Consider the following 56,883-nt stretch of genomic DNA (forward strand, 5'->3'; position numbering starts at 1 on the left):
ATGCGGTAAGTGAGCTTTCTGATCTGCTTGGGCAGCCGAAACATGCACTGGCAGTAATACCATTGCAAGCAGCAGAAAAAATAGCTTTCTAAGATAAATCAGAGGCATGAAATCTCACTAAAACAAAACACGGCCGAGTTTACTAACCCGGCCCGATGATAGTATGCCTATTGATCAAGCTGAACAACTAAAAAGATCTAAATCTCTGATTCCATCTTTGCCATTACGTAAACGCCTTGCATCTAACGATAGAATATTTCGCCACTATTGACGTCCAGATAGATTTTGTTTTCCTGCTCTAAACCACCACAGTATATGAAGTACACATTTCGCTGCTTGTAAGTCACAGAACGAACCCACCCGCCAAGTTCTGTGAAATCTTCTGGCTTACACGTATTGTCGTCCAACAGCAGTTGTGTCTTGTTGCGAAATATTTCTAGATTGTCTTTTAAATCGTCTGACTTTTGTAAATACCCATCGAGTATCTCTAAGCGCTCTTGCTCTTTAATCACTGGTTCAGCATCCGACAGCCCTTTTGCATCTAACCATTCCGCCGTTTCTTCGCCGCCGTCCTCATAAACGAGATAATCGGAGATGCGATACCAACCGTTAGACTTTTCCAAAACGACGACCTTTTCCCCTTTGTAGATCGTATCAACAACTAACGCGTTATGGTCTGGTTTGTTGTACGCGCTAACCTGACGTTCAATCACGTAATACTCGGTCGTTTCAGGCGGTACAGATTCCAAATCCATGACAGGTTTTGACGCTTCTTCTTTTACTTGAGCTTCAGGAGAAGAGGCTTCTGTTGTCGGTTCTGGCTGATCCTTTTGCATAAAGAAGAAATAGTAACCAAAACCAGCGCCTCCAAGCAGTAAGACAGCTATCATAACGATAAGCGCTTTCTTCATATCTTTTCCCTTCTATTTTGGGCAAATATCCCAAAAGATACTTGATTATACTTCGCCAGCAATAAACTATAGTTAAAAGAGTCGCTTAACTAACGTGAATAATAATGATAAACAAGCTTAAATGGATACTTTTGCTTTTCGTCTTCCCATCGGTATGCTATTCAAATGTGCCATGCACCCCGTCTTCATGGAATGATAATCTGAATGAATTCAACAGGCTAGAGTCTAAGTACAATCAGCATGTCAAAGTCTTCAACGCACTTCTGATTGAACATAAACAACGACCACTCTTATCCAAGGAGTTTTCTCCCAACGAGCTAGTGATGCTTTGGCGCGTAAAGTCTCGTCGAGATATGCTCCAGACTCAGCTGGACGCATCTATACAATACCGTAAAGAATTAACTCAAAAAGCCAGTGAAATAACCAAACTCAGTACACAATCTCAGTGGTCCGCCAACGGTTGGGAGAAACTGGCTCAAAGTTGTAAGTTATCAGAAAAGATGTCAAACCAGATTACCGCAGAGTGGTATCAGACGAATGCGAATCAACTTGCTGAAGACTATACTAAATTATCCTCACTTTATCTTGGTTTAGCCTCAGTCTACGAGAGAGAAGCAAGCGCTTTAACATCTGCGAAACATCAAAGAAACATAAATTCGGCCACACCATAATCTGTCGCACCAATTTGAATCATTTGCATTCAATCTGGATAATTTTAAGAGACATAGGTCACAATAATACTTTACTTGTGGCTAATAATTGGTTACTTTAGCCGTTAATAAAGTTTAACAAATAGTCACAACTGGCTGGGATGATGCTACAAAAATGGTTATCAATCGACTAAGTAACAGGCAAGACCCTAATACTACTAAAGCCAAGTTTTTGTCAGTAGTTAGGCACGTAAAACAATTCGGTTCAATCAGTGATCTGGACCTTTGTAAAATCTTCGGAGAAACAATTTGGAGCGATGGGAGGGAATACCATTCAGCTGCTTTCTCATTTAAAGTAGATAGACGGACCGGCAATTGTGAAATATCACAATACAAAAATAGCCAATAAATCGTAAAGAATTCGAAAGCGAAGTCAGTAAACGGACTTCGCTTTTTTGATCAAGCATAAACCGGAAGGCTCCCATTCCCCTTTACTTCTCGTATTGCTAAATGGGTATGAATGTCTTTGACGTTCTCTAGCCTCTGTAGTTTTCTGGTGAAGTTTTCATAGCCTTCCAGATCCCTACTGACCACTTCCAACAAGTAGTCGTACGCGCCCGACACCACATGGCATGAGATGACCTCGTCCATTTCAACGATCGAATATTCAAATTCATCAATTGAAGAGGCTTGGTGGTTATTCAAACTGACTTCGACAAATACCGTCATCGCGATGCCAACCTTACCGCGGGATAATATCGCCCGGTATCCATTCACAACCCCTTCTTGCTCAAGACGCTTTATTCGCCTTGCGCATGGAGAAGGTGAAAGCCCCACTTGATCAGCGAGATCAGCCGTCGTCAGAGTGGCGTCTTTTTGAATCAGGTTCAGTAGCTGCCTGTCTATTTTGTCCATTTCTCATTGCCTGCCAAATATCATCAATATTTATACGTTATACGCGCTTTTTCACTAACATTAAAATAAATCACGTCATAACTTGCCACCACTGAGCGTCCTTTTTGTTCGACAATGAACAAATCGATAACAAATTGGATACGTTAAGCATGATTCTGGGATACGCAGCAATATTAGTGACCTTACTTCTCTGGTCCGGTTTTTTCATTTCTCTCAAAGCAGGCGCAATCTCAGCACTTCAACCAGCCGATATCGCATTAGTCAGATTCTTGATTCCCAGCTTGGTTTTGCTCCCTTTTGTCCTAAAGAACAGAAAAACCATTAGCGTTATTCCCAATAAATATTTAACAGGCGTTGTAGTGGGGAGTGGGCTGCCTTACTTACTGCTCGTTGGTAGCGCGATGCACCTCGCCCCAGTGTCTCATGCCAGTGCACTGATACCCGGCACATTACCGTTATTTGTCTCCGCCATCGCTGTTCTCTTTTATCAACAAGCATTGAGCAAACACCGTTTATTTGGCCTAACGACGGTATTATTGGGTATCTTTGTCTTCTTGTTTTCCAACACGGGCACTGATTACAACTGGTCACAATTACAAGGACATCTACTATTTCTTACCGGCAGTTTGATGTGGGCGGTCTTTACCATCAGCGCGCGTGTCGCCAACCTGAATGCTCATGTCTGTGCTGGCTTTGTAGCGATAATCTCGTTAGCACTGCTTATCATCGCGGTCGGTTTCGGCTGGATAGACAGCTATTTAGCCGTCACACCAATGAAGTACTGGCCATGGAAAGAACTGTTCGGGCACACCATGCTTCAAGGGGTAGGCGCTGGCTTAATCGCTTCCTATACTTTTATATACGCGATCCGAATCATTGGTGCGGAAGCCAGTGCAGCGTTTGGCTCTTTAACTCCAGTCATTGCTACGTTGCTGGCGATCCCAATCTTTGGTGAGCAACCCGACACACTCACATGGCTTGCCCTAACGCTAGTAACGTGTGGCAGTATAATCGCGAGCCAGATATTTATGAAAAATGACCTTAGTCAGCCTTATCGCCCGCCTGTTCATCGTTAGCATAAGTTAGCCTTTTAAACAGGTTTTTGTGACCACAAGTTTAATATTTGCGAACATGGAATTATTAGACAAGTGGTCACTTTGCAATCACTTTTGGGTTGAAACGAGGATAGCGTGGTGTTTGAAGAGATTAAAAAGCTATAATAGGCAGTTATTTACATAAAGTATGTTGCCTGAACAAATGGTGTTCTGATAGCCTCCCAAACAATAAGGGATTATATTATTCGACGACATGCCAGCAACGCACACGAAAGATGAACTGAGTCATTTCTTGAAACCAGGAACTAAGCTATCCATAGAGATGGAACTTGGTCCTCAAAAGAGCAGCTCATACGTTACAACTTATTTGGGCTTGAAAGAAAACGCCTATCTGATTATTGATATTCCAACAAAGCTGCTGGAAGATCATGCGATTAGAAGACTCAATAATGCAGACGTCGTTGTTCGTGGTGTATCAGACACGGAGCTCGGGCACGTAGTTGCATTCAAATCCAGTGTGTTAATGCACATTAGCCACCCATCCCCTCTTTTATTCGTCCGTATACCGACGACGTTTGCCACAAAACCCGTGCGCGAATTTGAACGTTACAAGCTGAAAATGGACTGCACTATTGACCATGGCGGTCATGTCTACGACGGAAGCCTGATTGACTTTTCGATAGCCGGGATAGGCATCTCGACCTTATTTGAACCGGAATTCCAAGTGGGTGATAACGTCAAGGTTGATTCAGCACTTAGTGCCTATGTAGGCAGCGACAATCATTGCTTAATCGCAAACATCAAAAAGTTAGCCAAAGGCTGGATCATTGGCATTAAGTTTGACAAGCCAATCGCAATGACTGACCAATTGAAAGTAGCGTTGCTGGAACAGTATTTTCTGTCCAGCAACTAACGTTTAATGCTAAAAGCAAATTGAACGGCTATTGTTCGCCAAAGCGAGTTGCTTCGAAGCTGTTGAGGAATCGATGTATCAGATAGGTCACGAGTAGCGTTGCAACAATGGCAAACAGGATACTGCTCACCCGATACAGCGCACTAAAGATCAAATCACCACCTGGGCTTAAGTATTGACCAAATAAAATGCCTAACGTGGTGAGTCCACCAAAGCCCGCTCCGGATCCACTGGATTCTTTAACGTGCATATAGCTGAAAATCATTGCGCCAATCCACAGCAGAGGTACGACGAATAACAAGGTATCTGACCAGTCATAAAGCACTAGCTGGCTGGTAATACCGAACGTCACCCCCAGTAACGTGCCCATCGCTCTTTTACGAGCATAACCTAGGGCACCATTCCAATGCATCGGAAACAACAGCAATATGGTCGTCGCCTGTGCCGACAGAGAGTCACTTAAGTCGAAAACCTGGAAAACCAGAAACGACATAGTTACGATGCTTGCTCCCATCAAGGCTTCATGACGCATGCGATGGCTTTTCTTCGGTTCCGAAGGTCTGGCTGGCGGCTGACGAGGCTCAGCATCAGGAATCAAAAACGTCACTAAATACGCAACAACAACTGAAAGAACATTCGCTTCCAGATTACTGAAGATAAGATCATTTAGGTCAGTACTGACATAACTGGAAAAGTGCAGCATGATGCTGAGGTTCAATACACTACTCGCACCAAACAGGAATAAACTTCCCTTCGACATACAAGCAAATTTGTACAGAAATAATCCAAAAGCAATCATCGTCATCATGAATGGATGACCGCCAAACAGTCCAGCAAGAATACCAACTTCCAGGCCACAAACTACGGCGGCAAATATCATCTGCCTAGCCGCATGCAAGCTCATCACAGGAACCATGCCGAGCAGCAGCATCGGCGTTACCGTGTAAAACACACCGTAGTTCCAGCCGAAAAGTTTACATACGGTAAAGCCTATCGTAGCGCCAGTGGCGATTCGAAGACACTGCCTGAGATCATTCTCAGACATGGGGTGGTCCCATAACTTCATACCACCTCCTGATTAATAGATGTAATGCAGAGCACTCAAGAAATGAATCTGTAGGTTACTAAACCACCCAGAGATCGTATTCTCAGGCAACAGTTGGACGGTTGCACGCGCTCCGGCAGGGAACGAGTGCTGCTCTTGATCGTCAATCGCTAAATGCAAACGCATGCGCTGTGCATCCCTAACCCAACGGTCCGTCTCTGTCGGTGTGGCAAGTCGTCCATCAGCATCGAACTGACCAGAACTTACGCCAGCATCAATACTTGTGATTCGAGCTTCAAAAACGTCACCCGGCAAGCTATCAAAAGCAACCAATGCGCGGCTGTCACGATTAAAGTGGCGCAGGCTCTTTTCTCGGAAATCAGCAATGATGTCAACGTCATCTGAGACTAATGCAACCAGAGGACTTGCCGCAGAGGCGTAAGCACCCACTTCCAACTGAAGGTTGGCGACGATACCATCATGCTCAGCAATAACTTTTGTGTAAGACAAATTGAGCTCAGCTTGCTTGAGTTGATTCTGCGCAACACGAACGCTGACATTATCTTCACCTATTTCACCACGGCTTACTTCTAGCTCCTTCAGGCGAGCACGTGCTGCTAACAAGTTGGCTTTTTCAGCAGTTGCGCTACTCTGCGCATCATCAAGTTGCTGTTGAGAAGTACCGTTTCGGTGAAACAGCTTATTCAAACGCGCCGCTTCTCTCACCTTTTGCTCTGCAACAATCTTGTTTGCTTCCACATCCGCTTTTGCAGCGGCGATTGATGCATCCAGCTGGTCATTGTTTTGAATCACCTGATCCAGATTGAGCTGAGCACGTTCAACCGCCAGTTGGTAAGGCTGTGGATCGATCTGGAACAGTACTTCACCCTTATGGATTTCCTGATTGTTTGTGACGTAGATTTCTGTGATTTGCCCACTAACACGCGGCGCCACTTTGGTTACCACACGAGTTGCCATTGCTTGAGGCGTAAGAGGCATTGCCAGATCGGCAATTAGAAAGTAAGCAAAGACAAGGACAAACGCTACGCATGAATATTTAATCCAGCGCGCGAACTTTTGGTCTGGAGTCATAGGATTCAACTTCTCTTTTTTAGGTTTTCTGACTTATTCGCTAAGTGTATCGAGTGCATTGCGAGCAATTTGCTCTAGGATTAATCCCATGGCCTTAAGCTCATCATCATTAATGTCCGACAGTAATTTTCTACGAACCTCATAGATTCGGCTCTCTAGTTGAGTAATAAGAGCTTTACCGTCATCAGTCAGGCTGACAATACGGGCGCGCTTGTCATATTCACAACAACGTCGTATTACCAGAGACTGCTCTTCGAGTAATTTTAAGGTTCGCATTAATGACGACAGTTCTATCTCTAGTGCTTCCGCGAGATGCTTCTGGCTGACGTTGTCCCCCATGCGATATAACTTCCATAAGGCAGTCCAGCGCGGATACGTCAGGTTCAGTGGCTCAAGCTCTCGGTCTGCGACCATTTTCCATAAACGTGAGACGCGAGATAACTTTTCCGCAACGGAAAGCTCTCTCAAAATGTCGATGTCTTGAATCATTACAAACACTCAATTACTTAGCATGCTAAGTAATATAAATTAGTTAGCATGCTAAGTAAATAACTTTGTGACAAAAATCACATTAAGTTCAAGGAGAGAAGTTTGTTGCAGAGGGATCTTAGGTAATAAAAAAGGCACAACTTGCGTTGTGCCTGATAGGAGCTGATGTGTTTCTTATACCCAGTCGACTAAGAATCGCTGTTTGTAATCTAAAAGTGCTTCATGGAATGCGTTTTCTTTAATTGGTTTAAGTAAGATGTAGTTCGCCCCCGCTTCCATAAACGCATCACCTGTTTCTTTTGCAGTATCTGCCGTACAAGCATAAATCGGCGTGCCTAGTTTGAGGTTTCGGCGAATCTCTTTTGTGGTTTCTATACCACCGAGATGCGGAAGTTGGTTATCCATTAAGATCAAGTCATAGGTATGGTGTTTTAACCGCTCGATGGCCTCGAGCCCGTCTTTTGCCCATTCAACCTGCATTTCATACTTATTACAAAAGGCTTTTAAAATAAACGCGTTAGTATGATTGTCTTCGACAAGCAGGACTTTCAACGTTTGATTAAACATATCTTCAGGGTTGATATGTTGATCGGGTTTATTTTCACTTGAAAGACGTTCACGGTCTCTCACTGGCAACGTTACAACAAATGTCGTTCCAACCCCTTTTTGACTGTAAACTTGGACATTACCATCTAACATATCGACCAAACTTTTGACGATTGTCAGCCCTAAACCACTACCACCGTATTCACGCGTTGTCGTTTCCTCTTCCTGCACAAACGGTTCAAACATTTGCTCGAGTTTGTTCGGGTCGATACCTATACCCGTATCGGACACTTCAACCACCAGCACACTGTTCTCAACCCCTTCAAACTGATCCAATACCGCGCTTAGCCGAACACTTCCTGATGGCGTAAATTTGACTGCATTACTGAGCAGGTTAAACATAATTTGGTTGAGGCGAACCTGATCGGTAAAGAGTGCGACTTGAGGATCCAACTGGTTTTCAATGACCAGTTCCACGCCTTTACTTTCACAAATCGGACGATAAATATTCTCTAAAGTGCGAACAGTATCGGTGAAGGAAAACGAGTGTTTTTGAATATTAAATTTCCCTTGCTCGATTTTCGAGAAATCTAGAATGTCATTCAAAACAGCAAGTAAGTGCTCACCACTATGACGAAGCACGTCTATCTGGTTACTCTGTTCTTGCGATTTAACCGCACCTTTCAATAGCTGAGCGACACCTAAAATACCGTTAATTGGCGTTCGAATTTCGTGACTCATCTTAGCGAGGAAATCAGCGCGAGCTTGAGCGGATTTTTCTGCTTCTTTTCTGGCGACATTACTTTGCTTTTCAGCCTCGATAAGCGTTGTAATATCTTGCCCTTGAACAATGATACCGCTGAGATCGCCATCCACCAGAATGGGAGACAAGTTCCAGCGATACACTTTCTCGCCAATCGGTACATTCACTCCGGTAAGAGTTGCGCCTTGCGATGCCATACGCAGGTGAGGAAGCAATTTTTCCTTAAAGCTCTTAAATACGGGAGGCATAGTTTTATTATCATTTTCGAGCACCAGCTCTTTTCTCGCCGCTGGGTTTATTTGTATCAGTACCCCAGCTTCAGACCACACCATGATCGGCGATAAAGCAAAGTTAAACAGGTCACGGAATGAGCGTTTTTGTGCTTCAAGCTCTTCAAAAGTGTTTTCTAGCGTCGTCCCGATATCATCAAACTCTTCGATATCTGACCCGCAAAATCGCTCAAACCCTTTTTCTTCGCGAGCTGAACGTGTGTACGACATTAAGGAGTCAAGTTGTTCTGCTACTTTATTCTCTATCCACTCTTTGGTCAGTAAGGCGATCAAGATCATCCCGATAACCGAAGCCATCATCGCCAAAAGATGCTGAACCTGCAGGGTAACGACACTTTGATTATCCTGAACCGTCAATAGAGATAAATCCGTATGAGCCGCATTCACCTCAATTGGTGTCTTAATAATCAATAGTTGGTCGAGCTTCTCTTGAGATTCCCTACGTTTCAGAACATCAAATATTTTGTAAGACTCATCACCAGCCAACGAGTTGGCTAGAGGCAAGTTATTGGAGATGAGTACAACATTATCGACGTTACCTTCGTTTTTCAGCCTTTCCATCAAGCCAAAGTTGTTGTCCAAAACGACAACATTGTAGGAGTAACCCATCACTTCGCCCGTTGTGGGTTCAAGTACGGGGACTCTTCTCACCAACAAATGACGAGCGCCCATTGGCGTTAGTGACGTAATGTAGTACCAGTTATTGGTGAATGTGACGCTATTGGAAATAGTATCGAGTATCGAGTCATTAATGCCATAAAAATGGGCGTTTCCATCATCCCAGATAATGCCTTGATGGTTAGTGAGGAAGCGAATTTCAGGCGTGTGTGCAGGATCACTCTGGTCAATGCTCAGAAAAAAGAAATTTAAGGCTTCTTCATTCCGCTTCGTATAAAAATCAAGCACCACATCGCTTTTAGAATTGCTGTCGTGGTGGATCTGTATCGCAGCGAAATGACTGTCAAAAATATTCAGAATCAGGGCAGATGTTTGTTGCTTTGTCCTGTCGACTTCTTGCCAAATAATCTGTTTGGAGAAGTAATAACTCTGAACGAATATGCCTAAAATTATCGGAGCAAGAACGAGAATTATAATTTTAGTTATGAGCGTCGACAAAGAGCGACGCTTTCTGGTTGATGTGTTTGTCATCAATTATCTGAGTATCTAAATGCGCGCTTTCTTAAGGCTTCTATTCTTTCGGGAGAATCTGATGTGGTGACGACTTCATAGTCACCAGAATATACAGTTGGTACTGACTTCCCTTCCAGATCCCACTTTATGGCTTCTGCCATCGCAATACCAGTATCGTCGTTCATACGCATGACGGTTATATCCAACTCTCCATCTAAAATGGCGTCTAGCTCTGCAGAGCCCCCTCCCCAGCCATTAATCATAATATCATCGCGCCCGAGTTCAGCTAGCGCTTCAACGGCACCAAGAGCGACGTCTGTGAGCAAGCATAAATAAAATCGACATCAGGGTACTTGTCCAAACTGGCTTTTGCCGCCTCATACCCAGACTGCTTTGTCGCCTTGGTGTAATATGCAGATTGTAGCTCAAAGTTGCTGTCACGGTTTACCTGGTTAATAAATGTATTCCCTCTTACATCACTAATGTAGCCTTCTGAAAAGTAAAGCACACTGTAGTGAGTGTTTTGGGGGAAGCGTTGACTAAACTCTTTCGCCAGTTTTCTGCTGCCTTCAGCATGGTCAAAACCAACATAAAGAAACGGCTGATGTTTATCCCAATCTCTTACTGGTGTCGTAATGTTTTGTAAGATCAGTTTGGTTTTCTTCGAATCTAAGACATGCTCAATAAATTTGCGATGTCTGGTGGTATCGAGCGTAAAGATGAGATAGTCCGAGTTGCTTTTCAAAGCCTCCATTAAAGACAGACTTTGCTGTTTGATATCGGCGTTTGGACGGGTAAAAACCTGATTGAGCTGATAGTTAATATTTAGCTTATCTAACCGTTTTTCAAAGGCATCAATGTTTCTGATCCAGTAATCTGAGATTTGCTGCCCTGGGTAAACGACTGAAATCTTCAGTTCACGCTTTTTATCGCTAGTCACCGGAATCGGTTTTTCTCTGACAGCTTCAGCCAGTGCGTTGGTTAGTTGCTTTTGCTCTGGAAATTCATTCAGAAACTCTTGATATTCCCAATATCCATTCAGGACTTGCGATGGATGTGCTGCTGGGGCCATACCAGCTACTAATACAAGGGAGAATATTAACTCTTTTTTCATCTGTTGCTCTATTAGTTTTATATCGAGTCTAATTCACTCTATTTATTATCTAGCCGAGTCATCCGTTACTTGGGCGCGTTGAACTATTGTAATCTACCTTCCACTAAGTACTGGTTTCAATAACATTTTCTTCGTTATGCATTATGCGTCAGATGAGTCTTACATAACAAACGAATATTGCATTATATTTCATTACATTATGAACGCATCTTTTAGATAAAAAGAAGCCGCCTTATAGAAATCAGCGGCTCTTTGTAAGTCGGTGTCATGCGTTGATTCGACCATTTATCGGCGTTTAACGACGAACGGTAAATATCAAGCTGTGGTGTTCATCTAAGCCAAAAGACGCTTTTGATTCAACCAATAACTCTTTTTTCGTTTTAGCTAGCTGCTTAATAAAATACTCAGCTTTCATCGCCAGACTCTTGGAATCAAATTTCATGGTCCATTCCAGAACTAATGGCCCTTTACCTTTTAGTGCCTTAGCGCCTTTGCCATCTTGATGCTGTTTAAACCGGCGTTCAATATTGTTGGTTACACCACAATAGAGTGCATTCCGGTTATTTCGTATCAGATAAACACTCCAAACTTGTTCAACACAATCACTCATCAAAGCAGAGATTCTACCTGAGCTTTCAAAGCATCGAGTTCTTCTCTCAGCATTGCCACTTCTTGTTCAAGCTGACTAATACGATCTGAGCTCGGTGACACAGTCGCTGTTGTCTCGATAGCAGAGACATCCACTTCACCGCAGAATAAATGCATGTAGCGAGATTCACGCTTACCAGCCTCTCGTGGCAGTTTTACGACTAATGGACCTTTCTCTTCGCTCGCTAAGTGTTCCAGAACGTTTTCCACCTCTTTAACATCGCGAAACGTCGTCAGGCGGTTAGTTCGAGTGCGAATCTCACCTGGCGTCTGAGCCCCGCGCAACAGCATGCAGCATACAATGCCTTTTTCTTGCTCAGTCAGTTTTAGGTCGCCAAACTCTGTATTGCAAAAACGGTGCTGATATTTGCTCACTCGGCTATTAAAAGCACTTTCGTCACTGACTAGTCGACGTTCAATCAGCGCATCTACCGCATCTAATACATCAGACTCGGACAACGACATGACTGGCTCACGATTGCTTTTTTGATTACATGCGTTGGTAAGTGCATTCAGACTTAGGGGATAAAGATCGGGAGTCGTCACTTCTTTCTCGATCAGGCAACCAATTACTCGTGCTTCTATTGCCGTTAGCTCAACTTTCATAATGCATTCCTTATTATTTTTTGCATTTGAATTTTATACTCAAGCCGCTCTAGAGGGTCAGGCTGAAACCTGAACAGGTTAGAAAGCGCTTGAATATAAGGTAGTCAGGCTAAAGCATAGACTAAGACCTGACCCCTTTCGTGAATCGGGATAGGACTTAGTGCTCGGAGAGAATAGGTACTTTTCTCAGATTACCATCTTCATCAATCATCATTATTTTCGAACGATTGAGTTCAACTTCTGTAAGTTCAAGTTGATCGCGTGCATTGATGTATGCTGTTTTTAACTTCTCAGCCAAAGAACTCGTGACTTGTTCACTATCTTGACTGTCGACTTGCTCCGCAGTGTTACGAGAGTCCATATCAAGTGTCATCATTTTGTATTTAATGATGCTGATAATATAGTGAAGGCTCAATCATGACAACGCATCGATTTACTCAAACCCCGTATCAAACACATATTTATCCAAACTAAGTCGCACAAAGACACGTTTTGTTTCGCCGCGGCTGCCAATTCAAACACGAGAATTGTAATGCATGAATCATTTCAAGCGTGAAATCACCATTGCTCTGAGGTGCGCCAAATCAGGCTCAACTGGCATAAAACTGAGATGGTTTCTTGTTGTAAGGCAAGTCACACAATGATTGGTCGAGAAGTGTTCAACTCATCGTCGTGATTGATCTAAAGACTGTTATGCTACGGGATGTTGTGCTTTAATCGAGAAAGATATTCACAAATTAGGAAAGGGAACTATGAGTAGCGTATTTGAAATCGTTAGCCAAGCTCGTCGCAAGAATAAATTGAAACGAGAGCTTCTTGATAACGAGAAAAAAGTTCGTGATAACCGCAAACGTGTAGACCTGCTAGAAAACCTTCTAGACTACATCAAGCCAGAGATGACTCACGACGACATCTTAGCGATCATCAAAAACATGAAAGCCGATTACGAAGATCGTGTTGATGACCACATCATCAAGAGCGCAGAAATCTCTAAAGCACGTCGTGACATCAGCCGTCGCATTCGTGAACTGACGGAAGAAGACAAGCAAACTAGCGGCAAGAAATAAACACCAATAGTTCTGTTATAATTTGAACCCCGAGCAAGACAACTTGCTCGGGGTTTGTTTTTGTCACGGATTAAAGTGGTGTGTACAATTGCACCAACGTTATCCCAAACCTATAACTGAATAAGCTTTCTATGTCCTCAACTACGATCAGTCCTCAACCTACATTAGCCAAGCAATTGTTCTCGATGACATGGCCCATGCTCTTTGGTGTTTTATCACTGATGAGTTTTCAGCTTGTGGACAGTGCTTTTATCGGCCAACTTGGCGTCTTACCTTTGGCGGTACAAGGATTCACACTGCCACTGCAAATGGTCGTGATCGGTATTCAGGTTGGCTTAGGCATCGCAACAACCGCGGTTATCTCTAAAGCACTAGGAGCCAATGAAACACGCTATGCTAAACAGCTTGGCGGTTTAGTTCTAATGATTGGCTCGGTAGGAGTTGCGATAATCAGTGTGTTAATTTGGTTGCTTCGTTACCCGATATTATCCATGCTCAGCGCACCGGATACGGTTATGCCTATCATCGATAGTTACTGGCCATGGTGGTTACTGAGCTCCTGGACTGGTGCCCTCCTCTACTTTTACTACAGCATCTGTCGAGCTCACGGCAATACCATGTTGCCAGGCACCATGATGATGATCACTAGCGGTGTGAACCTAGTTCTCGATCCGATCTTCATATTTACCTTCGATCTCGGCATTAATGGCGCAGCGCTTGCGACAATTGTTGCGTTCAGTTTTGGTATTTTGGTCGTGGCTCCACGAGTCAAAAAGAGCCATTGGGCCACAACGCAATGGCAAGATCTAAACGTAGTTAAGAGTGTCCGTTCCATCGGCAATATCATGGGGCCTGCGATGATAAGCCAACTCTTACCCCCTTTGTCTTCCATGCTCGCAACTAAGCTACTGGCAGGATTTGGTACGGCTGCCGTCGCGGCATGGGCGCTGGGATCGCGTTTTGAGTTTTTCGCCATTGTTTCTGTACTCGCATTAACTATGTCTCTACCGCCAATGGTCGGGCGATTGCTTGGCGCAAAAAACTATGATGACATTCAATCGCTGGTGAGTATTGCGGTTAAGTTTGTTCTGATCTTCCAGCTCTTAATTGCCGTTATTACCTTTGCTGTCGCGAATCCTCTGGCATTATTAATGACCAGCGATATTCAAGTTGAGCAAGTGTTAGAAATGCATTTGATGATCGTCCCGATTAGCTTAGGCTCTCTGGGCGTATGTATGCTTATGGTTTCTATCTGTAATGCATTAGGTAAGTCATACACGGCGCTAACCGTTTCGGCGTTACGTCTGTTCGTCTTTTTCCTGCCATGTTTATGGGTTGGTTCTCAGCTTGGTGGAATCAGAGGTCTTCTGCTTGGTGCTTGTCTGGGTAATATCTGCGCAGGCATCGCTGCTTATCTCACTTATCGTCGCACTATCGCATCGCTGTCCGAAAGGCATAAAGCGTACTAAGTCTATAAACCAATAAGATCAGATATCATAATAATGAAGCCCTCTATATTGAGGGCTTCATTCGTTGAGTTAAATACAGCCTTCTAATACCAATCACAGTAAGTAAGTGTTCAGAAATAGCGTAGGAAAAATGCTTGAGAACAAGGCGAAATTTTTCGATAAGTAGTTATTCTACAGTCAAAAATTTCAACACGGTTATCGAGTATTTTAACAAGCTAGGATGACCAGTTATTTACTACGATTGGTATAATACATCAAGCCTTCTTGTCCGCAGGAAAAACAACGCCAGTTTGTCTTCTGACTTCAGTCAGGACTTTTGCTACCGTCAATGAACGTTGTTTGGTGCTCTCATCAATCACACCTAACTTAAGTTGCTCGGCAAAAGCTTTAGCTTCGTAAAACATGTGGTTTTCGGTTTGTGGCAGGGTCAGTACTTCTTTCTCGTTACCACGAAGAATGCGTTCGACGCCACGACCCGTGGAGATCATATCGACTAGGACGCTACCTTGCTCACCCTGAAATTCACTTGGAATAAGCGAGTCGCTTACTTTTGAATGCAGAAGATTGACGTTAAAATCGTCGTAGGCAAGGGTCACACTCCCGCATCCATCCACACCGGATGGTAAGACAACCGCACTGGCCTGAACCTGATTTGGCTCGCCAAACAACTCAATTGCCGAACCCAGACAGTAATAGCCGATGTCCATAATCGAACCATTGGAAAAATCCGGATTGAACGTATTCGGGTTCTCACCGTTTAAATACTTTTGATAGCGAGAGGAATACTGGCAATAGCTGATCGTAGCGTGTCTTAACGGAGCTATGGTAGGCAGGCTTTCTTTCAACACAGTAAAGTTGGGAGTATAAGGCGACATGAATGCCTCAAAAAGCACGACTTCATTTTCTTCAGCGCACTTAAACATCTCTTGTGCAAGTGCGTAATTTGAGGCCATCGGCTTTTCACAAATGACATGCTTACCCGCTTTTAGCATTTGCAGCGCTTGAGGTGCATGAAGCGAATTTGGACTAGCAATGTAAACCGCATCAATATCCGGATCATTGCCCAAAGCGTCTAAACTGTCGTAGAAAGTCTCCGCATGGTATGGCGCACCAAATGAACGCGCCTTGTCAAACTCTCTCGAATATACGGCTTTGAGACGAAACTCCCCCGTTTGTATCGCTGCTTCAACAAATTGTTGAGATATCCAGTTCGTCCCAATAATCGCGAGATTAAACATGTCATTTCCTTCTAATTTTGATCGTAAACGCCAAGTGACTTCAGCTTATCTAATCGATTTAAACAAGGTTTATCTGATTAAACAACGCCAGATAGCGAAAGAATCGCTGCGCTACGTGTTCCACAATTTATGACTTATAATTGTGACAGCGTCACTTAAGATATAGAATTTATCGCAGCTAATCGTCGATTTATTGATAAACCTCAACAACCTCTCCTACCAGGGCTGGTAATTTGAACCCGTTTTGTGGCTCGCTAGCTCGAATGATCATTCTGATTTTGCTCTTCCCGTGAACAATAAACCTAATCCTTATATGGTTAATGGTATTTTTGGCGCTATAAATCCCAGTTCATATTGTGATTTGATGCAAATTTTTGATATTAAATCTGAACCTCAGAAGCACATTTCATCCCATCCATTAGTCTCAGTTGATAAAGAACATAATTAAGACTTTTATGTTTACCTTCAGAGTTGCGTTATCGATTCACATCACATATTTATGTAAATGAGATCTTATATTTCAATCAAAACCCATGATAGTAAGCATTATCATCGCAAAATAAGTTTGCATTTTTAAAAATGTCAACACCTTAAATACGACGCATTAGTCACATTAATCCTCCACAGATAAGCCATAAAACAGTGATTTCCACTAGGTTTATTTTTCCTAGCAGAATAAGCCCTTCAGCCGTAGAATCCGCCCCATAATTATTACAACCCGATTACATTACCACCAGACTCCTGCGCTCTACCGTAGAGGTACTAGCGGCGAGTATGGTTAGCCCCCAAAACGTGAAAGGTCCAATACAACAATGAGTCCAGAGAAATATCTCCAAGACTGGCAAACTAGCCAAACGATTGCTGAATCTATCTCCCCTCTAATCGGTAAGCTGTATCGTGAAAAAGGAATCGAAGTGGTTCTGTTCGGTAAGACGCTTATCAACGCCACAACTATCGACATTCTCAAAACTCACCGCGTAGCAAGACGATACACTGGAAGCCCTCTTTCTCTAGAGCAAACAATGCCTATCATTGAAGCACTATGTGAAATGAGCATTTCGTCTAGCCGCGTTGATATTGGTCATCTGGCAACTAAGTATTGGAATGAGCACGAAGACACTTCTTCACTAAATGATTTCCTACAAACAGCACTTCAAGGTGCTCGTGATGCAGATTCTTCTCTGAAAGCTCGCGATGTGGTTCTTTACGGTTTTGGTCGCATCGGGCGTCTACTAACTCGTCTTCTTATTGAAAAGAGCGGCCCTGGTTACCCACTAAGACTTCGTGCAATCGTTGTACGTGGTGGTAAAAAAGGCGACTTAGAGAAGCGTGCTAGCCTACTTCGTCGTGACTCGGTACACGGTCAATTCAATGGTAGCATCATCATTGATGAAGAGCGCAAAGCACTGATTGTGAACGGTAACTTCATTCAAATCATCTACGCAAACAACCCAAGCGAAGTTGACTACACCGCTTACGGCATTAACAACGCACTTGTTGTAGACAACACAGGCGTTTGGCGTGATGCAGAAGGTCTAAGCCAGCACCTAGCATGTAACGGCGCACAGAAAGTACTTCTGACTGCACCAGGTAAAGGCGATATCAAGAACGTTGTATTTGGTGTAAACGAATCTGTGATTCAAGAAGAAGACACCATCATCTCAGCAGCAAGCTGTACAACAAACGCGATTACACCAGTACTGAAAGCGTTGAACGATAAGTACGGTGTACTTTCAGGCCACATCGAAACGGTTCACTCTTACACTAACGACCAAAACCTGATCGATAACTTCCACTCAGGCGATCGCCGTGGGCGTAGTGCATCTCTGAACATGGTTCTGACTTCAACTGGCGCAGCAAAAGCAGTAGCAAAAGCACTGCCAGAGCTAGCTGGTAAGCTAACAGGTAACGCGATTCGCGTACCTACGCCAAACGTTTCAATGGCAGTTGCAAACCTAAACCTAGGTGAAGACGTGGATCGTGATTCACTGAACGACTACCTACGTGAAATGGCTCTGAATTCTGAGCTATCAGCACAGATTGATTACACAGACTCAACTGAAATCGTTTCAACAGACTTAGTTGGTTCTCGTCACCCTGGTGTAGTGGATGGTCAAGCGACTATCGCACAAGACAAGCGTTGTGTACTGTACATCTGGTACGACAACGAATTCGGTTACAGCTGCCAAGTTGTGCACTGTATGGAACAAATGATGGGTGTTCGTTACCAAACATTCCCTCGATAGGTGAACATTGCTCCACAACGTTAACCACATGGTGTAGCGAACTATACCTCAACATTTGTTCTTTATAATAAGCGCGAAAGCGCACTACTAACTTAACTCCCCATTTATACGCCTGAGCTTCCCCTCAGGCGTTTTTTATTCATACGATTTAACTTTCTTCAGACTTTGACATTCCTCAGACATACTTACGCCTATTGTTCATGTTTCGTTCATATTCACAGGGGTAATCTGAACACATAGACGAATAGAGAGGTCAAGTTTATGAATCGGATCATCGTTACAGCACTGGCACTGATTACAGGCCTTTTTGCTTTAGTATTTAGCCTCATCATGGCGATCCCATTGACCATCGCGGCACTGATTACCGGAAAACGTATTGAGAAGCGCGTCAAGTACATGCAGAAAGAGATGCAGCAAGAATATGAATTTAATACTGGAAAAGCAGACGCGATAGAAGGCGAATTTGAAGAAGTTCGCCGATAAGAGAATTAAAGTGTTTCTCAACCCCCTCCTCCCCAAAAGCTAACAAAGCTCCTGAGAAACTCCTTGCTTACACCCAGCCTTGAACAAGCTGGGTGCTTTTTTATGTTCTGGAAATCAAATTTATATCGTTACAACCACGCGCAGAGCCAACAACATAAGCACGACGCCAGACAAGCGATCGATCAACACCGCTTTTGAGCGAATACGATCAACCACTCGCGAGCTGGAGAGTACGATAGTAATGAACGTGTACCACAAACCGTCAACGATAAACGGCGTAGCAACAATGATCATTTGATTACTCAGATCATTACCCAGAGCAACGAACTGGCTAAATAAAGCGATAAAGAACAGTGCAATTTTAGGACTGAGAATAGAGATAAAAAAGCCTTCTCTTGCCGACTGTGCAACGGTGGTTTCCTGCCCAGATTCAAGCTTAGCCGCTACACCGCCTTTCGAACGCAGAGCATTAAACCCCAAATAGGCCAAGTACGCTGCCCCCGCCAAGCTGATCGCTTTAAACAGTAGCGGGCTTTGCTGTAAAACCACAGCCAAACCGATCAGAGTAATAAATGCATATATCCCGATACCAAATGCGTGTGCCCACGCTGTCGCCAACCCATTAAGACGGCCACCAGCCAAAGCGTGTTTAGCGACAATCGCCAAACTAGGCCCTGGAGACATAGCGCCCAACAAACATACGGTAAAAAGTGATAGCCAAACTGTTAGTGTCATAAAATCCTCTCCTCATTTGGTATCAATCTATCAAGTGAAGGGATATAAATAGAAATCAAAGTTTTTCATAAAGGTCATGACTTGAAATCATAACTTAATGAATAGAGTATTCCGATAGCTTCATCACTGTCCGAATTTGTTCTCTAACCCAACGATGGGCAGGATCGGTGTCGTATTTTGGATGCCACATCAACCAATATTCATGTGTCTGGGTTGCAAAAGGCAGTGGCTTATTGACTAAACGCCAATGCTTGGCAAGGTTCAGCGCAATATGTTCCGGCACGACCATAAGGTTGTCACTCGTTACCAGTCTGTTTACGGCTGCAGAGAAGAAAGGCACTTTAAATGCGATATGACGCTCCAGACCCATCTCTTTTAACGCTAGATCAGCACTGGAGTCCTTGTCACCACCTCCCGTCACCTTAATGTGCGAATAGCTGACGAGTTGCTTCGCGCTGATACTTTTACACTTAGCCAGCGGATGAGAATCTTTCATCAGACAAACCGAATTATCCGAGCCGATATTGATGCTCGATACGCCTTCTGGTTTGGAGGGGTACATAGAAGAAGCGATGTGAATGCCGAGCTCATGCAGTTTGTCCAGAAAGTCTGGCTGCCAAAGCCGATAAGCCATATCAAGTTGTGGCGCGAACTCACTGAGGTGCGACGCTATATCCGGTAGAACATATTGGGCAACGTAATCACTTGACGCAATCACGAGTTCTCCCTGCCAGTCTTTAGGTTCAAATGGCTTGTCATCCAAAAGATGGTCAAATTCCGCAAGTAACGCATCCAGTTTTTCTTTTAGCGCTATCGCTCTTGGTGTTGGAATCAGCTGATTACCCTGGCGAATAAGAAGTGGATCACCACACAGCTCGCGGAGTTGAGCCAGCTGACGACTCACCGCAGACTGCGTGATGTTCAGTCGCTGCGCAGTGCGGCTTACATGACACTCTTCGAGCAAAACATGCAAGGATCTCAGCAAGTTTAAATTGATGTGGTTTAGCATTGTTTATCCGATTGAATGGTACTTACGCCTGGCTTTGCCGATCACTTAACGAACTTATTCCCAGTGGTATTAAAAAACTCGGTTAATACAGTATGAGTCATGAGATGGCGAAGCTCAGGAAAGCGTTGAATTTGGTCTCTGACCTCATTCAGTCGGTTCATGTTGGGAACCTCGACAAAGACCATCATATCGGTTTCTCCGCTAATAGCATGACACCATTTCACCCCATCAATTTTATATAACTCATTTGCGTAAGATTCGCAGTAGTACGTTGAGGTGGAAGTATCGAACTTCAGAGCAAAATAGGCGCAGATTGAATCCCCTTCATTAGAGGCGATTTCTGCATGATAACCCAAGATAACTTTGTCATTTTCGAGCTTACGAATTCGAGCCGTCACCGCCGAGCGAGAGAGGTTCACTTTTTCTGCGATTTCAGTGACTGACAGCCGAGCATTGTGCCGGAGGATATCTATGATCTTGTGATCAAACTTGTCCATAAACTTACCGCTTCTTCCTTATTTTCTTCATTTTATAACGATTTTAAATGCATAAGAAACCAACATTTTGTTGGAATTATTTGAAACAACCGTCATATTGGCGGTGCAGTAACGCATTTTGTATTTGAGAACTCATTTATTCTTAGACTTCCCTTAGTTCGACACCGTCAGAGACCAGCATGGAACAGCTCAAAAAAGACATCTCACTTATATCCGGCATCGCCCAACTTTCCACCACATTGATGGGCACAGGTCTATTTATGATACCGGCGATTGCGGCAGGTATTGCAGGGCATTTTTCACTCTGGGCATGGATATTACTGTTCGCGGCAATTTGCCCGATTGCTCTGACGTTTGCTCAATTAGGTAAGCGATATCCCAACGCTGGCGGCACCGCTTTCTTTGTCCGAAAGGCCTTTAATGCAAAATTAGAAAGTAGTGTTGCCTGGCTGTTTGTCAGTGTGATCCCGGTGGGGATCCCAGCAGCTATCGCACTTGCCGCGGGTTTTCTCAAACAACTTCTGCCTGAGCCACTAAACAATGACTTATTCGCTCAAGTACTCACCATCGCGCTGCTGATATTGGTTAACTTGCTAGGAACAAAGTCATCAGGGCGTTTGCAAACAGTGATCGCACTGAGTGTATTTGCGCTGGTTGGTGCATTTCTATGGAAAGGAGAAATCAGCAGTGTTGATCTAACCATGCCTGCCGTCACAACCGACTCGATTTGGCCTATTACTTCAGCGCTTGCTGTGATGTTTTGGTGTTTTGTCGGCATAGAAGCATTTGCACACATGGGTGAAGAGTTTAAGAACCCACAACGCGACTTTCCTATCGCGATTATTGTCGGATGTTTCGTTGCTGGCGCAACCTATTGGGCATGTTCGGTTGTGATATTAAAGTTTGGCGCTTATGGCACCCCTCAGTTTGATAACGCCTCCATACCTTGGCTAAGTGCGCAGCTACTGGGAGACAGTGCCAAATGGATCATCAGCGTGATCGGCTTTTCTGCTTGTTTTGCCAGTGTCAATTTATACACTCAAAGCTTGTCCCGAATGGTCTGGAGTCAAGCTCGTGAATATCGTCCAGACAGCAAACTGGCGAAAGTCTCGCATCGGGGCGTTCCTTCCTCTGCAACATTGCTGGTTGGCTTCATCCTGTTTGTGTCCTGTGTGGCAGGTACACTATCTCAACTTGATTTAGAGTTTTTCCTTAAACTCGCGAACAGCATTTTTGTGCTGGTTTATCTGCTTGCCATGCTCGCGGCATACAAGCTGCTGCAAGGCGTTGGCAAAGCTCTGGCTGGAATTTCTCTGATTCTTTGCACTGGCGTCTTTATCTGCTTAGGTTGGTCCATGCTGTATGCGCTAACGATTTTTGTCCTGCTGTCATTGCCATGGAAGCAATTAAGATCAAAACGCGAATCAAAAGTGATTGAATAACCCCTTAAAACAGCTCAGACAAACGTTGTACAAGCGGATCAATTTCTTTTAAAGCCACGTTGCCATAACCGAGCACCACGCCATTCCAATCACGATCTTGGTAGCTTGGGTGCTCGTAATAACTTAATGGACGTAATACGATGCCGTCATTTTCGGCGCGTTTCGTCCATGTCAGTTCATCAATGCCCGTTCGCCATTTTAATGTTATATGCAGTCCGGCAGCCTGACTTATGACGCTTACTTTGCTTCCAAAATGTGCTTGGATTGAGAGGCACATCTGCTCATGTTTCGCTTTGTAAACCCGTCGCATTTTACGGATATGGCGCAGCAAACTCCCTTCAGCAATAAAATCAGCCATTGCCTCTTGGACGTGGCTGGGAGAATCGCCACTTAACGCATCTTTCACCATCAAACATTTATCTACCAGCGCTTCTGGAACCACAAGATATCCGAGCCTTAAACCGTTAAACATAACTTTGCTGAAAGAGCCAACGTAGAGAACGCGATCATCCCTACCCATTTGTGCGGCTAACCCTTGTAGACTGGTATACGGACGATGGGCGAACTGAAATTCACTGTCGTAGTCGTCTTCTAAAATCCAGGATGAATTCTGAACAGCCCAATCGATGATCTTCCCTCTCTGTTCGGTATTCAAAGTGGTGCCCATTGGGTACTGATTACTTGGTGTGATGTAGAGAGCATCCGCATCACTGCTCGTTACCACATCAATATCGAATCCATACTTTTCCTTCACCAACAGTGGTTCGAATTGATACTGCTGAAACTGAATTAACTTGCGCATTTGAGCGTAGCCAGGTTGCTCCATCAATACCTTGTCGCCTCGATTCAGAGTTGCCATTGTTGCAATACTCAGCGCTTGCTGAGCTCCAGAAGTAATGATGATTCGTTCAGGGGTACAATTAACCGAACGGCTTGAAGCTAAATAAGCCGATAAAGCACAACGAAGTGACCAGCTTCCTTGGATATATTGATTACCAAGCAAAGACGTCCGCGTCAGATGACGATTCAGATACTTCTGCCATCGGGCGCTAGGAAACGCGGCCAAGTCCGGAACTCCAGGGGCAAATGGCGCGTTAATGTCATATTTTATTAAAGGAGCTTTGGCGGACTTAACCGACACCTTTTCCGGCAAATACTGTTCGGGTAATTCTACTGCGACATAAAATCCTGAGCCCTGCTGGCTAATCAGATACCCTTCCGCAACTAATTGCTCGTATGCCGATATAACCGTATTTCTGCTCAGACTGAGTTCTTGAGATAGTTTACGTGTGGAAGGCAACTTTCCATTTTTAGGCCAAAGACCTTTGACGATCTTTTCCCGAATCGCAAAAAACACCGATTGCTGCAGCGTTCCATTGGCTGAACTTACACATAAATCACCCACATCAATCAAAGACAAACCGGATCCATCCATTGTTTAAAACTGGCTCTCTTTAAACTACCAGTTAGACGGTACATTGCAACTCGACACTGATAAAAAAAGATTGAGGTCCCAACTATGGGATGACGCCAAGGAGAGCAGTAATGTTATCAAGTACGAAAAGAACACAAATAAAGAAAGGCGCACATAAGGCGGTCTCCGAAGTTGAAAAACTGCATGCGATTATCGATGAAAGTTTGATTGCCCATATCGCGATCACCAATGAGTCAGGGCCGGTGGTGATTCCGATGCTGGCCTGGCGTGTGGGAGAGTTTGTCTATATTCATGGCGCGAACAACAGCAGGCTGCTGCGTACACTCAAACAAGGCGATCAAACCTGTCTCACTTTTACACTGTTCGATGGATGGGTACTGGCTCGCTCTGCGTTTCACCATAGTGCGCACTACCGCAGTGCCGTTGTATTTGGCCAATTTGAAATCGTGCCAGATAACCAAGAAAAAAATGATTTGTTGAACCATTTCATTGAGCAAATCGCACCAGGTAGAACCGAACAGATCAGGCTGAGCAGTGAAAAAGAGCTGAGCGCAACCATGCTGCTGCGTATCTCGCTTAAAGAAGCGTCTGTGAAGATAAGTAATTTTGGGGTGAATGATGATGCTGAGGATATGGATATTCCGGTCTGGGCCGGCGTACTGCCTTACCGAACTGTCGTTGGCCCTCTGGAAACCAGCCCAGATCTGTACGATGAAATTGCTACGCCGGATTACAGCAGTGCGTATTCAAATCGTTGGCATAGTTCTGAAACTGAAAACTAAGCAATAAGCATATTGCTTATCTAAACAGATCCCCTCAACCGCTGGCACCACCAGCGGTTTTGTTTTCAAATGTATCCAATAACACTGTTTTCCCGTATAACAAAAGGTTAAAACTGAAAGCGCTATTCTTTAGTGGTTGGGATGTAGAAAACGGGAGGCTCTCAATGTCAGACAAGGAAAAAAACTTACCTACGCATCGCATTTCCAGATTCGGTAAATTTGCTTCTCTTGCTACAAGAGTCGCCGGAAATGTGCTTGCTGAAGGTACTAAACAACTCGCCAAGGGCAACAAACCTAAAGCGAAAGACCTCCTGTTGACGCCTCAAAACATCACCAGACTGACCGATCAGCTTGCTCATTTACGCGGTGCCGCGATGAAACTCGGACAAATGTTGTCGATGGATGCGGGTGATATCCTCGAACCCGAGTTAGCCGATATTCTCTCAAGGTTGCGCTCTAATGCCGATCCAATGCCAGCCAAGCAGTTAAACGGCGTCATGGAAAACGCACTTGGTCCGAATTGGAAATCAGAGTTTCTTGCTTTCAACTTCAAGCCGATCGCCAGCGCTTCCATAGGACAAGTACATCAGGCATACAGTGATGCGGGCGACAAGCTTGCGGTGAAAGTCCAATACCCTGGTATTCGCAAAAGCATCAACAGTGACGTCGACAACGTTGGCACACTGCTTAAAGTCGTGGGTCTGATACCAGAATCTGTAGACTATAAAGGGCTGTTAGAAGAAGCGAAAAAACAGCTTCACGATGAAGCCAATTATTTACGTGAAGCACAGTTCGCCATACGTTATTACGAGGCACTAAAAGCACACCCGCACTTTGTTGTGCCAAAAATTCACCCAGAAAGCTCTTCACAATCAGTATTAGCGATGGAATATATCGAAGGGGTCCCAGTGGATACCATCGTAAACGCTGACCAAAGTACCCGTGATGCCGTCATGCACAACCTGCTCGAACTGCTTTTCCGCGAGCTATTCGACTTCAAAATGGTTCAGACCGACCCAAACTTTGCCAACTATTTATATCTTGAAGAAACCAAGCAAATCGGTCTGTTAGATTTTGGTGCCACTCGTGAATACAGTGAAAAATTCAGTTCTGGATATCGTCAGGCGTTCTCCGCGGTTATTAACCATGACGAACAAAGCCTGAACGAAGCTCTGGAGAAGATTGGTTTTTTCAGTCAAGACATCCTGCCAGAACAGAGAAAAGCAATTTGGGAACTGGTCAAGATGGCATGTGAACCCATGTTAGTTGATCAAGACTATGACTTTAAAGCCAGCGGCCTTGCTCAGAGGTTACGTGACGCAGGTAAGATCCTCAGCATGGAGCAGGATTACTGGCACACGCCACCAGCGGATGCCATTTTCCTTCACCGAAAAATAGCGGGGATGTATCTGCTGGCGGCACGAATTGGTGCCAAAGTGAACATTCGCAAATTAGTACAGCCTTATCTCAATATCAAAGTCGAGTAGCCTATTGTTTTTCTGTTACTTTCGCGTACTTTAGTTTTGTCGAACGTTTAACGCCATTCTTCGCTATTGTTATTAGTGAAGGTTCGAACACTATCTCTATTCTTTAAACGAACAAACTATCGGGGTGCTCGGTGAGCAAGTTTCAAGATCTCTCCATTCTCATACAACAAATTGGGCAAGCTGAAGAAGCGGATCAAGTCGCAACACTCAATGCGTCAATCGAAGAGGGTTTAGACCCCGGTTCCATCGCCCTGATTCTGGAAGCTTTCACCATCAATGATCGTGTTCGGTTATGGAGAGCGCTACCGCTAGAACTACATATTGATGTGCTGACTGAAATGCGTGCTGACGTGCGCTTTTCGATCATCAATGCACTATCCGAAGTCGAACTAAAACTGACGCTCGCCAAGCTAGACAACCTTTCTCTGATCGAGTGGGCAGACTCACTGCCAGAAGAAATCATTAATGAAGCACTGGCATTAATCGAGAAAGACGAGTTAGAGCTTTACGATCAAGCCAATGCTTATGAAGATGAAGAGATTGGCCGTTGGGCAGATCGAAAAATCGTTACCTTACCTTTTAACATTACGGTTGGTACTGCCAAGCAATTGATGGATCGTTACAGCTACGACATGCCGCAGCAGGTCTATTTGATTAACCGTAATAAACAGTTTCGTGGCACGGTTAACTATTTCGAAATTTTGCGTAGTGACTCCGATGTACGCTTGAAAAGCCTTTCGATAGAAGCAGTGACGGTCCTCGACAGTAAAATGTCGCTACCTGAAGCGGTAGAGGCGCTGGAGCATAGTACCCTTTCCGCTTTACCAGTAACCGATGCCGACCAAACATTGATCGGCGAAGTGGACTGGCAATTTGCCCTGAGTACTCAACGTGAAATCTACGAAGCCCGCTTGATGGCGGGTACCGGTATGGATGAAGGCGACGACTTATTTGCTCCGGTGATTAAAAGCTCCCAGAAACGTGGTGTGTGGTTAGGGATTAACTTAATGACTGCCATATTAGCCTCCGTCACGATTGGGCTATTTGAAGACGTGATCGCCCAAGTAGTGGCGCTGGCGGTATTAATGCCGATTGTCGCATCAATGGGTGGTATTGCGGGTAGCCAGACACTTACGCTAATGGTTCGCGCGATGGCACTGAATCAGATCACGCCCGGAAACCGTTTCAAGCTACTTAAAAACGAGTTGGGTATTGGCTCTCTAAACGGCATAGCGTGGGCAGTGATCATTGGTGGTTTGGCAGGATTATGGTTCCAATCCGCGATTCTTGGCGGAACCATTGCTCTGGCTATCGTCGTCAATATCATCACCGCAGCTGTGTTCGGTGTGTTGATTCCAATAATCTTGGACAAGTTAGAATTAGACCCAGCACTTGCGGGGTCGGTGATTTTGACTACCGTAACTGACGTTGTTGGCTTTTTTGCCTTTTTAGGCACCGCTAGCCTGGTTTTGTTGTAGGAAATTAGTACTAATTTATTAATCAATCATTAGCATAATAATGAAAAATTGCATATCGCAGTTGCAAATTGCGAATATTATCGGAGTTTAGGCAACGTCACTCACAGAAACCACGCTTTTTAGTGGATTTAAAAGTTGGCACGCTAGATGCATTGTTTAAAGCGACCCTTCTTAAGCCGAGGGTCACCTAGCCAACTGACGTTGTTAGTGAACTCAACTTTGTTCATATATATAAGCCAATCGCACTGTTTGCGGTTGGCTCTTTTTTTATCTATCTTCGCTAAATCCAATTACCCTCTGGTTTCACCGTTTCATACAGGGACAAAACGGACAAAATGACATTTTCGTTATTTGGTCATAAGTCTCATTAAATTCATCGCGCTTGGAAATTCGTTATTGGGTTGGGCATACTTTCCTCACCCCCAAGTATGAAGTATTACCCATGACGTCATTAAGCCAAGTAGAACCCCTATTTCTAGAATTCATGCAGCAAGAAATGCAAATTGATGCCGCTCACGATCTCAGCCACGTAAAGCGTGTCGCCAAAACAGCTAAAAAGCTCGCTGAGCAAGAGGGAGCTCAATTGGAAGTCGTATTGCCCGCTGCCTATTTGCATGACTGCTTTACTTACCCAAAAGATCACCCTAACCGTAAGCAAAGCTCCGCGATTGCAGCTAAAAAGGCCATCGCATTTTTGGAAAGTATCGACTACCCACGTCATTTCCACGACGATATCGCCCACGCGATAGAAGCACACAGTTTCAGCGCTAATATTCGTCCCAACACATTAGAAGCCAAGATTGTGCAGGATGCTGATCGTCTGGATGCTCTGGGTGCAATTGGCGTAACACGCTGCATTCAGGTCAGTACTCAGTTCGAGGCCAAACTGTATGATCATCAAGATATGTTTGCGGAAGAACGCGAACTGGATGATCAACAATTTACTCTGGATCATTTTCAAACCAAGCTATTTAGAATCGTCGATACCATGAACACCACCTCCGCTAAAGAGGAGGCACAAAGACGCAAAGCATTTATGCAAAGCTATCTAGGTCAATTACGCGAAGAGGTCGCAGAGTAAATGTCAGAAAGTTATGCCCTGATTAAGGAGCTTAAACGTCAGCTGAGACTCTCTGGTTTGCACTACGCAGACGTTGCACAGCATTTAGAGTTAAGCGAAGGAAGCGTAAAAAGGCTGCTTGCTGAAGGGCATCACATTAGTCTCGAGCGGCTTGAGCGCATCTGCCAACTGATTGGGTTAGACATGGCCGAGCTGTTTAAGCTCGCCGCTTCACACAATAAAGGGCTGGAATCACTCACTCTGGATCAAGAAAAACAACTCGTTGAAGACAAAGCATTACTGCTGGTCGCTATATGTGTTGTGAATGGCTATCAATTTGAGCAAATTATTGAACAATATACGTTTAATGAACCAGAGCTAATACAAAAGTTAGCCCAGCTCGATCGGCTTAAGATCATCGACTTACTCCCTGGCAACAAAATCCGTTTACGTATCTCCCCGACGTTTAACTGGCAGATTGGTGGCCCAATCCAGCGCTTCTTTCAACAGCAAGTTCAGGAAGCCTTCTTCCAAAGTTACTTTTCTGCAGAAGGTGAAAAGCTGGCAATGGCCACTGGGTTGATGAGTATACCGACCAACAAGAAGCTTCAGCAGAAGCTACAAAAAGTGATCGATGAATTTTATCAGGCTTGTCAGAGTGACAATTCATTAGAGATGGATGAAAAACACGGTACCTCTCTGGTTATCGCGATGCGTCGCTGGACGTTTCCTTTGTTTAAACCCTGGGAACGCACTCCGAATCAATAGTAATAAAAATGGTAACCTTAGTGAGTAAAGTTACATAAATAGCCACTATAGGTAACACATTACGTTACTACATCTAAACAACTGGCTTATCTATCGGGAAGACATAAAGTGCATCCATCTAGTTTGATGATGTGCATATGGAGCCAGCATGTTTTTGTCTAAACGCTTTTTCCCATTTTTCGTCACGCAGTGTCTTGGGGCATTGAATGACAACGTTTATAAAAATGTTCTTTTATTAATGGTCACCTACAGTCTGATTGATTCATTACCCGTTTCCGTCAACCTGTTTGTCAATCTTGCTGCGGGTCTGTTTATCCTGCCCTTCTTTTTATTTTCAGCGCATGCTGGTGCAGTCGCGGATAGTATGGACAAAGCCAAGTTGATACGCCGTCTGAAGCTTATCGAAGTGCTGATCATGGCCTGTGCCGCCACTGCCATCATGACTGAAAATGCCCTGTTAATGTTAGTGTTGTTATTTTTAACCGGAACACAATCCGCCTACTTCGGTCCAGTGAAATACGCTTTACTGCCTCAAGCCTTAAAAGCCAGTGAACTTGTCAAAGGTAATGCCTGGGTTGAAATGGGGACCTTTTTATCCATTCTGGTTGGTACGTTAACCGCCGGACTTTTACTCGCGATGCCAAACGGCACACTTATCGCCTCGTGCCTTGTTTTGTTCCTTTCGATAATGGGTTTCATCAGTAGCGTGAATATTCCTGCGTTGCCAAGCCACTCCAATCAGAAAGTAAAGTTCAAGCCAATTTCTGGCCTGAAAAAGACGCTAAACGTCGCACAAAAACAGCGTGGAATCTGGATGTCGATTCTGGCAATAAGTTGGTTTTGGTTTATGGGTGCGACCTATCTTACACAATTCCCAAACTTCGCCCGCGAGCATCTCTTTGCCGATAGTACCGTCGTATCTTTGTTACTTGCGCTATTTTCTATTGGCATCGCCACGGGATCTTGGTTGTGTCAAAAGCTCTCTTTTGATCATGTTGAGCTCGGAATTCTGCCATTTGGAATTCTGGGACTAACGTTATTTGGACTCGATTTATTGTGGGCAGTACCCTCACACAGCCTATCACCTGCGCAGTATTACAGTGTCGAAAGTTTCATTTCAGAATCTAAACACGTTCGAGTGATGATGGATTTGTTCTTCGTCGGAGTCAGTGGTGGGATATTTATCGTTCCGCTCTACTCGTTCATCCAGTCTCGTTCTAACCAAGGCGAGTGCGCGCGTTCAATCGCTGCAAACAACATCATGAATGCCTTATTCATGGTCGGGTCAGCATTAGTGTCCATATTCGTACTTAGCGTGTTATCCCTGTCCGTTGTAGAGCTCTTCGCTATCATGGCGGTTGGTAATTTCTTCGTCGCTATTTATGTCTATCGCCAAGTGCCTGAATTTACGCAGCGCTTTATCAGCTATTTGCTTAGCCACTGTATGTACCGCGTTTCTGTAGAGGGGCGTCAGCATATCCCAGAAACAGGAGCGGCATTAATCGTAGCCAATCATGTCAGTTATGTAGATGCGCTGATTCTGATGGGGACCTCTACTCGCCCTGTTCGTTTTGTGATGGATAAATCGATCAGTGAAATGCCTGTTCTTAAATACGTGTTCCGTCATGCGGGCGTTATTCCAATTTGCTCTCCTCGCAAGTGCACCGAAACCTACAAGCAAGCCTTTGAGCAAATCGAGCAGGCATTACATAACGAAGAAGTCGTTTGTATTTTCCCCGAAGGCCGTTTGACCTCAGATGGTGAACTCGGCGAGTTTCGACCTGGAGTGGAAAAAATCCTCAAGCGTTCACCAGTCCCTGTGATACCAATGGCGTTGAAAGGACTGTGGGGGTCATTTTTCAGCCATAAAGGTGGACACGCACTCACTAAAAGACCAAAACGTTTCTGGTCCAAAATTGAAGTCAAAATTGGTCAAGTACTGGGCCCTGTTCAGCTCGATCGCCACAAGTTACAGCAAGAAGTTCAGGAATTGCTGATAAATCAGAAGTAGTTACACCTAATTTAGAGTAGGATACCTAAAGCAGATTGACCTTGCCGATGTCCTAACTCTAGTCGGTCAATATGCGGAGTCGTCATTGGAGATATTATGAAAATCATCATTCTACATGGTCTTTATATGCACGGGCTGGTGATGCAGCCTCTTAGCCAAAAACTGCGTAAATTGGGTTACGAAACCCAAGTGCTAAGTTACAACACGGTATCGATTAATGAAGATACACTGTTTAATACTATTGACCATGCACTCAATCCACTGACGACCAATGTACTGGTTGGGCACAGCTTGGGTGGCTTGATGATTAAGCGTTATTTGGCAAATAGAAAACCAACCACCAGTTTGATTTCTCACGTTATCGCCATTGGCTCGCCTTTAAAAGGAGCGTCGATTGTTTCACGTATCCAAGACCTTGGCTTGGGCGCACTTTTAGGTAACTCGCCTCATCACGGTTTAAACAAACACGACGACGTCTGGGACTTTCCCCAAAAGCTTGGAAGTATCGCTGGCACGGTCCCTATCGGGGCTCGTCCTCTGCTTATTCGCGGTGATAATACCATGTCAGACGGCACGGTAACGGTGGACGAAACCCGCTTGGAAGGCATGCAAGATCATATTGAGGCAAAACAAACACATACTAGCCTGATCTACAACACTTTCGTCCCTGAGCAAATTGATCACTTTATTCGCACCGACTTTTTTCGTCGATAGCACATTTTTATGTAATAAAAGCGCAATCTGCTTCCCAAAATATCGTTAAATCAGTACTATCCCTTGGTCAGTCTTAGTTAAAAAAGACTTGGCTAAATTTTAATTGTTCTCAGGGCGGGGCGAAATTCCCCACCGGCGGTATACTCTTTTGAGTGAGCCCGCGAGCGCTCGATTCGTCGAGGTCAGCAGATCTGGTGAGATGCCAGAGCCGACGGTTATAGTCCGGATGAAAGAGAATAAGAATACACCAGTACGCTTGCTCGATTCGTTGAGAGGAACTGGTGCATTTCTTTTTGATCGCATTTTACAGCGAGCTCTCATACCGCCCTGATTCTGGTCATATTTAGGAGTTAACCATGAATCAGTCATCGCTACTTGCCGAATTCGGCGACCCAATTACTCGCGTTGAAAACGCACTTACCGCACTACAAGAAGGCCGTGGTGTGCTTCTGCTTGATGATGAAGACCGTGAAAATGAAGGCGACATCATCTACTCAGTGGAACATCTGACTAACGAACAAATGGCACTGATGATCCGTGAGTGCAGTGGTATCGTGTGTCTTTGTCTGACGGATACTCAAGCAGACAAGCTGGAACTTCCACCAATGGTTGTGAACAACAACAGCGCAAACCAAACCGCATTTACGGTTTCGATTGAAGCGAAAGTTGGCGTAACGACAGGTGTCTCTGCGGCAGACCGTGTTACCACTATCAAGACAGCGGCAAATCCACATGCGAAGCCTGAAGATCTTGCACGTCCTGGCCACGTCTTTCCTTTGCGCGCTCGCCCAGGTGGCGTGATGACTCGCCGCGGACATACCGAAGGCACGATTGATCTGATGCAAATGGCAGGGTTACAGCCTGCGGGCGTATTGTGCGAAGTGACCAATCCAGATGGCACGATGGCGAAAACACCAGAGCTCGTTGCATTTGGGCGTCTTCATAACATGCCGGTTCTTACCATTGAAGATATGGTCGCATACCGTAATCAGTTCGATTTGAAGCTGGCATAACGCCCACCCCATTTTATTTGAAAGCCGTGCAATTGCGCGGCTTTTTTGATCGATATCTAATCTACAGAGTAACACTATACTGACTAAGGTGAACAAATAAGGATATCGGAGCATGAAAGGAAGAATAAAGAACTTGGTCTTACTCGGGCTACTCAGTCTGAGTTCTACAGCCTTTGCTGCTAGCTGCCCGGATATTCTTAAGGGCAAACAAAGGTTACTCAACTCCACTGATGAAATTGATTTGTGTGAGCAATTTAAAGGGAAGACATTGCTCGTCGTCAACACCGCCAGTCAATGCGGATTTACGCCGCAGTTCGAACAGTTAGAATCGCTTTACCAAACGTACAAAGATAAAAATTTCGCGGTTATAGGCTTTCCAAGCAATGACTTTAACCAAGATAAAGGCAGCGAAGAGAATTCCGCAAAAATTTGCTACCTCGATTATGGGGTCACCTTTCCGATGATGGCTAGAAGCTCAGTGATGGGCAGCGATGCAAATCCAGTATTCAGCGAAATCAGCCAACAAGCCGGTATCACGCCAAGATGGAACTTCTATAAGTTTCTGATTAGTAAAGAAGGCAAAGTCATTGCGACATTCCCAAGTTCGACATCTCCTACAAGTACTACGCTTACTAATATGATTGAACAACAACTGTAGGACTGCAATCATGACCACCACACGCTCTACCATGTTACGGCTGGGCTATTTAGGACTCATTCCATTCTTACTTAGTTTGCTGCTCATTATTACTGACACCACTTTATTTAATTTAAGTGGTCATCAATTCTTTATTGCCTACAGTGCGGTTATCTTAAGCTTCTTGTCGGGCGTGTTATGGGGTAATGGAATCGACCATTACTACCACCGATTGAGTCGCAATATTTTGGTGCTGAGTAACCTGTTTGTTTTACTCGCATGGGGTGCCCTGCTGCAGGGACACACTCACTACGTCACCGCCATTCTTCTCCTGGCCGCAGGCTACATTGCCGTTTGGTTCTCTGAAAAATTGATTAGGAAGGTAGAACAGGAAATCGACCCAAAAGGTTATCAGGGAATGCGTGGAAAACTCACCTGCGGGGTCTTGTTGATGCATGGCATCGTGCTGTTTGCTTGATGATGACACAAAATAAATGGCGACATGATTGTCGCCATTTTTCCTAAGTTTTTATCCTTAAAGAGTCAGCAGATAATTAACTAGCTGGTTATACTCATCGTAAGAACTGATTTCGTTGGGAATGACAATGTACTTGTTGTTCACAATCACACCCGGCACTCCTGTCAACGTGCTTGCTTTGAACTCTTGGTCGAAACGCTTTTGCATCGAGTTCACAGCAAAGCTGTTGTACGCTGCGTCAAACTTTTTACCGTCTACACCATAATCAGTGAAGACTTGTTTTAGTTCAGCTTCGTCTTTAGGTGCCGCACGCTTTTGGTGGATCTGAGCAAACATCACCGGAATCATCTTATCTTCGACCCCTAGAGATACCATCGTTGCGTAAGACTTCGCCATAGGAACTGCCATGTTCCCACCCATAAATGAAACATGGATTTTCTCAAATCGCGCGTCTTCAGGTAAGGCTGGTTTCAAGTTCTCAACCAAGCTTTCAAATTTATAACAGTGCGGGCAGTAAAAAGAGAAAAACTCTGTCACTGTCGGTTTCGCCGCCTTCTCTGCATCCAGCACTTTGTAGTGTTTTCCCTCTTCAAACTGGGCTGCATGAACCGTAATCGCAAGTAAAAGGGTGCTGCATAGCGCAAGTAATTTCTTCATTGTTTGTTTCCTTTAGACAGCAGTCTGCCGTCTTACTTAAATCAATTAGTCGTTGTATTTAGATTAGAAGAAAATCAAACAATGGGAGGTCGATACGGCTGGTAGATCACCGATACCGCTTTTACGGCAGGAGATTTACCAATAAGCGCAAGCCGGTGAGGAAAGCGCATCAGACTATTGTGCGGCAAGGTTACAGGCACCTTCACAATACATGAAGAACTGCAACTGGTGTGTTGGTCTTTCCCTGACGTGAGCACTCGTTCATTCTCTGAGGACTCAATACAGTCAGTATTAACCCCAAGCTGAGCCTGAAGCTCTTTCAATGGAACCTGATTACTGTGATTCTGACTTGGTATGGTCTCTGCTTGTACATTAGGCGCAAGGCTCGTTAGCAGCATGGCTACCAAGCAAGTTAATGTCATCATCAATGTACGGTTAAAGGTACGCATACCAACATCTTCAAAAGTAGGATAATTTTCATCATACAGAAACGTTCTGTTCATACAAGCGTCAACACTAACCCATTACTTATACAACTGATTATTTTTCCTTTTTTACCGTCTTGTAGCTGATAAAACTTGAATTCAGTATGAAACCTTAGTAATAGTTAGGGTAGTTTTTGTACAAACAAGGAAAAAATTAATGCTTAAAAAAAGATTTTTTAAAACCAAAGATGAAGTTGAAGTCACCTTTGAACTTGATAAAGAGCAGCGTGAATCCGTAAAAATTGCGGGAGACTTTAACAACTGGCAGCCAGAACCAATGAAACTGGTTAAAACCAGCGGCCAGTTTAAGTTTAAGACTCGCTTACCAAAGGAACAAAACATTCAATTCCGCTACCTGCTAAATGAAGCTGAATGGGAAAACGACCCACAAGCCGATGCCTACGTTCCGAATGGTTTTGGCAGTGACAACAGCGTCGTTTGCACCAGCGAGCAAACCGCTTAACGTTAACATCAATCATCATTTTTCAGGCGCACTTGTTGCGCCTTTTTTATTTGAAACTCAATTGTCACTGGCTCTCTCCACGATAGATCGTACTCGCCCTTCTCAATCCTGTTCTTGCTATTCACAAATGTTTCACGCCTGACCTATTAATCTCGCCACTAGCTTGGGGCACGTCGAAACCAGGCATGCATTTATCAATAAGCAGTATTGGAACTCTATTTTGAAACCAGGAAAAACAGGTATTCGCCGAGTCATGGACGCGACCGGATATTCATTACAAGGATTGAAAGCCGCTTGGATTAATGAAGCTGCGTTTAGACAAGAATTACTCCTTTCCGTCATTCTCTCGATAAGCGCATTCTTCTTGCCCGTCACAACCTTAGAACGAGTGCTGATGATCGGCAGTTTATTTTTGGTCTTAATCGTCGAATTAATTAATTCCGCCGTAGAAGCGGTTGTTGACCGTGTCAGCGACGAATGGCACGTACTAAGTGGCCGTGCTAAAGACATTGGATCTGCGGCCGTATTTGTTGCACTACTACTCGTCCTGTTTGTCTGGGCGTCATTTTTGCTTTAGTTTTTTGTAAGGCAGTTATTTATGAAGACAGTTGATTTACAACGAGAAGGGATCTCTTACGTTACCTTTTCTTTTTTATTAGCGTTTTATTTTGCGCTTGTTGTCAATATCCCGATTTACAAAGAGCTCATTGGGATTCTATCTAGCCTCGATAACGTTAAAGTCGGGTTTGTTGTTACCATCCCAATTTTCTTTATCGCTGCACTTAACTTCCTTTTCAATTTGTTTAGCTGGCCGTGGATAGGGAAACCGTTTTTTATCCTACTGCTCATTCTATCGAGCATGGTGAGCTACGCGAGTTACAACTATGGCACACTGTTCGACTACGGCATGATCGCCAATATTGTTGAAACAGATACCAGCGAAGCCAGCTCCTACTTCAGTGCGTATTCCGCTTTGTGGGTGCTATTAATGGGTATCGTACCTGCGCTGGTAGTAGCCAATACCAAGTTGCGTCCGTTGAGCGGCCAATGTTTGCACTTTTCTATCACCAAGTTGGTGTCTATGATCGCCTCTCTTGCTGTTATTGCGGGCATTGCAGCGTTGTATTATCAAGACTATGCATCGGTAGGCAGAAACAACAGTTATCTGAAAAAGATGATCATCCCGACTCAGTTCGTCTATAGCGCAGCCGGATACGTGAAAAAAACTTACCTTACCGAACCAGAGCCTTATCGCGAGATTGGTACCGAGGCCAAACAGTCCGCAGCAGCCTTAACACAAGCTCAGAAAAAGCCAACGCTGTTAGTCTTTGTTGTCGGTGAGACTGCTCGCTCTCAAAATTATCAACTCAATGGGTATGAGCGAAAAACTAACCCCTACACCAGCAAGCTAGACGTGATTTCCTTTCAGGATTTTGCTTCCTGCGGCACCGCAACAGCGGTATCGCTTCCGTGTATGTTTTCCCAACTGACACACCACAACTTCGACCGCAGCAAAGCAGACAACCAAGACAATGTGTTAGATATTATGCAACGAGCGGGCATAGACGTGATGTGGAAAGAAAACGATGGCGGTGATAAGCACGTTGCCCATAAAGTCAAAAAGATCGCGGTAGACAGAGCGAAGACCGATCAATGGTGTAATGGCACTACTTGCTATGATATGGCGCTTCTCGACAACTTTGAGCAAGAAATAGATAGTATGGAGGGTAACCGAGTCGTCACGCTGCACCTTATCGGCAGCCATGGTCCAACCTACTTTCAGCGATATCCGAAAGACAAAGCGTTCTTCCAACCAGATTGCCCTCGCGCCGATATCGAAAACTGTAGTGTCGAACAAATAGTCAATAGCTATGACAACACCATCCGCTACACAGACTATGTACTAGAACAGACCATCGATAAACTCACGACATTGGAAGACAAATACAACACGGCTTTGGTTTACATCTCTGACCATGGCGAATCTCTGGGTGAAAGCGGTATGTTCCTGCATGGCATGCCTTACAGCCTTGCACCAGACACCCAAAAGCGTGTGCCTTTTATGATGTGGATGTCACCAAACTTTAAGCAGGCAAAGCAGATTAATACAGACTGTTTGAGCCAAGCAGCGCAAAGCGTGGGTAAATACTCTCAGGATAATGTCTTCCACTCGTTGTTAGGCATTATGGATGTTAAAACCAGCGCGTACGACGGTGCACTGGACATTTTCAAAACATGTCGCACGCCAAATGCCTGAGAGATAAGTCATTACCGCTGGGTAATTAAGCCAGAACCTTAAGCCTGACCACAAATTGTGAGTCAGGCTTTTTTATGACATAGCACTCCAGCAAATTAACCCTCACCCTTGCTATACTCGGCGGCTAGTCACTACAAAGAGAAGAATCCAGATGAAAATTGGCATCATCGGCTTAGGAGATATTGCGCAAAAAGCTTATCTTCCTGTTATCACTCAGCTCCCCAATATTGACTTGGTATTTTGTACCAGAAATACCACAACTCTGAGCGCTCTGGCTCAACAGTATAGAATCGCAGAAACCTGTCAGGACTATCAGCAACTTATGAACTTCGGCGTCGATGCCGTCATGATACACGCCGCTACCAGTGTCCACTTTCAAATCGCTGAATACTTTTTAAAACAGGGTATTCCGACCTTTGTAGATAAACCTCTGGCTGACAATGCCGCAGAGGTCGAAAAACTGTATGAGATTTCGGCTCAGACGAATCAGCCTCTTTATGTTGGCTTCAATCGCCGCCATATCCCGCTCTACAATCAACACATGCATGGCGTCCAAAAGGGCGAACTCACCGGATTGAAGTCACTTCGCTGGGAAAAGAATCGACATAACTTGCCCGGTGACGTTCGTACTTTTATTTTTGACGATTTCATTCATCCGTTAGACAGTGTGAACATTGTGGCTAAAGCCAATCTGCAGGACGTTTACGTCACCCATCAGTTTGATGGAGCTGAGTTAGCCCGGCTGGATGTGCAATGGCAACATGGTGAGACACTTCTGCACGCTTCTATGAATCGCCATTTTGGCATCACAACCGAACGAGTACAGGCGTGTTACGCCAACCAAGCGGTCGAGTTCGACTCTTTTGTCGAAGGCAAACGTTGGCAAGAAAACCAAGAGCAAAAATTAAGCTTAAAAGATTGGACGCCAATGCTAACCAGTAAAGGCTTCCATGGGATGCTATTAGATTGGTTTAGCGTCATAGAAAGCGGAAAGCTGGGGAATACAGTTGTCGATCGCAATATCGCCAGCCACCAATTAGCAGAAGCAATATGCCAACAAATTGAGAAAGCCATTTTACGTTAAGCGCCGTCAATACGGTATCCACGTTCGTTTGCTTTAGCTTAAGTGAAGAAGCATGGTGGCGTGGATATTCTTCCCACCTTACAACTAGTTACTTCCAAACCTTAGCTCAGATTAATGTTATTCATACTCTGTTAAGATTCCTGTGACATACTTATAATCATGTCCAAATTGGATTCAATGACGTCACTTTACATCAGTGGCATGAACTCGATTTAAAATCGACGATTAGAAATAGGAAATAGAATGAGAACTCTTGGCAACATCATCTGGTTTGTGTTGGGTGGCGTATTTATGGGACTGCTGTGGTGGTTTTTCGGCATCCTGGCCTTCATCAGCATTATCGGTATCCCGTGGGGGCGCGCCTGTTTCGTCATGGGTAACTTTTCATTTTTCCCATTCGGAAAAGAAGCCATTTCACGTGATGAACTGACCAACGAGATGGACATAGGCACCAGTCCACTTGGCGTTATCGGTAATATAGTGTGGTTTGTGTTTGCAGGTATCTGGCTGGCAATCGGTCATGTCGCTTCCGCGGTTGCGTGCTTTGTTACCATTATCGGTATTCCGTTTGCACTTCAGCACCTCAAACTGGCGGTTATTTCCCTTGCGCCAATTGGTAAAACTGTCGTATCGAAAGAAGAAGCTGCAATGGCTCGCTTCAATATTAATCGATAAAACTTGTTATCCTCTGGGAGATGGTTCTCAGAGGGTAACCCCTGTCAAAAGTAAGCCGATGATTGCTAAAGCGTACTCGATTATGGTTGGTTGTGTGTTCATAGCGTCGCCTAATATTATAAATTAATACCTAGACCACTACTGACTTTTAATTATTTATTATATAAATCAAAGATATCTAACAACCTCGCCATCATAGAAATGGTTGTTAAATTTCAAGTCTAACTATGGTTTTGCCGCCCACCTTCCCTGTTTATTTTCTGCAAGCCGAACTATAAGCATAGTCAAGATCCACCTAGATCGTGGAGATTTTGCCTGCAATTACGAGATATAACGTGTTAGTTTCGATTAAAGTCAGCGAAGAGAAGAACTTAAAAAGTAAATTTTGCACGGGGAATAGACAAAAACAACGGCTCAAACCAGCAACAGAGTGGTGTCTCGCAGGCTAGATAAAAAAAGCAGAGGCTGATATGCACTCTGCTTTATCGATAAAATAGGCGTTTAGACAGGTTAGAACTCGCGGTTCATCCTTTCCAGACAGGTCAGAAATACGGCTTGTTGCTCAGGCTCGATATGTCGGGTCAAATCTCGGACTAAATCCAAATGCAACTGATTATGATGACGATGTATGAGCTCACCTTCTGGTGTCAACTTGACCACAATCGCACGACGGTCTTCAGGATGTGGGCAGCGTTCAATCAAATTTGCATTGACGAGTTTATCAACCTGAACGGTTAACGTTCCCGTTGTGATGCCCAGCTTTTCAGCCAGCTCTTTCATGCGTAGAGCACCATGACCGCCGAGTACCTCAATAGTATGGACCTGAGCCAGTGAATAACCCGTTTCTTTCACAACTGACTGCTCCCACGACGACATTTTATCGTAGAACTCAGTCAACATTTGATTCAATCTTTCTAATTCGCTCATCGTTTAGTCATTTTGCAATTCGAGAGTAAGGTGATGAATCTTATCAAACTTACTCAACATTTGTTTAAATTCACCGAGTGATTTGTTACTGCGATTCTTAATCGCAATAGCCGCTGAATAATGGTGTCCACTCACTTTCCATACATGAAGATCCACTACATCAGCGTAAGGGTCAAGCTCTGCACGAATATCTTGTCGATATTGCTCATCAATACTTTCATCTAATAAAACTGGGGCCGTTTGCCGAATTAAACCAAGCGTCCATTTACCAATGACCAGCGCACCGACGATACCCATAGCCGCGTCTAACCAAACCCAACCATAAAATTTACCGATGATGAGGGCGACAATCGCAAGTAGTGACGTTAACGTGTCCGCAAGAACATGGAAATACGCCGCCGCTAAGTTGTGATCATGATGATGTTCATGGTGGTGATCGTGATGATGATGCTCATGTCCATGATGGTGGTGATCCTTTAAAAGCAACATACTCGCCAGGTTTACCACCAAGCCAATGACCGCCACCATTATCGCTTCGTTAAACTTAATCGTTTCTGGGTTGAATAACCGATGTACAGACTCAACCATCATCATCAATGCGACGATGCCAAGTGCTATTGCGCTAGTGAACCCGCCCAACACACTTACTTTGCCTGTACCAAAAGAAAATCGCTCACTGTTCGCGTGCTGCTTTGCGTAACGATAGGCAAACAAAGTAATGCAAAATGCCGCGGCATGAGTCCCCATATGCCAGCCATCAGCCAGTAACGCCATGGAACCAAACAACGTACCCGCACTAATCTCTACTATCATAGTGACCAGCGTAAGAAGCAGTACGTAAAAAGTTCGTCTTTCACCTTGATGGTTATGTGACACAAAATCATGTGAATGCTGCGAGACTGTCATTGCGTGACCTTTCATCCTGAATGCTCATTTGTTTGATAATCAAAATACTTGATATAAATTTAGTTTGACAATCAAACATTGTCAACGACTAATGCAACCCCATGTCTGGTTGGGCTTTGGTTATATCACTCAATACGTTAAGCTAATGGTCATCCAATCTGACCCAAACGTGATGGAAAATACCGATGGAACAAGTAGGTACTCGCGCATTGATTGTGGAGGGAGGCGCTATGCGGGGCGTCTTTTCGTGCGGCATACTCGACCACTTTTTAGAGCAAAATTTCTCACCCTTTGACAGCTTTTGGGGAGTGTCAGCAGGAGCAAGTAACTTAGCGGCTTACCTAGCGAACATGCCGGGAAGAAATCTGAAAATCTATCTCGATTACAGCCTACGTAAAGAATTTATTAACCCGAGTCGGTTGGTTCTTGGCGGAGATATGATGGATCTCGACTGGATGTGGAATCTCACACTCGAAGAACTTGGGATCGACAAAGCCGTTCTGGCTGCAGACCCGCGCCCTTTCTTCTTAGGGGTTACTCGTCAAGACACGGGTGAAGCGGAATATCTGACTCCAAACGTGGATGCACTGGCAGAAACAATGAAAGCCAGTAGTGCACTGCCTATCCTTTATCGCAACGGCGTATTACTGAATGGTACACGATATGTTGATGGTGGCGTCTCTGATGCGATTCCTATTGCAGAAGCCATTAAACGAGGTGCAACGAAAATCATGGTATTGCGCAGTCGTCCCGCAAGCTACCGAAAATCAAAATCAAAGTTTGGGGCCGCAACCAAACGTATGTTGAAAGATACACCTGCTTTGATTGAGCCGATGCTGACTCGTGACATTCGCTACAATCAAGCCCTATCACTTATTGAGAATCCGCCAGAAGGCATAGAGATTATTCAGGTTTGTCCGCCAGAGACATTTAAATTGAAGCGCTTGAGCCGTTCTCCGGAGCCATTACGTGCAGCGTATGATCTCGGTTTAGAGGCTGGGAAAGAAGCCATGATGCGCTGGGAGCAGATTTAAAATTATCGGTTTCGAAAAGAAAAAAGCCACACCCTAAGGCGTGGCTAATGCAAATTCGATGGCAGTGGATTATCGTATTTGCTTTTCAGTAAGCCCAACAGTCAGGCTCCAATTCTCTTATTTTTTGTTCTCGGTAAATCACCAAAAACTAATAAGTTTCAAACAGTCCTGCATTGTAGTCTTGGATCGCTTGTTCGATTTCTTCAATGCTGTTCATAACAAATGGACCATAGTGAACCACGGGCTCGTTAATCGGCTCGCCAATGAAAACTAGTACTCCACTTGCGTCGTTTGCCGTCAGCTCAACCCACTCTCCTTGAGACAAGAACGCCATTTCGCCTTGTTTTATGACTCGTTGCTGAGTTTCAACGTTACCTTGGTAGACATAAAGCATCATGTTGTGGTTCGACTCGGTGACAAGCTGGAGCGTTGCGCCTGCATGTGGTCGCCAATCAGCAACCGTTGCATCAACGCCCGTTTTCGTTAGTGGTCCGCTAGTTCGGTTCCCATTGATATTAAGTTCCCCGGCAATAATACGAACCAAGCCGACATTTTTGTCATTCACTTCGGTGATGGTTTCAGGCTGGAAATCATGATACTGAGCAGGTTGCATTTTATTTTTTGCTGGCTGATTAATCCAAATCTGAAAACCATGCAGTTCGCCATCTTGCATAATTGGCATTTCACTATGAATAACACCACGGCCAGCAGCCATCCATTGAGCGCCACCAGAACGAAGTTCACCGACATTATCCATGTGATCACGATGTTGAAAGTGCCCTTTCAACATATAGGTCAGGGTTTCAATACCTCGGTGAGGGTGCGGAGGAAAACCGCCGATATAGTCAGCGCGGTTATCAGATTTCAACTCATCCACCATCAAAAATGGTGAAAAACTGGCATTATTGAATCCAGCTACTCGGCGAATTTTAACGCCATCACCATCCGCAGTAGGCTGGGAAGGAATTATCTGACGGACTTCTCTTGTTTTACTCATAATCTTTCTCCTCAAAAGCCTCGCTCACTTTTCTCTGTCAAGTTCGCATCACTTGGCTATCGGTATGCTGTTATTGTAGTGTGGAGAAAAATAATCATGACCATATGCAGTTGAGCTAATTGTTCAATATTTTCGAATGACAACAATTCTTCCCTCCGCTGTTGTGTAAATAGAGGCAAATTATCTGCTCGCTCACTGTTGGAACATTGGCTAACATCAACCAAAAAATAAATGTGGCTATTTTCTAAACTCGGTGTATAGTGGGCGTTGGCTCTTAAAGAAGAGCTGTTAATGCAACATTTAGTTTAAGTTCCTTCTCAGTAAAATCTTGAATCACCCATTCAGACACCTGCGTACAACTTCCTCTTGATTGAACATTCAATAGCTTAAAAAAGATCCACACGAAAATTCGTAATTAAAATGTTTATTTCAAAGGTGTTTTTATGTCTAAAGTAACTGGTTCAGTAAAATGGTTCAACGAAACAAAAGGTTTCGGTTTCCTATCTCAAGACAACGGCGGCCAAGATGTATTCGTACACTTCAACGCGATTGTTGCTGACGGTTTCAAAACACTGACTGAAGGTCAGAAAGTAAGCTTTAACGTAGAGCAAGGTAAAAAAGGTCCTCAAGCGACTGAAGTTACTCCTCTATAAGACTGCTTTTCTTGGTGTAGCATATTCATGCTGCACCAAACTTCTCCCCTTCAAAAATCCCATTTTAATTTTTAGCCATTTAATGGCTTAGCTTAGTGCTGTCTAAAATAAATTTGGCAGTGCGATTTTATATTTTTTTAATAAAAGGAAAGTAATATGTCCTCTAGAAGAACTAGCCGTCAAAGGCATTGGTACCAACTACTTAACAAAGACAAAACGGTAAAGAAACAGGAGAATAAATGTTAGAAATTGAGTTTAATTTAAAACAACCACAAACCACTTGGAATGCCAGAATACATCAACTTAATAGCGATATATTAATGCGACATGTATTGCCAAAACTTCAAACCAACAGTGTTTCTATTGACTTCCAATATAATGAAAAAAACGGTGAAGGTGCAATTCTGTGTGACGAAGGTTCAAAGATAGGAAGTTTTATTGTCAAATAAAACATTTTTCAGGCATTGATAGTATTCACGTTCAAGTTGGAGGCCTTTTTATGGCTAAGAAAAGTAACAAACAATTAGAAAAAGAAAAGAAAGAATCTGAGCAAAATAATGCAGCGATTAAGCAAAAAACTCGACGCCGTATTGAAGACATTATGGAACAAAGAGAGTTTGATAAATTATTTGATCTCTAACAGAGTAACATCATCTTCTTTCTTCATGTTAAGTGTAAGGTAACGCCGCCTGCCTTTCACTCACATGAACAGTGCCTTTTCTATCCCAATCCTCTTCTATACAGCCTAACTGAATATCCTCCGATTATTTCACTTGTTCAGTGTCACCAATAAACCCCTAGTCAAATTGATAATTTTGCGTATAATCGCAACCGTTTGCTTCGTATAACCCCAATGATATGGTTTGGGGGTCTCTACCAGCTCCCGCAAAGTGCTGATTACGAAGAGTTGAGATCACGATGTATCTTACTCTTTGTAATAGCGTTCGACTTATTTCTATCAATACCTATTCTTAGAGTAACTGCATCCACAATACACAAAAGGTGGAATATGAACGCATTTATTCAAGGTCTTCCAAAAGTAGAGTTACACTTACATATCGAAGGTTCACTTGAGCCAGAGTTGCTGTTCAAGCTTGCTAAACGCAACGGTATTGAAATCCCGTACTCGACCCCTAGTGAATTACGCGAAGCATACCAGTTCGAAGATTTACAGTCTTTCCTCGACCTTTACTACCAAGGCGCTAATGCTTTACGTACAGAGCAAGACTTTTATGATCTGACCTGGGAGTATCTAGAACGCTGCAAAGCCGATAACGTCATTCATACGGAAATCTTTTTTGATCCTCAAACTCATACCGAACGCGGTATTGATTTTGATACCGTGATAAACGGAATTAGCCGCGCGTTAAAAGATGGTCAGGAACAACTTGGCATTACTTCTCAAATCATTGCCTGCTTCCTACGTCACCTGTCTGAAGAGAGCGCTATCGAAACGCTACAATCTGTTCTCAAACATCGCGATAAAATTATTGGTGTCGGCTTAGATTCATCAGAGAAGGGACACCCACCAGCAAAATTTGAGCGCGTATTCCAACAAGCAAAAGCGGCGGGTCTATTAACGGTTGCTCACGCTGGTGAAGAAGGCCCAGCGCAAAATATCTCTGACGCAATTGAAATGTTGGAAGTCAGCCGCGTTGACCACGGCGTTCGCTGCGTAGAAGACAAAACCTTGGTTGCCTCACTTATCGAAAGCAAAATGCCTCTTACGGTCTGTCCACTCTCGAACATTAAGCTGTGTGTCTTTGATGACATGAAGCAGCACAACATTGTCGATCTTCTCCGTCAAGGCGTTGCAGTCACGATTAATTCCGATGACCCAGCTTACTTTGGTGGCTACATGACCGACAATTTCCTCGCTGTGAGTCAGGCACACCCAATGAGCAACGCTGAAATCGCGCAGTTCACGCTTAACGCCATAGAAGCGAGTTTTATTGATGACGAAATGAAAGCTAGCTATCGTTCTCAAGTAAAAAACTACGTTGAAAGTCATTCTTCTTTATAGAAATTGAGACTCGTTAAATCGTTATAAATTGATGTGTATACTCAAATGACTTTCCGATTTAATTCAGAATGTTAATAATACTTGGGTATACCCTTACAAACCCTCAGTGGTTAATGTTCAACTTAAGCGCTAGACTGACTGAGACAAATAACGAATATCAAAAGGAAGACAATTATGATTCAACAAGGCCAAGCACTACCTTCTGCAACTGTCAGTGAACTAACAGCCGATGGCATGGCAAATCACGACGTAACTGAGCTGTTTGCGAATAAAAAAGTGGTGTTGTTTGCTGTCCCGGGTGCGTTCACTCCGACTTGTTCAGAAGCTCACTTGCCAGGCTATGTTGTTCTAGCAGACCAGCTAAAAGCAAAAGGCGTTGATCTTATCGCATGTATCGCAACAAATGACGCATTTGTTATGCACGCTTGGGGTGAAGCTCAAAATGCCTCTGAGATTATGATGCTGGGTGATGGTGATGCAAGCTTCACCAAAGCACTTGGTCTGGAAATGGATACTGGCGGTTTTGGTGGTATTCGTTCGCAACGTTATGCGATGATTGTTGATAATGGTGTCGTGACCAAACTTAATGTTGAAGAACCACAGAAGTTTGAAGTGAGCAACGCAGAAACAATTCTTGCAGCACTTTAATTAAAAAAAGAACGCCCTAACTTAACTCGGGGCGTTCTTTTATGTTTATTAGTACTAGCGGTTAATAACTTTTCTTCTGCTTGCCGCTAAAAGTAACATCAACAGTAGATACATGTAACCGATAGAACCACCGCTACTGTCATCATCTTCATCGTCATCACAAAAAACAACGTACTGACCTTCAATCGAGGCGTTACACTCTTCATCTTCTATGACTTCTTCGTCTTCTGTTTCTGTAACCGTTTCACCTTCTTCTCCTTCCGTCACCGTATCTTCGCCATCTTCGGTTTCCTCTGGAACAATCAGAAAGTCAGGTTTGGTGATAACAGCTTCGGGAGGTTGCTCACTGTCCAAGTATGAGTCAATCCACTCTGTGTAATAAGAAACGTTGGTGTACCAAGTTGGTAAGGTAACAGAGCTACAGACGCTATTAATGATTGGACCAGCACTGATAATACCAACTTGGGTAAAGCTCAGGCCATCGCTACTTGGCAGTAATAAAGGACCACCCGTATCGCCGACACAGGCACCATTACCAAATATGTTGTCACCGATAGGAAAACTTTGTGTCGGCAACGTACATAGCTTCGTAGGGTCTACCGGAGATTCAAGGTAGATTGGCATTTCTTCAGCAGACTCTAGGCGTTCATAACAAAGAGACATAGGGTAATAAGAAACATCTGTATCTCTAAATTCAGTCGTGCTAGCCCCAATTGCAGGATCAGAATCACCACCAGTCCCCCAACCTGCGACTTTTACATTAGGTTCAGGATTAGCAGAGTCCCACCTTTCTCCTAAATCAGACAATCTACTATTGCTATTTACATCACCTAAGCTCACCTTGCCGACGAGGTTTGAAGGAAAATCACGTTCAACATAAAGTAAAGCAAGGTCATTCTGGTATGCGGTTGACTCTAGGACCATTACCTCAGTCTCACCAGTGTTATCTGTACTATCGATTGTTTCTACAGTAACAGATTGCACTGGATAATAATCTGGATGTATCACAACGTGAGTGACCTTATAGATGTCAGATATCTCAACTTGAGACAAATCTGCCTTGCCAGCCGTTATTGAGATTTCTTTAGGTTTGGCCACATCATAAAGTGTAAACACGTCAGGGTTCGAGTTGCTATCTTCCAAACTAGCATCAGAAGCAACTAAACAGTGGGCAGCAGTCAACACCCAGCGCTCACTGATTATAGTCCCACCACATGAGTGATCTTCAGCGAAAATACTGGCTCGAACAGAAGCTAAAAAAGAAAAGTTATCGTCAAAATCCTGTTGAGTTTTCTGAACATAAGTATTTTCATCTACAACAATTGCGTACGTTGATGTACTGATCAAAAGTGAGGCAAACAGCGGTGCCCATTTGTTTCTCATACACTTCCCTCCTTGGATAAACAAAGTTGACTGAGTATGAACGGACAACGTGCATTACACACCTGCATACTTGGGCAACTACATGCACAAAAGTATAGGCATTTAGTTCACTACTAACTGCAACTTAAGTTGCAAAACATAATCCGGACCACATAATTCTAAAGCATGAGAATTAGTTTCAAAGATTACACCCATTTATGATACATAGCTCATACCATGTTTAGTTAATGGGTAATATAGCGTTAACCAGAAAAATGAAGAGAGAATTGCTCGAAACTGCACTAGCAGCCATTAATACTGTAGTGAGTGAAGATAAAAAACCGTCCGCACTCAGGCGGGTTATAAAAAACACGTGTGCGGACATAACAACAACACAGTTCATGCTGGCGAACTGGAAAATAGGGGGCAATGAAAATCAACGAAATATGACTTTCAATAGCGATAGTATTGCGTCTCTTTGATTTTATATTGTTAGCTAAGGGTCAATAATATGGCTGGAAAAATAAATAAGAGTAGACAAGAAAAACAACTAATTAATCGATTTAAAAAGCAAAATCAGAAGTATAGAAATGAAATATAAATGTCACTTATGTCAGATATTAATGACGTTTATGTTTTCAAACTAGATTTAAATAGAAAAGTCTTTTCCGGTGTTGATACTAATGTTGCTAAGCGTAACGCTTCGTTAATCCTTTTCAGTATTGACTAATAAATTCATCATTGATGGATTCAAGTATGCGAGTTGATCGTAGAACAGAATAGAAAACTGCGCACCAATTTCGTGAATGGTACGCAGGATAATAGGATTGAGCCTAAAGTTTTAGCTTTAACACGTCATCAATATCTTGTGCACTATGTCGCTCCTCAAGATACTCGCCTTCTTCACCCCAAGTTCGGTTAACAATACGACCGCGTTTGACTGCTTCACGTTGATCGATGGCTTTTGCCCAACGAACTACGTGCTCGTAGCTGTTTACGTCTAAAAACTCAGCCGCATCGTACGCTCGTCCCAAAACTAGGTTGCCATACCAAGGCCAAGTGGCGATATCCGCGATACTGTATTCGTCGCCACCTAAAAACTCATTGTTCGCTAAGCGTTTGTCCAGAACATCTAATTGACGTTTCGCTTCCATGGTAAATCGGTTGATCGGATATTCAAACTTCTCTGGTGCATAGGCGTAGAAATGCCCGAAGCCACCACCAAGATATGGCGCAGACCCTTGCAGCCAAAACAACCAGTTCATTACTTCCGCTCGCTTTGCCCCTTCTTTAGGCAAGAACAGGCCAAATTTTTCCGCTAAGTAGAAAAGAATATTGCCAGATTCAAAAACATTGACCGGCTCTTCGCCAGAGCGATCGACTAACGCAGGAATTTTTGAATTTGGGTTAACCGCAACAAACCCGGAACCAAACTGGTCACTATCACCGATTTTAATCAAATGTGCGTCGTATTCCGCTTCTTTCACACCAGCAGCCAGCAGCTCTTCAAACATAATGGTGACTTTTTGGCCATTTGGTGTCCCCATGGAATATAGCTGGAATGGATGCTCACCAACGGGTAACTCTTGCTCATGACGTGCGCCTGAGTCCGGACGGTTGATGCTTGCCCATTGGCCGCCATTTTCACTGTCGTTTGTCCAAACTTTTGGTGGTATGTACTCGTTTGACATTGTTATTCCTTATCGTGTTTGAATGCGCCTTTGGCTGATAGGATCAGTAGTGTGTTACTCAATCCCATGTCTTGAATTCATTTGGTCATAAACAGAATATTAGGTCGCAACCATAAATTTAAAGCCCTCAAGACGAGTTTGATTAGAACCTTTGGTTATGGTTTTTTCTTTAGCGCTATAAGATAAATCAAGCAGATATGGCTAGGGGCAGGAGATAGCCGCCCCATGAAGGGACGGCGCGAAGGACTATAAGACTAAGCCACCATCGATTTTTAACACTTGTCCTGTAATGAACTCACTCTTGTCTGATGCTAAGAAGGCAACACCATTTGCGATATCTCGAACGGACCCCATCCGGCCTAATGGAGTTTTACCTTCCATCATTTTGATCACTTTCTCAGGCAGGTCTTTGGTCATATCTGTAACAATGAATCCGGGAGCCACACAATTCACACGTATTTGCGCGCCTTTTCGAGCAAGCTCTTTCGCCCACCCTTTGCTCATTGAGATGACACCGCCTTTGCTGGCAGCATAATTACTCTGACCAATATTTCCATCAGTACCCACGATGGAAGAGATATTCACAATACTGCCAGTACCTTGGTTTAACATTACCGGAGCGACACTTTGCGTTAATAAAAATACCGCTTTTAGGTTTACATCGATGACACTGTCCCAATCTTTCTCCAGCATATCCTGAAGTAGAGCGTCTCGAGTAATACCTGCATTATTAACTAATACATCAATGCGATGATGTTGCTGAATGATGCTCTCTACGACTTCATTGACCCCTTTGGAATCACATAGGTTAACTTGATAGCTGGTGAGCTGTGATGACTGGCTCCATTCGACCGGAGAGATATCTAACCCGATGACATAAAAGCCATCTTCTAATAGTTGCTCACAAATCGCTCGTCCAATACCGCGAGCGGCACCAGTGACAATGGCTACTTTGTCATGTTTCATCTTGGTGTTCCTATATTTTTGAGAATACACCCTGCGCTTCAGCACTTGTTCCTGTATTCTCTTTTGCTTCTCGTTCTAGCACGCCTTTGCGTCGCTAGTAAAACTATAGATAAATTCTAAGAGCGAGTTGTGAGCGATCCGATACAATTGGTCAGTATTTTTTCAGTACCTCCGTTAGTCGGAGCTTTGGATTCGTCCTTTTCCAACAAGTTTTCATACACTCTTGCTGTAGGTTTTAAGTCGGTTTAGGGTGTGATACGTATAGAATGAATATGGACTGCTAAAAATAGGTCTCGGAATTTCAGCATGTTGAATATGAATTTCACTCAGAGAGTTGTGATTAACACAACTCAGCAAGAATGGATTGCCAGCCCGGCCAAAGGCGTTTGGCGTAAACCATTAGAGCGTGAAGCGAAAGAATCAGGGCACACCACCAGTATTGTAAAATATGAAGCTGGATCACGCTTTGCGACGCACTATCACCCGTTCGGTGAGGAAATTTTAGTGCTTGAAGGCGTGTTTTCTGATGAAAATGGCGATTACCCTGCTGGTACTTACATTCGCAACCCACCAGGTAGCCATCATGCTCCGTTCAGTAACGAAGGGTGTGTCATTTTGGTAAAACTGAACCAGTTTGATCCCCAAGATCTTGCGGAAGTACGCATCAATACCAATAAGGCAGAGTGGCTCCCCGGAATTGGCGGCCTGCAAGTGATGCCTTTGCATGAATTTGGTCATGAACGTGTTGCGCTAGTGAAATGGCCGAAAGGAGAACAGTTTCATGCACACCAACACTTTGGTGGCGAAGAAATATTAGTTTTATCTGGCAAGTTTCAAGATGAGTTCGGCATCTATCCCAAGCATACCTGGATGCGAAATCCACATTTGAGTTCACACACGCCATTTGTCGAAGAAGAAACGGTGATTTGGGTCAAGACTGGGCATCTGCCAGTTCAAAAATAAAAAAGGCTCGTATGCCTAGATACGAGCCGATACTCATTAGCTGGCTATGCACCCATGATCCTGGAATGTAACCAATCTTTCAGTTCAGCACGATTATGTTTCAGTATATTCATCTCGTGATCATCAATGGGGTTACCTTGCAGTTCCAAAACACGTATTTCTTTATCCAAGGCGTTGTAGTTTCTCACGTTTTCAGCAAAGGATGCATCATTTGCTGACAGATGGGAGATGGTATCCAAATGTTCTGGAAATTCATGAGTTAATGAGTGATTTTCACCTAACATATAGACCTCTTGGTGGATGGTTGATGTATATGTTTGCTCATATTTTAAGCAGTGCATTAATAAACATAGCATTACATCGGGCAATATATCGTCGAATTGCCCACACTTTTACTTAACTAACGCCAACAACTGAAACGTTAGGACATCTAAAACGTTCACTACTTTTTCGACTACATTTAATAGAATTCCAGCGAGAAGGTACATCCAATGAAAACCGTAAAATTCAGCTTAGTCGGTGTCGCAGTGGCGATGGCACTATTTGGCTGTAATTCAGACAGCGATTCCGTTAGCGCGACAACTCCTGTAACACTTTCTGTATCCGATGCTCCCATTGATGATGTCTCCGATGTGGTCGTTACATTCAGCAAAGTCGCTTTCCTATCTATTGACGATGAAACACCTCAAATTTTTGAAGTATACAAAACGGATGAAGAAGGGAACTATGTTGACGAAGATGGTGAACTGCTTCTTGAAGGCGAAGATCCTATTCCACTCAGTGTGAACTTGTTGGACGTACAAGGCAGTGATGTGGAAGATCTTTTAGATGGCGAACTTCTTCCTGTCGGTAATTATAAGCTTTGTGTTTTTGCCAACGATGGAGACCATCCCGATTACCCTTCCTATGTCGTCGATGAACTGACAGGCAACAAAATTCCACTCACGGTAAAAGGAGATGGAGCCTGCCCACAAGGTGTGGGTAAAGAAGATAACGCCGGGGTTCTGTTCTTCAATAACACATTCGCAGTGAATCCAGACAACAATGAGTACGTTGTCGAATTTGACCTGCGTCGAGGCCTGAAAGATGGTACAGGTCAAAACGAAGGTTATAGTATTCAACGAACTTCAGTATCATTGATTAACACGGTCACCACTGGTGATATCCAAGGTGTTGTATTAGCTGCAACGTATGGAGGCTGTGTGAACGATACCGATACTGGAAACGGATATGCTCAAGCGGTTTATTTATATGAAGGTAACGTTGCCGAAGAAGACATGGGTCCATTTGCTGGCGTTGAAGGAAAAGTCGACCCAATCGCAGCAGCAGCCGTTTCACTAGCCGACAACAATACAGACTACACGTATGAATTCGGCTTTGTCGAGCCTGGTACCTATTCTGTCGGTTACACATGTACTGCGAACGATGATTCGGAAGATGGACTTGTAGAAGGTGAGGCATTCAGTATCTTTGATTCCGTCAGTGGGCTGAGCGTTTCAGTGGGTACAGATACCGAAGCGAACTTCTAGCGCCTCATCTAAGAATGTTGTACAACCAATTCCAAAGTGACCTCAAAATACCGCTAATCAAAGTAGGTATTTTGAGGCCATAATTCATCAGAGGTAACGAGTGGGTAAATAAAAACCAGCTCAAACCGCTCTCCAACTCAACGTTACCAAAGTGCCAGCTCAAGAATTTTCGCTTACCTTAACTTGCCTAGGTGACGCATTAAACAAACGATAAGCATAGATTTACTTACCCAACGAAGAACACTTACTGTTGATGTTTTTTTAATTTGTTAAGCACCAACTTCGTGCCACAAAAAGTTCCCTTCAAAAAATATATTTTTCCTTCAAATCAACTTTCTACAGTAAGTAACTGTTTTTTCTTGCGCATCGATATGTGACACACTTCACGCTCTCAACCACATATTGATGGTTAGAAAAGTAGCGTCTATCTTTCAGAAAAAGGCATCAACTTTGTAGCATTAATGCGCTCTAAATCAGGCACTTTTGAACATACGGATTTAAAGAGTTTCAAAGTGACGAAGACGCAATATAACAAGGTAACCTGCTACTAAAAGTTGATTACAACCATTCTGAAAGCGCGAACCAATTAGGTTGACTGGGGGCAATACGTCAGCCTATCGCGCTAAGAGACAGAGGGGTTATCAGAATGAAAACTCGAATAACAAAAGTACTCGTCGTTACGGGCTTAGCGGTCCTAATTTCCTACTTTCCCGTTTACTACTCATACGCGGCAACATCGCCAAACTGCAACAACATACTTGCAACCAACCGAACTTCAGTCTCTCAAAAAATGGTCATGTTACTCGGTCAGGATATAACGAAATCTAACCACATCACTACCGTCATTCCGACAGCAAAAAATCCGTTTGTAACGGAAGAACTGGTATCGGTTTCTAATGATGTTTCGCCCAATGGCCGCTATCCCAAACGTACTCTCAATGACATTCAAAGGATGAGATCAAATTTAAATCTGGCCGCGAAGGAAGCAGAGCGATTGAAAGGCACTTATGAGCTGGCATTGATCAGCCTTATCGATGGTTATTGCCAGTTTTCAAATAATAAACTGACCCAGCATGCGAAAATAGATTTTGACCATTTAGAAGGTCTTACCCTTTACTCCATCCCTGCACTCATCGCGATGGCAGATCAGTCTTACGCTATGTTCAAAAAGCAAAGCAATAAACAACCGAGCGAATCGAACGAACGCAATAACGACCAGCAAAACAACGAAGAAGCTTCTAGCGCAGTTGCCGCTGCTAGCTATCAAAACGATAACGTGATGGTGAAAGTGGAAGACTTTGACGGTTCCAACGTAACTTTCTCCGTCACGAACATCGGCGCTGAGGGCAAGTTAGAGCCTCAATTCAATACGTTTAGCGCTTATCGTAATGAAAGCGGAAACCTTCTATACAGACCTGAATCTCTGCTCAGTATTGAAGATAATGATGGTAACAGCATACCAACTATAGGCATTGCAGAACTCTCTTCTCACGGGAGTAAACATCTATCTATTTCACCTGGAGAAACTCGCACGTTCGTCACGCGACTTGTGCAAAAGGCTCCCGAACATGCCCAATTGAGCATAGAGTTTCCGGCCAAGGCGTTGAACACAGAACAGCCTTTTTCATTGTCATTTACCGACTTAATCGCTATCGCAACGGCTGACATAAACTAGTCGAAGATAGAGATGAAACAAACTAAAGAGAACAAAGCAGGCTTAACCAGCCAGCTTTGACACTTCTTCTATGAGATAAGTAACCCAAACAATGAGATGCTAACTAGTATTCTTTTTGTATCTGCGATAAAACGAGTGGTGGTAATAAGTGAGGGATGATATTTGGCTGCAAAGAATAAACTGATCCGTTATGTCGCAACGGAAGTCTCTGATGTTTTTGATAAAGAAGATGAGCTAATCGCCCAGGTTCAATCTAATCAGCTTTCGCAAGTATTGCTTCTTTGGCAAGTCAAAAGCCCGACCTTAGTATTACCAGCAGGTAGGAAATGGCCAGTATCGGAAGAATTAAAAAACGCTCTGGACAACACCGGCTGGAAGTTATTTTCTCGTAAAACTGGTGGTGCTCCAGTTCCTCAAGTTCCGGGAATCATCAACCTATCTCACATCTATCACTGGCCAGAAGATCAACCCTACGACATAAAAAAAGCCTACCTCGATTTGTGCTCAATTTTAACGGTCTTTTTTGAACAACTTGGCGTGAAGGTAGACGTGCACGCGACGCCATACTCGTACTGTGATGGTGAGTACAATTTGAATATTGGAGGGCAAAAAGTCGTCGGAACCGCACAACGTGTATTACTTAAAAAAGGCGGAGGAAAAGTCGTCTTGTCCCAGGCTTGCATCCTGATCGATGCCAATGTCGACAAAATTGTTGAGCCAGTGCGACTGTGTAACCAACTCTGCGGTCACAACGATAATATTCGTGGTGATGTACACACACCATTATTCGATCACATCACAGATAGGCCAGCTGTTGACGCGTTATTTCAGCGACTAACCAGTGCTTTTTTAGCACAAGCCAACCGCACGTAACTTAAAAAGGAGCAAGATGTGAATCCTGCTCCAAGCGTCTTAAATCAGTTAGTGAGAGTAATCATTTCTCTCACTATATACATCAGAAAAATATTCAATAAATTCAAACTGCATGCCGTGATCTTCCATATAGTAGACGTTCTTTCTGAACGGGTGCTCATCACCTCTATGATCCAGTTCGTACCCGGCGAGCCTCAAGCGTTCGATGAGCGCCTCTACATTAGGGACTACAATCCCAACATGTTTGACGCCAGTAAATTGCGATGTCCAATGGTTCGCTTCTCCTTTCCCTCCTGAAGAGATCGCAATGTAAGAATGGTCGTCGCCAACGTGAAACCATTCAATCGTTCGACCAAACCAGTTATCAATTTTTCCGCCGCCACGTACTGTCCACTCAGGAACTGCCGCAATTAAAAATTGAATGGTCTTCTGCGCATCGACTACTGAGATATTGGCGTGTTCAACGTAACTTTTCATTGGTGTTTTCCTTTTTTCTTCTCGCTTTCATGTCCTTACTACTCACTCTAGAACCTCAAGTTAAGTTGAGGTAAAGAGCGATTTTGAATGTGGCTACAAAAATGAGATGGCGATCAAATACGGAATTAGTTGAAGCTCGCGCATAAAAGCCTCAGAATGTCGCACTTTTCGCGGCGAAACTAATTTCGACGCGTTGTTATCTAACTCGACAATTGAGAATCATACATATGGGTTTTACCTCGTTAGGTCTATCTGCTCCAATCCTTAAAGCTATTCAGGAAAAAGGCTACGATACCCCTTCTCCAATTCAGGCTCAGGCAA

The 56,883-nt window shown here is 43.9% G+C and carries 59 protein-coding genes, 1 pseudogene and 2 riboswitches (2 of these 62 only partly in view); of the genes and pseudogenes, 34 read left to right on the top strand and 26 right to left on the bottom strand.

Features of this window, described 5'->3' with window-relative positions; all coding sequences use genetic code 11:
• Window positions 1-108, bottom strand: partial view of a hypothetical protein gene (locus VER99_RS16815; protein WP_020334158.1) — the 5' portion only. The gene continues 372 nt to the left of window position 1, outside the view; only the first 108 of its 480 coding nucleotides appear in the window; its start codon is at window positions 106-108; the stop codon falls past the left edge of the window.
• 134 nt (window positions 109-242) lie between these two features.
• Entirely contained in the window at window positions 243-911 is a 669-nt protein-coding gene (locus VER99_RS16820) for an SH3 domain-containing protein (RefSeq protein WP_020334157.1), read from the bottom strand.
• 104 nt (window positions 912-1,015) lie between these two features.
• Here VER99_RS16820 and VER99_RS16825 point away from each other — a divergent pair, with 104 nt between their 5' ends.
• Window positions 1,016-1,582: a hypothetical protein gene (locus VER99_RS16825; protein ID WP_020334156.1), complete on the top strand. Its 567-nt coding sequence runs from the start codon at window positions 1,016-1,018 to the stop codon at window positions 1,580-1,582.
• Window positions 1,583-2,020: 438 nt separating this feature from the next.
• Here VER99_RS16825 and VER99_RS16835 read toward each other — a convergent pair whose 3' ends face one another.
• Window positions 2,021-2,476: an Lrp/AsnC family transcriptional regulator gene (locus VER99_RS16835; protein ID WP_020334155.1), complete on the bottom strand. Its 456-nt coding sequence runs from the start codon at window positions 2,474-2,476 to the stop codon at window positions 2,021-2,023.
• Window positions 2,477-2,625: 149 nt separating this feature from the next.
• Here VER99_RS16835 and VER99_RS16840 point away from each other — a divergent pair, with 149 nt between their 5' ends.
• Complete coding sequence (locus tag VER99_RS16840) at window positions 2,626-3,552, top strand: DMT family transporter (protein ID WP_020334154.1); 927 nt, start codon at window positions 2,626-2,628, stop codon at window positions 3,550-3,552.
• Between the two features lie 232 nt (window positions 3,553-3,784).
• Window positions 3,785-4,444, top strand: coding sequence for a PilZ domain-containing protein (locus VER99_RS16845; protein WP_020334153.1), 660 nt, complete (start codon window positions 3,785-3,787; stop codon window positions 4,442-4,444).
• A 28-nt stretch (window positions 4,445-4,472) separates the two neighbouring features.
• On the opposite strand, the gene VER99_RS16850 is transcribed toward VER99_RS16845, so the two are convergent.
• The 8 genes and pseudogenes from VER99_RS16850 to VER99_RS16885 form a co-directional block, all read right to left on the bottom strand.
• Window positions 4,473-5,510 carry a DUF2955 domain-containing protein gene (locus tag VER99_RS16850; RefSeq protein ID WP_020334152.1) on the bottom strand — a complete coding sequence of 346 codons (1,038 nt, stop codon included), beginning with the start codon at window positions 5,508-5,510 and terminating at the stop codon, window positions 4,473-4,475.
• Between the two features lie 12 nt (window positions 5,511-5,522).
• On the bottom strand, window positions 5,523-6,581 hold the full coding sequence (locus VER99_RS16855) for an HlyD family secretion protein (protein WP_020334151.1): 1,059 nt from the start codon (window positions 6,579-6,581) through the stop codon (window positions 5,523-5,525).
• A gap of 33 nt (window positions 6,582-6,614) precedes the next feature.
• A complete protein-coding gene (locus tag VER99_RS16860; protein ID WP_020334149.1) occupies window positions 6,615-7,070 on the bottom strand; it encodes a MarR family transcriptional regulator in 456 nt (151 codons plus the stop codon).
• Window positions 7,071-7,244: 174 nt separating this feature from the next.
• A complete protein-coding gene (luxQ, locus tag VER99_RS16865; RefSeq protein ID WP_020334148.1) occupies window positions 7,245-9,818 on the bottom strand; it encodes a quorum-sensing autoinducer 2 sensor kinase/phosphatase LuxQ in 2,574 nt (857 codons plus the stop codon).
• A pseudogene (locus VER99_RS16870) lies at window positions 9,818-10,914 on the bottom strand (autoinducer 2-binding periplasmic protein LuxP). Before VER99_RS16870 ends, luxQ begins: the two are co-directional and overlap by 1 nt.
• 295 nt (window positions 10,915-11,209) lie before the next feature.
• A complete protein-coding gene (locus VER99_RS16875) occupies window positions 11,210-11,524 on the bottom strand; it encodes a GIY-YIG nuclease family protein (RefSeq protein ID WP_020334147.1) in 315 nt (104 codons plus the stop codon).
• Window positions 11,524-12,168: a YceH family protein gene (locus VER99_RS16880; protein WP_020334145.1), complete on the bottom strand. Its 645-nt coding sequence runs from the start codon at window positions 12,166-12,168 to the stop codon at window positions 11,524-11,526. Before VER99_RS16880 ends, VER99_RS16875 begins: the two co-directional genes overlap by 1 nt.
• Before the next feature lie 157 nt (window positions 12,169-12,325).
• Window positions 12,326-12,529 (bottom strand): hypothetical protein, encoded by a 204-nt coding sequence (locus VER99_RS16885; RefSeq protein WP_014233768.1) that lies wholly within the window; start codon window positions 12,527-12,529, stop codon window positions 12,326-12,328.
• A 391-nt stretch (window positions 12,530-12,920) separates the two neighbouring features.
• On the opposite strand from VER99_RS16885, the gene VER99_RS16890 reads away from it, so the two are divergent.
• Both VER99_RS16890 and VER99_RS16895 read left to right on the top strand, forming a co-directional pair.
• On the top strand, window positions 12,921-13,235 hold the full coding sequence (locus VER99_RS16890; RefSeq protein ID WP_020334143.1) for a DUF496 family protein: 315 nt from the start codon (window positions 12,921-12,923) through the stop codon (window positions 13,233-13,235).
• Window positions 13,236-13,366: 131 nt separating this feature from the next.
• Window positions 13,367-14,704, top strand: a complete 1,338-nt coding sequence (locus VER99_RS16895) for an MATE family efflux transporter (RefSeq protein WP_031334665.1) — start codon at window positions 13,367-13,369, stop codon at window positions 14,702-14,704.
• A 254-nt stretch (window positions 14,705-14,958) separates the two neighbouring features.
• On the opposite strand, the gene VER99_RS16900 is transcribed toward VER99_RS16895, so the two are convergent.
• Complete coding sequence (locus VER99_RS16900) at window positions 14,959-15,942, bottom strand: Gfo/Idh/MocA family protein (RefSeq protein ID WP_020334142.1); 984 nt, start codon at window positions 15,940-15,942, stop codon at window positions 14,959-14,961.
• Between the two features lie 812 nt (window positions 15,943-16,754).
• Between VER99_RS16900 and VER99_RS16905 the strand changes: the two genes are divergently transcribed.
• Window positions 16,755-18,188: a glyceraldehyde-3-phosphate dehydrogenase gene (locus VER99_RS16905; protein WP_020334141.1), complete on the top strand. Its 1,434-nt coding sequence runs from the start codon at window positions 16,755-16,757 to the stop codon at window positions 18,186-18,188.
• Between the two features lie 261 nt (window positions 18,189-18,449).
• Window positions 18,450-18,671, top strand: a complete 222-nt coding sequence (locus VER99_RS16910; protein WP_014233763.1) for a hypothetical protein — start codon at window positions 18,450-18,452, stop codon at window positions 18,669-18,671.
• Window positions 18,672-18,791: 120 nt separating this feature from the next.
• On the opposite strand, the gene VER99_RS16915 is transcribed toward VER99_RS16910, so the two are convergent.
• The 3 genes from VER99_RS16915 to VER99_RS16925 all read right to left on the bottom strand — a co-directional run bounded on the left by VER99_RS16915 (window position 18,792) and on the right by VER99_RS16925 (window position 20,912).
• Complete coding sequence (locus VER99_RS16915) at window positions 18,792-19,406, bottom strand: LysE family translocator (protein ID WP_020334140.1); 615 nt, start codon at window positions 19,404-19,406, stop codon at window positions 18,792-18,794.
• A 94-nt stretch (window positions 19,407-19,500) separates the two neighbouring features.
• Window positions 19,501-20,415 (bottom strand): LysR family transcriptional regulator, encoded by a 915-nt coding sequence (locus VER99_RS16920; RefSeq protein WP_014233761.1) that lies wholly within the window; start codon window positions 20,413-20,415, stop codon window positions 19,501-19,503.
• A 41-nt stretch (window positions 20,416-20,456) separates the two neighbouring features.
• A complete protein-coding gene (locus VER99_RS16925) occupies window positions 20,457-20,912 on the bottom strand; it encodes an Lrp/AsnC family transcriptional regulator (protein WP_014233760.1) in 456 nt (151 codons plus the stop codon).
• A gap of 179 nt (window positions 20,913-21,091) precedes the next feature.
• Here VER99_RS16925 and yjeH point away from each other — a divergent pair, with 179 nt between their 5' ends.
• Window positions 21,092-22,354: an L-methionine/branched-chain amino acid transporter gene (yjeH, locus tag VER99_RS16930; RefSeq protein WP_014233759.1), complete on the top strand. Its 1,263-nt coding sequence runs from the start codon at window positions 21,092-21,094 to the stop codon at window positions 22,352-22,354.
• Window positions 22,355-22,358: 4 nt separating this feature from the next.
• Here the strand turns inward: yjeH and pdxR are convergent, their stop codons facing one another.
• Entirely contained in the window at window positions 22,359-23,789 is a 1,431-nt protein-coding gene (pdxR, locus tag VER99_RS16935) for a MocR-like pyridoxine biosynthesis transcription factor PdxR (protein WP_020334139.1), read from the bottom strand.
• 110 nt (window positions 23,790-23,899) lie between these two features.
• On the opposite strand from pdxR, the gene VER99_RS16940 reads away from it, so the two are divergent.
• The 10 genes from VER99_RS16940 to VER99_RS16985 all read left to right on the top strand — a co-directional run bounded on the left by VER99_RS16940 (window position 23,900) and on the right by VER99_RS16985 (window position 34,217).
• The gene (locus tag VER99_RS16940; RefSeq protein WP_020334138.1) at window positions 23,900-24,571 is read left to right on the top strand and encodes a pyridoxamine 5'-phosphate oxidase family protein; all 672 of its coding nucleotides are present in this window, start codon (window positions 23,900-23,902) and stop codon (window positions 24,569-24,571) included.
• Between the two features lie 164 nt (window positions 24,572-24,735).
• Window positions 24,736-26,058: an ABC1 kinase family protein gene (locus tag VER99_RS16945; RefSeq protein WP_020334137.1), complete on the top strand. Its 1,323-nt coding sequence runs from the start codon at window positions 24,736-24,738 to the stop codon at window positions 26,056-26,058.
• A 131-nt stretch (window positions 26,059-26,189) separates the two neighbouring features.
• Window positions 26,190-27,536 carry a magnesium transporter gene (locus VER99_RS16950; protein ID WP_014233755.1) on the top strand — a complete coding sequence of 449 codons (1,347 nt, stop codon included), beginning with the start codon at window positions 26,190-26,192 and terminating at the stop codon, window positions 27,534-27,536.
• A gap of 442 nt (window positions 27,537-27,978) precedes the next feature.
• Entirely contained in the window at window positions 27,979-28,617 is a 639-nt protein-coding gene (locus tag VER99_RS16955; protein WP_020334136.1) for an HD domain-containing protein, read from the top strand.
• Entirely contained in the window at window positions 28,618-29,364 is a 747-nt protein-coding gene (locus tag VER99_RS16960) for a helix-turn-helix domain-containing protein (protein ID WP_020334135.1), read from the top strand.
• Between the two features lie 148 nt (window positions 29,365-29,512).
• Window positions 29,513-31,375, top strand: coding sequence for an MFS transporter (locus VER99_RS16965; RefSeq protein ID WP_020334134.1), 1,863 nt, complete (start codon window positions 29,513-29,515; stop codon window positions 31,373-31,375).
• 96 nt (window positions 31,376-31,471) lie between these two features.
• Window positions 31,472-32,089 carry a lipase family protein gene (locus tag VER99_RS16970; protein WP_020334133.1) on the top strand — a complete coding sequence of 206 codons (618 nt, stop codon included), beginning with the start codon at window positions 31,472-31,474 and terminating at the stop codon, window positions 32,087-32,089.
• 101 nt (window positions 32,090-32,190) lie between these two features.
• Window positions 32,191-32,331, top strand: a riboswitch (FMN riboswitch).
• A 114-nt stretch (window positions 32,332-32,445) separates the two neighbouring features.
• Window positions 32,446-33,102 carry a 3,4-dihydroxy-2-butanone-4-phosphate synthase gene (gene ribB, locus VER99_RS16975; protein ID WP_014233750.1) on the top strand — a complete coding sequence of 219 codons (657 nt, stop codon included), beginning with the start codon at window positions 32,446-32,448 and terminating at the stop codon, window positions 33,100-33,102.
• Between the two features lie 112 nt (window positions 33,103-33,214).
• Window positions 33,215-33,760, top strand: a complete 546-nt coding sequence (locus VER99_RS16980; RefSeq protein ID WP_020334131.1) for a glutathione peroxidase — start codon at window positions 33,215-33,217, stop codon at window positions 33,758-33,760.
• Between the two features lie 10 nt (window positions 33,761-33,770).
• On the top strand, window positions 33,771-34,217 hold the full coding sequence (locus tag VER99_RS16985) for a DUF3429 domain-containing protein (RefSeq protein ID WP_014233748.1): 447 nt from the start codon (window positions 33,771-33,773) through the stop codon (window positions 34,215-34,217).
• 57 nt (window positions 34,218-34,274) lie between these two features.
• Here VER99_RS16985 and VER99_RS16990 read toward each other — a convergent pair whose 3' ends face one another.
• Together VER99_RS16990 and VER99_RS16995 are read right to left on the bottom strand one after the other, a co-directional pair.
• Window positions 34,275-34,874: a thiol:disulfide interchange protein DsbA/DsbL gene (locus tag VER99_RS16990; RefSeq protein ID WP_020334130.1), complete on the bottom strand. Its 600-nt coding sequence runs from the start codon at window positions 34,872-34,874 to the stop codon at window positions 34,275-34,277.
• A gap of 74 nt (window positions 34,875-34,948) precedes the next feature.
• On the bottom strand, window positions 34,949-35,377 hold the full coding sequence (locus VER99_RS16995) for a hypothetical protein (protein ID WP_020334129.1): 429 nt from the start codon (window positions 35,375-35,377) through the stop codon (window positions 34,949-34,951).
• A gap of 139 nt (window positions 35,378-35,516) precedes the next feature.
• Here VER99_RS16995 and VER99_RS17000 point away from each other — a divergent pair, with 139 nt between their 5' ends.
• The 5 genes from VER99_RS17000 to VER99_RS17020 all read left to right on the top strand — a co-directional run bounded on the left by VER99_RS17000 (window position 35,517) and on the right by VER99_RS17020 (window position 39,838).
• A complete protein-coding gene (locus VER99_RS17000; protein WP_014233745.1) occupies window positions 35,517-35,822 on the top strand; it encodes an isoamylase early set domain-containing protein in 306 nt (101 codons plus the stop codon).
• A gap of 220 nt (window positions 35,823-36,042) precedes the next feature.
• On the top strand, window positions 36,043-36,399 hold the full coding sequence (locus VER99_RS17005) for a diacylglycerol kinase (RefSeq protein ID WP_014233744.1): 357 nt from the start codon (window positions 36,043-36,045) through the stop codon (window positions 36,397-36,399).
• A gap of 21 nt (window positions 36,400-36,420) precedes the next feature.
• Complete coding sequence (locus tag VER99_RS17010; protein WP_020334127.1) at window positions 36,421-38,079, top strand: phosphoethanolamine transferase; 1,659 nt, start codon at window positions 36,421-36,423, stop codon at window positions 38,077-38,079.
• 151 nt (window positions 38,080-38,230) lie between these two features.
• On the top strand, window positions 38,231-39,163 hold the full coding sequence (locus VER99_RS17015; RefSeq protein ID WP_020334126.1) for a Gfo/Idh/MocA family protein: 933 nt from the start codon (window positions 38,231-38,233) through the stop codon (window positions 39,161-39,163).
• A gap of 243 nt (window positions 39,164-39,406) precedes the next feature.
• On the top strand, window positions 39,407-39,838 hold the full coding sequence (locus VER99_RS17020; protein ID WP_014233741.1) for a YccF domain-containing protein: 432 nt from the start codon (window positions 39,407-39,409) through the stop codon (window positions 39,836-39,838).
• Between the two features lie 510 nt (window positions 39,839-40,348).
• Here the strand turns inward: VER99_RS17020 and VER99_RS17025 are convergent.
• Both VER99_RS17025 and dmeF read right to left on the bottom strand, forming a co-directional pair.
• The gene (locus VER99_RS17025) at window positions 40,349-40,765 is read right to left on the bottom strand and encodes a MarR family winged helix-turn-helix transcriptional regulator (protein WP_020334125.1); all 417 of its coding nucleotides are present in this window, start codon (window positions 40,763-40,765) and stop codon (window positions 40,349-40,351) included.
• 3 nt (window positions 40,766-40,768) lie between these two features.
• Window positions 40,769-41,671 carry a CDF family Co(II)/Ni(II) efflux transporter DmeF gene (gene dmeF / locus VER99_RS17030; RefSeq protein ID WP_024373004.1) on the bottom strand — a complete coding sequence of 301 codons (903 nt, stop codon included), beginning with the start codon at window positions 41,669-41,671 and terminating at the stop codon, window positions 40,769-40,771.
• A gap of 185 nt (window positions 41,672-41,856) precedes the next feature.
• Here dmeF and VER99_RS17035 point away from each other — a divergent pair, with 185 nt between their 5' ends.
• Complete coding sequence (locus VER99_RS17035; protein WP_020334123.1) at window positions 41,857-42,705, top strand: patatin-like phospholipase family protein; 849 nt, start codon at window positions 41,857-41,859, stop codon at window positions 42,703-42,705.
• Between the two features lie 148 nt (window positions 42,706-42,853).
• Here VER99_RS17035 and VER99_RS17040 read toward each other — a convergent pair whose 3' ends face one another.
• Window positions 42,854-43,702, bottom strand: coding sequence for a pirin family protein (locus VER99_RS17040; protein ID WP_020334122.1), 849 nt, complete (start codon window positions 43,700-43,702; stop codon window positions 42,854-42,856).
• A gap of 443 nt (window positions 43,703-44,145) precedes the next feature.
• Between VER99_RS17040 and cspE the strand changes: the two genes are divergently transcribed.
• From cspE to VER99_RS17065, 5 genes are all read left to right on the top strand, one after another.
• Window positions 44,146-44,355, top strand: coding sequence for a transcription antiterminator/RNA stability regulator CspE (cspE, locus tag VER99_RS17045; protein ID WP_014233736.1), 210 nt, complete (start codon window positions 44,146-44,148; stop codon window positions 44,353-44,355).
• 239 nt (window positions 44,356-44,594) lie between these two features.
• A complete protein-coding gene (locus VER99_RS17050; RefSeq protein ID WP_020334121.1) occupies window positions 44,595-44,804 on the top strand; it encodes a hypothetical protein in 210 nt (69 codons plus the stop codon).
• 50 nt (window positions 44,805-44,854) lie between these two features.
• Window positions 44,855-44,995, top strand: a complete 141-nt coding sequence (locus tag VER99_RS17055) for a PA3496 family putative envelope integrity protein (protein WP_014233734.1) — start codon at window positions 44,855-44,857, stop codon at window positions 44,993-44,995.
• 180 nt (window positions 44,996-45,175) lie between these two features.
• Window positions 45,176-45,275, top strand: a riboswitch (purine riboswitch).
• Between the two features lie 89 nt (window positions 45,276-45,364).
• On the top strand, window positions 45,365-46,378 hold the full coding sequence (locus tag VER99_RS17060) for an adenosine deaminase (protein WP_020334120.1): 1,014 nt from the start codon (window positions 45,365-45,367) through the stop codon (window positions 46,376-46,378).
• Between the two features lie 174 nt (window positions 46,379-46,552).
• The gene (locus VER99_RS17065; protein WP_014233732.1) at window positions 46,553-47,026 is read left to right on the top strand and encodes a peroxiredoxin; all 474 of its coding nucleotides are present in this window, start codon (window positions 46,553-46,555) and stop codon (window positions 47,024-47,026) included.
• A 54-nt stretch (window positions 47,027-47,080) separates the two neighbouring features.
• Here the strand turns inward: VER99_RS17065 and VER99_RS17070 are convergent, their stop codons facing one another.
• From VER99_RS17070 to VER99_RS17080, 3 genes are all read right to left on the bottom strand, one after another.
• Complete coding sequence (locus VER99_RS17070; protein WP_020334119.1) at window positions 47,081-48,409, bottom strand: S1 family peptidase; 1,329 nt, start codon at window positions 48,407-48,409, stop codon at window positions 47,081-47,083.
• Window positions 48,410-49,221: 812 nt separating this feature from the next.
• Entirely contained in the window at window positions 49,222-50,079 is an 858-nt protein-coding gene (gene yghU, locus VER99_RS17075; protein WP_014233730.1) for a glutathione-dependent disulfide-bond oxidoreductase, read from the bottom strand.
• Window positions 50,080-50,325: 246 nt separating this feature from the next.
• Entirely contained in the window at window positions 50,326-51,045 is a 720-nt protein-coding gene (locus tag VER99_RS17080; protein WP_014233729.1) for a beta-ketoacyl-ACP reductase, read from the bottom strand.
• A gap of 306 nt (window positions 51,046-51,351) precedes the next feature.
• Here VER99_RS17080 and VER99_RS17085 point away from each other — a divergent pair, with 306 nt between their 5' ends.
• Complete coding sequence (locus VER99_RS17085; RefSeq protein WP_020334113.1) at window positions 51,352-52,008, top strand: cupin domain-containing protein; 657 nt, start codon at window positions 51,352-51,354, stop codon at window positions 52,006-52,008.
• 44 nt (window positions 52,009-52,052) lie between these two features.
• On the opposite strand, the gene VER99_RS17090 is transcribed toward VER99_RS17085, so the two are convergent.
• Window positions 52,053-52,292 carry a YdcH family protein gene (locus VER99_RS17090; protein WP_014233727.1) on the bottom strand — a complete coding sequence of 80 codons (240 nt, stop codon included), beginning with the start codon at window positions 52,290-52,292 and terminating at the stop codon, window positions 52,053-52,055.
• A 207-nt stretch (window positions 52,293-52,499) separates the two neighbouring features.
• On the opposite strand from VER99_RS17090, the gene VER99_RS17095 reads away from it, so the two are divergent.
• The 3 genes from VER99_RS17095 (at window position 52,500) to VER99_RS17105 (ending at window position 56,085) form a co-directional block, all read left to right on the top strand.
• A complete protein-coding gene (locus tag VER99_RS17095) occupies window positions 52,500-53,537 on the top strand; it encodes a DUF4382 domain-containing protein (protein ID WP_020334111.1) in 1,038 nt (345 codons plus the stop codon).
• A gap of 646 nt (window positions 53,538-54,183) precedes the next feature.
• Window positions 54,184-55,212 (top strand): hypothetical protein, encoded by a 1,029-nt coding sequence (locus tag VER99_RS17100; RefSeq protein WP_020334110.1) that lies wholly within the window; start codon window positions 54,184-54,186, stop codon window positions 55,210-55,212.
• Between the two features lie 162 nt (window positions 55,213-55,374).
• Window positions 55,375-56,085, top strand: a complete 711-nt coding sequence (locus VER99_RS17105; protein ID WP_020334109.1) for a lipoate--protein ligase family protein — start codon at window positions 55,375-55,377, stop codon at window positions 56,083-56,085.
• Between the two features lie 48 nt (window positions 56,086-56,133).
• On the opposite strand, the gene VER99_RS17110 is transcribed toward VER99_RS17105, so the two are convergent.
• Window positions 56,134-56,562 (bottom strand): VOC family protein, encoded by a 429-nt coding sequence (locus VER99_RS17110; protein ID WP_020334108.1) that lies wholly within the window; start codon window positions 56,560-56,562, stop codon window positions 56,134-56,136.
• A 227-nt stretch (window positions 56,563-56,789) separates the two neighbouring features.
• On the opposite strand from VER99_RS17110, the gene VER99_RS17115 reads away from it, so the two are divergent.
• Window positions 56,790-56,883, top strand: the start of a protein-coding gene (locus VER99_RS17115) for a DEAD/DEAH box helicase (protein ID WP_020334107.1). The gene runs 1,442 nt beyond the window's last position; only the first 94 of its 1,536 coding nucleotides appear in the window; its start codon is at window positions 56,790-56,792; its stop codon lies beyond the right edge, outside the window.

Origin of the sequence: Vibrio natriegens NBRC 15636 = ATCC 14048 = DSM 759 (assembly GCF_035621455.1) — a bacterium.
In the GTDB taxonomy this organism is placed as follows: Bacteria; Pseudomonadota; Gammaproteobacteria; order Enterobacterales; family Vibrionaceae; genus Vibrio; species Vibrio natriegens.

What these genes read in the sequence shown, in the direction of transcription:
- VER99_RS17020 (WP_014233741.1), top strand. Translation starts at nt 39,407, where the DNA reads ATGAGAACTCTTGGCAACATCATCTGGTTTGTGTTGGGTGGCGTATTT.
- VER99_RS17015 (WP_020334126.1), top strand. Translation starts at nt 38,231, where the DNA reads ATGAAAATTGGCATCATCGGCTTAGGAGATATTGCGCAAAAAGCTTAT.
- VER99_RS17050 (WP_020334121.1), top strand. Translation starts at nt 44,595, where the DNA reads ATGTTAGAAATTGAGTTTAATTTAAAACAACCACAAACCACTTGGAAT.
- VER99_RS16825 (WP_020334156.1), top strand. Translation starts at nt 1,016, where the DNA reads ATGATAAACAAGCTTAAATGGATACTTTTGCTTTTCGTCTTCCCATCG.
- VER99_RS17010 (WP_020334127.1), top strand. Translation starts at nt 36,421, where the DNA reads ATGAAGACAGTTGATTTACAACGAGAAGGGATCTCTTACGTTACCTTT.
- VER99_RS16875 (WP_020334147.1), bottom strand. Translation starts at nt 11,524, where the DNA reads ATGAGTGATTGTGTTGAACAAGTTTGGAGTGTTTATCTGATACGAAAT.
- yjeH (WP_014233759.1), top strand. Translation starts at nt 21,092, where the DNA reads ATGGAACAGCTCAAAAAAGACATCTCACTTATATCCGGCATCGCCCAA.
- VER99_RS17080 (WP_014233729.1), bottom strand. Translation starts at nt 51,045, where the DNA reads ATGAAACATGACAAAGTAGCCATTGTCACTGGTGCCGCTCGCGGTATT.
- VER99_RS16920 (WP_014233761.1), bottom strand. Translation starts at nt 20,415, where the DNA reads ATGCTAAACCACATCAATTTAAACTTGCTGAGATCCTTGCATGTTTTG.
- luxQ (WP_020334148.1), bottom strand. Translation starts at nt 9,818, where the DNA reads ATGACAAACACATCAACCAGAAAGCGTCGCTCTTTGTCGACGCTCATA.
- VER99_RS16895 (WP_031334665.1), top strand. Translation starts at nt 13,367, where the DNA reads ATGTCCTCAACTACGATCAGTCCTCAACCTACATTAGCCAAGCAATTG.
- dmeF (WP_024373004.1), bottom strand. Translation starts at nt 41,671, where the DNA reads ATGACAGTCTCGCAGCATTCACATGATTTTGTGTCACATAACCATCAA.
- VER99_RS17110 (WP_020334108.1), bottom strand. Translation starts at nt 56,562, where the DNA reads ATGAAAAGTTACGTTGAACACGCCAATATCTCAGTAGTCGATGCGCAG.
- VER99_RS16965 (WP_020334134.1), top strand. Translation starts at nt 29,513, where the DNA reads ATGTTTTTGTCTAAACGCTTTTTCCCATTTTTCGTCACGCAGTGTCTT.
- VER99_RS16985 (WP_014233748.1), top strand. Translation starts at nt 33,771, where the DNA reads ATGACCACCACACGCTCTACCATGTTACGGCTGGGCTATTTAGGACTC.
- VER99_RS16905 (WP_020334141.1), top strand. Translation starts at nt 16,755, where the DNA reads ATGAGTCCAGAGAAATATCTCCAAGACTGGCAAACTAGCCAAACGATT.
- cspE (WP_014233736.1), top strand. Translation starts at nt 44,146, where the DNA reads ATGTCTAAAGTAACTGGTTCAGTAAAATGGTTCAACGAAACAAAAGGT.
- VER99_RS16955 (WP_020334136.1), top strand. Translation starts at nt 27,979, where the DNA reads ATGACGTCATTAAGCCAAGTAGAACCCCTATTTCTAGAATTCATGCAG.
- VER99_RS16990 (WP_020334130.1), bottom strand. Translation starts at nt 34,874, where the DNA reads ATGAAGAAATTACTTGCGCTATGCAGCACCCTTTTACTTGCGATTACG.
- VER99_RS17055 (WP_014233734.1), top strand. Translation starts at nt 44,855, where the DNA reads ATGGCTAAGAAAAGTAACAAACAATTAGAAAAAGAAAAGAAAGAATCT.
- VER99_RS16890 (WP_020334143.1), top strand. Translation starts at nt 12,921, where the DNA reads ATGAGTAGCGTATTTGAAATCGTTAGCCAAGCTCGTCGCAAGAATAAA.
- VER99_RS17060 (WP_020334120.1), top strand. Translation starts at nt 45,365, where the DNA reads ATGAACGCATTTATTCAAGGTCTTCCAAAAGTAGAGTTACACTTACAT.
- VER99_RS16860 (WP_020334149.1), bottom strand. Translation starts at nt 7,070, where the DNA reads ATGATTCAAGACATCGACATTTTGAGAGAGCTTTCCGTTGCGGAAAAG.
- VER99_RS17090 (WP_014233727.1), bottom strand. Translation starts at nt 52,292, where the DNA reads ATGTTAGGTGAAAATCACTCATTAACTCATGAATTTCCAGAACATTTG.
- VER99_RS16940 (WP_020334138.1), top strand. Translation starts at nt 23,900, where the DNA reads ATGTTATCAAGTACGAAAAGAACACAAATAAAGAAAGGCGCACATAAG.
- VER99_RS16850 (WP_020334152.1), bottom strand. Translation starts at nt 5,510, where the DNA reads ATGAAGTTATGGGACCACCCCATGTCTGAGAATGATCTCAGGCAGTGT.
- VER99_RS16880 (WP_020334145.1), bottom strand. Translation starts at nt 12,168, where the DNA reads ATGAAAGTTGAGCTAACGGCAATAGAAGCACGAGTAATTGGTTGCCTG.
- VER99_RS16970 (WP_020334133.1), top strand. Translation starts at nt 31,472, where the DNA reads ATGAAAATCATCATTCTACATGGTCTTTATATGCACGGGCTGGTGATG.
- VER99_RS16835 (WP_020334155.1), bottom strand. Translation starts at nt 2,476, where the DNA reads ATGGACAAAATAGACAGGCAGCTACTGAACCTGATTCAAAAAGACGCC.
- VER99_RS17025 (WP_020334125.1), bottom strand. Translation starts at nt 40,765, where the DNA reads ATGAGCGAATTAGAAAGATTGAATCAAATGTTGACTGAGTTCTACGAT.
- VER99_RS16980 (WP_020334131.1), top strand. Translation starts at nt 33,215, where the DNA reads ATGAAAGGAAGAATAAAGAACTTGGTCTTACTCGGGCTACTCAGTCTG.
- VER99_RS16885 (WP_014233768.1), bottom strand. Translation starts at nt 12,529, where the DNA reads ATGGACTCTCGTAACACTGCGGAGCAAGTCGACAGTCAAGATAGTGAA.
- VER99_RS16840 (WP_020334154.1), top strand. Translation starts at nt 2,626, where the DNA reads ATGATTCTGGGATACGCAGCAATATTAGTGACCTTACTTCTCTGGTCC.
- VER99_RS16915 (WP_020334140.1), bottom strand. Translation starts at nt 19,406, where the DNA reads ATGACACTAACAGTTTGGCTATCACTTTTTACCGTATGTTTGTTGGGC.
- VER99_RS16900 (WP_020334142.1), bottom strand. Translation starts at nt 15,942, where the DNA reads ATGTTTAATCTCGCGATTATTGGGACGAACTGGATATCTCAACAATTT.
- VER99_RS17065 (WP_014233732.1), top strand. Translation starts at nt 46,553, where the DNA reads ATGATTCAACAAGGCCAAGCACTACCTTCTGCAACTGTCAGTGAACTA.
- ribB (WP_014233750.1), top strand. Translation starts at nt 32,446, where the DNA reads ATGAATCAGTCATCGCTACTTGCCGAATTCGGCGACCCAATTACTCGC.
- VER99_RS16925 (WP_014233760.1), bottom strand. Translation starts at nt 20,912, where the DNA reads ATGGACAAGTTTGATCACAAGATCATAGATATCCTCCGGCACAATGCT.
- VER99_RS17095 (WP_020334111.1), top strand. Translation starts at nt 52,500, where the DNA reads ATGAAAACCGTAAAATTCAGCTTAGTCGGTGTCGCAGTGGCGATGGCA.
- VER99_RS17070 (WP_020334119.1), bottom strand. Translation starts at nt 48,409, where the DNA reads ATGAGAAACAAATGGGCACCGCTGTTTGCCTCACTTTTGATCAGTACA.
- VER99_RS16960 (WP_020334135.1), top strand. Translation starts at nt 28,618, where the DNA reads ATGTCAGAAAGTTATGCCCTGATTAAGGAGCTTAAACGTCAGCTGAGA.
- VER99_RS17040 (WP_020334122.1), bottom strand. Translation starts at nt 43,702, where the DNA reads ATGAGTAAAACAAGAGAAGTCCGTCAGATAATTCCTTCCCAGCCTACT.
- VER99_RS16945 (WP_020334137.1), top strand. Translation starts at nt 24,736, where the DNA reads ATGTCAGACAAGGAAAAAAACTTACCTACGCATCGCATTTCCAGATTC.
- VER99_RS16820 (WP_020334157.1), bottom strand. Translation starts at nt 911, where the DNA reads ATGAAGAAAGCGCTTATCGTTATGATAGCTGTCTTACTGCTTGGAGGC.
- VER99_RS17085 (WP_020334113.1), top strand. Translation starts at nt 51,352, where the DNA reads ATGTTGAATATGAATTTCACTCAGAGAGTTGTGATTAACACAACTCAG.
- VER99_RS17100 (WP_020334110.1), top strand. Translation starts at nt 54,184, where the DNA reads ATGAAAACTCGAATAACAAAAGTACTCGTCGTTACGGGCTTAGCGGTC.
- VER99_RS17000 (WP_014233745.1), top strand. Translation starts at nt 35,517, where the DNA reads ATGCTTAAAAAAAGATTTTTTAAAACCAAAGATGAAGTTGAAGTCACC.
- VER99_RS16855 (WP_020334151.1), bottom strand. Translation starts at nt 6,581, where the DNA reads ATGACTCCAGACCAAAAGTTCGCGCGCTGGATTAAATATTCATGCGTA.
- VER99_RS16845 (WP_020334153.1), top strand. Translation starts at nt 3,785, where the DNA reads ATGCCAGCAACGCACACGAAAGATGAACTGAGTCATTTCTTGAAACCA.
- VER99_RS16910 (WP_014233763.1), top strand. Translation starts at nt 18,450, where the DNA reads ATGAATCGGATCATCGTTACAGCACTGGCACTGATTACAGGCCTTTTT.
- VER99_RS17035 (WP_020334123.1), top strand. Translation starts at nt 41,857, where the DNA reads ATGGAACAAGTAGGTACTCGCGCATTGATTGTGGAGGGAGGCGCTATG.
- yghU (WP_014233730.1), bottom strand. Translation starts at nt 50,079, where the DNA reads ATGTCAAACGAGTACATACCACCAAAAGTTTGGACAAACGACAGTGAA.
- pdxR (WP_020334139.1), bottom strand. Translation starts at nt 23,789, where the DNA reads ATGGATGGATCCGGTTTGTCTTTGATTGATGTGGGTGATTTATGTGTA.
- VER99_RS16995 (WP_020334129.1), bottom strand. Translation starts at nt 35,377, where the DNA reads ATGAACAGAACGTTTCTGTATGATGAAAATTATCCTACTTTTGAAGAT.